The sequence below is a fragment of the Burkholderia sp. Tr-20355 genome (assembly GCF_017104685.1).
Lineage (GTDB): Bacteria > Pseudomonadota > Gammaproteobacteria > Burkholderiales > Burkholderiaceae > Burkholderia > Burkholderia seminalis.
This window is the reverse complement of record NZ_JAAGPK010000052.1, coordinates 1-48734: the sequence shown is the minus strand read 5'-3', so window position 1 is coordinate 48734 and position 48734 is coordinate 1. Positions and strand designations below refer to the sequence as shown.

Below are 48734 nucleotides of genomic sequence, written 5' to 3'. Positions count from 1 at the left end.
TGGGGACTAGATCCCCTTGAAGGGTCGTTCGAGACCAGGACGTTGATAGGTCAGGTGTGTAAGCGCAGTAATGCGTTCAGCTAACTGATACTAATTGCCCGTAAGGCTTGATCCTATAACAAGTCTGCCTTGTAGATCGGCGCCGTGCGACAGCACCGGCCGCAAGATCCAAGCGACAAGTTGGATTCTCGTGTGTGATACACACAACTTAAAATTACTGCTTCTTCCAAGATTGGTTGTGCTGCGAAGTCAGCACAACAACCCTCTTTGCCTGATGACCATAGCGAGTCGGTCCCACCCCTTCCCATCCCGAACAGGACCGTGAAACGACTCTACGCCGATGATAGTGCGGATTCCCGTGTGAAAGTAGGTAATCGTCAGGCTCCCTAAGCCAGAAACCCCCGCCCGAACAGGCGGGGGTTTTTGCATTTCGGCGACGGAAATGCACGTGCGCGGCCACGTGAATGCGGCCGAAACCGAGATGGCCAATGATCTGGAATTTGGCATCTGCCGGGCTCGAGCAATCGGCCCGCCAGACACCTCTCGAATCCCCCCGGCACGTCCTTCTACGGATCACGTCAATCCATCCTCAGTCAGCGCCCGGTCGATGTCGCTACACCAGGCGGCAATGTCTGATGGCCGATGATGGGCGAAATTCGTCGACAATAATCGATAAATACCGCTTCTGGTGAAAAAAGCCCCGCTTCATCTACCCATTTTCGACTCGCCCCGTCGAATTGATCGTGTGCGCCCGTTGGCGAATACATCACGAACTCGTCATAAAAATCTATGCGCATAAAGTCCATTTTCGCGACATGCGTTGCAGAGCGGAGAGCAGGCCCTTCGGGGTAATATCGCCATTCGTCCCGATCGGCTGCGCTCGTCCGCATCCGCTGGCGATCGGGGTCTCCCGCATTCCGTTTCCTGCATCGTTCATGACTGACAGCCCTGCTCAAGGTGGTCGGACGACCGACTTCTTGCCGTATCTCGTGGCCGCAACGTTCTTCATGGAGTACCTCGATACGACCGTAATCGCGACCGCGCTGCCGCAGATGGCACGCTCGTTTGGCGTCGGGCCGAACGCGCTGAGCCTCGGGATGACGGCCTACATGCTGGCGCTGGCCGTATTCATCCCGATCAGCGGCTGGATCGCGGACCGCTATGGATCGCGCACGGTATTCGCGAGTGCGATCGTCGTCTTCACCGGTGCGTCCGTGCTGTGCGGGCTGTCCGACGGCGTCGGGACGTTCACGGCTGCGCGGTTGCTGCAGGGCGTCGGCGGGGCGATGATGGTCCCGGTCGGACGGATGATCGTCGTGCGCAGCACCGAGAAGGCCAAGCTGATGCGTGCGATCGCGACGATCACGTGGCCGGGCATCGTCGCGCCTGTGGTCGGGCCGCCGATCGGCGGCTTCATCACGACCTATGCGTCATGGCGCTGGATCTTCCTGCTGAACGTTCCGTTCGGCATTGCCGCGCTCGTCTGTACCTGGCTGATCGTCCGGAATACGCGGGCCGACGAACAACGGCCGCTCGACTGGGTTGGATTCGTGCTGGCCGGCGGCGCCTTGACTTGTCTGCTGATCGGCACCGAGGCGGCTGGGCAGCAGGATGTCGACTTCACGCGTGCGGGCGTCCTGGTGGGTGCAAGCGTGCTGTTCGGCCTGGCCGCATGGCTGCATGCACGACGTCACGCACATCCGCTGCTCGATTTCACGACGCTGAAGGTGCCGACATTCTCGGTGACGGTGATCACCGGTTCGGTCACGCGGATGGCGATCAATGCCGTGCCGTACCTGCTGCCGCTGCTGTTCCAGATCGGCTTCGGGCTGTCGCCGTTCCAGTCCGGCCTGCTGCTGCTCGCGAGCGCGCTCGGCAATCTGGGCATGAAGGCGGGAACGTCGTGGATTCTCGACCGATACGGCTTCCGGCGCGTTGCACTCGTCGACGTGACGATCGTCGGCGTCTTCACGATCGCGTGCGGTTGGCTGACCGCGTCGACGCCGCTGGCGATCACGCTGCTCGTCGTATTCGTCTACGGGCTGACGCGGTCGATGCAGTTCACGACGCTCGCGACGCTTGCCTATGCGGATATCCCGGCTCATCAGACGAGCGCGGCCAGCACGCTGTGGAGCGCCGCGCAGCAGATGACGATCGGGATGGGGATCGCGTTCGGTGCGTTGTCGCTGCGGGTCGCGGCGTTGGCGCGCGGCGATGCGGCCGGCATGCATTACGTGCTCGACGACTTCCGCTGGGCATTCGTCGCGGCAGGCGTGCTCGCACTGTTGACGTTGCCGGGCTATGCGCGGCTGGCCTCGGACGCAGGCGACCGGCTGCGGGCGAACGTGGCGCGAGGATAGGCCCGGACTTCAAGTCGCATTGCGTTGCGACAGGTGAGCATGCCGGTTCCCCGTCGTTCACCTCGAGTGCCGATTCGTCATGGCTGAGATGGCCTGACGGTTATCACAATCGATCGTCTGTCGCCGAGGGTGAGTGAGCGGACCGAGGAGCAATGCTGGATCGTGACGCGGGCGGCAGGGTAACGCGGATAGCCGGGTAACGCTGCACATCGCACGCATTTACGCCGCCGAAATGCAAAAGCCCGCGCCGGATCGGGCGGGGCCTGGCTTGGCGGCGCAGGGCAATGGCGCGCGGCGTGTCCGGTTTGAATCCGGTGTGTGACGATCGGCACGCCCTCATCAGCGTCATCCCGATTCTTGCTACTGCGCGTCGTGAAAGATGAGGCCCAACGTGTGACGGTGGCCGCTGCGAATCCGGCTCACGCCGTGGCGCAGGTTGACGCGATAGACGCCGCGCGTCCCCTGCACGGGCCGGCCATGCACGGCGAAAATCACCGCGTCGCCTTGCATCAACGGCACCACTTCCGCGCGTGATTGCATGCGCGGCCGCTGTTCCGTCAGCACGAATTCCCCACCCGTGAAATCGCGGCCCGGCGCCGACAGCAGGATCGCGACCTGCAGCGGAAACACGTGCTCGCCATAGAGATCCTGATGGAGACAGTTGTAGTCGTCGGGACCGTATTGCAGGATCAGCGGCGTCGGTCGCGTCTGTCCTGCCGAGTGGCAGCGATCGAGGAAGGTCGTAGAGTCTTTCGGATAGCGGACGTCGATCCCGAGTGCCTGGTTCCAGCGATTCGCGATCGGCGCGAGATGCGGGTAGAGCGTCGCGCGCAGTTCGGCGATGACCGCTGGCAGCGGATACGCAAAATACTTGTATTCGCCGCGACCGAACCCGTGCCGCGCCATCACCACGCGTGAACGATAAAGTGCATCCCGCGGATACAGCGCCGCGAGCGCATCGCACTCGTCCGTCGAAATCAGGCCCGGCACATGCGCGCATCCGTACCGATCGAGTTCGGCGCCGACAGTCGGCCAGTCGAGGGTGTCGACGCGTCGAGCGATGTCCGGCGATGCGATGGCAGGTTGCAGATCGGCGATGTTCACGGGCGTCCCTCGGTTCGTCAGCGATGTGGCGCCGGGTCGCGCGAAACGCCCGGAAGCATTGCGTGCATGGTTGCGGCCACGGAGAAAGTCGACGAACCCAGTCTAACGACGTTCGTGTGCGGATGCGCTCCAGATCTTGCGCTTCAATTCGGAACGAGGAGGGGACGGCATGGTGCGCGCACGGACATTCGAACGCTGCGGCGGATCGGTGCGGAGAGGCGCGGAGGCGAGCGGTGAATCTTCCACGACAGGCGGCCGGCTGATACCGGCCACCCGTCGCAACCCGAATCAAGCCAGCGACCGGAACAACCAGTAGAGCCCGCCGGCAAGCGCGATCGACGCCGGCAGCGTCAGCACCCACGCGAGCACGAGGCTGCGCACCGTGCTCCATTGCAGTCCGGAGCCGTTCGCCGCCATCGTGCCCGCGACACCCGACGACAATACGTGGGTCGTCGACACGGGCAGGCCGTACACGTCGGCGGCGCCGATCGTCAGCATCGCGACGAGTTCGGCCGATGCGCCCTGTCCATACGTCAGATGCTGCTTGCCGATTTTTTCGCCGACGGTCACGACGATCCGCTTCCAGCCGACCATCGTGCCGAGGCCCAGCGCGATCGCGACGGCGACCTTCACCCAGGTCGGAATGAACTTGGTCGCGTGGTCGAGCTGCTTGCGATAGTTGTCGATCGCGAGCTTGTCGTCGGCGGCGAACGCGGGCTGACCGGACTTCTCGATCAGGCGGATGGCTTCGGAGACGAGATACATCGTGTTGCGCACGTTGTCGACGTCGCGCTGCGGCACGGCCGCCATCGAGCCCGACGCGCCGACCGCGGTCGCGAGCGACGTCGACAGTTGCTGCACGGCCGGCAGCACGGCGGGCGTCAGTTCGCGATGCTGAACGTAGTGCTCGACGTCGGCGCGCGGGTTCGCGGACGGCGCGACGCCGTTCGTGTACTTGCCGAACGTCGCGGCCGCCTGGTTCGCGACCGCCACGAAGGTTTGCGATTCGGCCGGCGTGACGGCCTTGTTCAGCGCATACGCGGTCGGCACCGTGCCGATCAGGATCAGCATGATGAGGCCCATCCCTTTCTGTCCGTCGTTCGACCCGTGTGCGAACGACACGCCCGTGCAGGTCAGGATCAGCAGGCAGCGAATCCAGAACGGCGGCGGCTGATCCTTCGGCGGCTCCTTGTACAGCTCGGGAATCCGCACGAGCGCTTTCAGCACGAGCAGCAGCAGCGCCGCGCACAGGAAGCCGACGATCGGCGAGACCAGCAGCGACTTGCCGACGCCGAGCGCCTGGCCCCAGTCGACGCCGCTCGTGCCGGACGGCCCGTGCATCAGCTGGTTCATCAGCCCGACGCCGATGATCGACCCGATCAGCGTATGCGAGCTCGACGAGGGCAACCCGAAATACCAGGTCGCGAGGTTCCACACGATCGCGGCGATCAGCAGCGCGAACACCATCGCGAAGCCCGCGCCGCTGCCGACCTGCAGGATCAGCTCGACGGGCAGCAACTGCAGGATCCCGAACGCGACGGCGCCGCTCGAGACCATCACGCCGAGGAAGTTCCACATGCCCGACCAGATCACCGCGACGTTCGGCGTCAGCGAATGCGTATAGATCACGGTGGCGACCGCATTCGCGGTGTCGTGGAAGCCGTTGACGAATTCGAAGCCGAGCGCGATCAGCAATGCCGCGCCGAGCAACAGGTACGGAAACAGCGAGCCTTCGCGGACCGGCGACAGATCGTCGAACAGGTGCGTGCCGATATAGAGGGCGCCGAGCACGAGCACCAGCAGGAACACGGCATAGCCGATCTGCCTGGTACGTTCGATGGAGCCGGCGTTGTTCGGGGCGGACGAAGCAGGTTGATTCATGACGGCATCTCGTGAGGGAACCGCGTCCGATCCTAGCGGTGACCAGCAGTCAGTTTGATGACAGTCGGGACCACGAACGGCGTGTCTTACGGGATGTAAGCTGATTGGCCGAATGCTCGGCGCTGCGTCGCCCTGATCGCTCACATAGTGGGCGCAACGGTGGTTGACGCACCGGCATCGCGTCGGTCGTCATCCGGCGCGACCCATGACCAGCCGTCCGGCGAAGCGGCGAATGTCGTGCATGACAGCGGCGAGATGTCGAGACGCGCGGCCGCCGCCGGATCCATCCGCAGCACATGCGCGAGGGCCGCACGGACGAGCGGCGCGTGCGTGATCGCGATCACGTCGCGACCGGGCGGCAGCGCGTTCAACCATGTGCCGACCCGATGCGCGGCGGCTGCGAACGATTCGCCGCCGTGCGGCGAGGCGGACGGATCGCCGATCCACGCGGCAAGTTCGCCCGGCAGATCGCGTGCGAGGTCGCTCAGGCGCTTGCCGCGCCAGTTGCCGTAGTCGATGTCGCGCAGCGCGTCGTCGACGTCGGCGCGCAGCCCGAGCGCATGGGCGGTCTGCCGCGCACAGCATGCGGGGCTGCACAGCACGACGAGCGATCCGCCGGCGCGTGACCACCGGCCGCGCCACGCGGCAGCTTCGGCGAGCCCGCGCGCGTCGAGCGGATCGTCGTCGGGGAACGTGCCGGTGCGCATCGCCCGGGTCGATGCGTGTGCGATCAGGCGCAGCGAGGCATGCAGGGTCATGTCGGTGGTCGGATGATCCGGAACGGGACGTGATTGTCACCGCGCGATCACTTCAATACGCGCCCGTTCGCGCGTACAATTCGCCCGATACGAAACGCGGAAGCCGGTGCAATTCCGGCGCGGTCGCGCCACTGTAACCGGAGAATCGACGATCCCGGAAGCCAGACCTGCCTTCGTACCCATCCATCATTTGTCGGGGCGCGATTCCCCTGAGGTGCATCCATGAGCGAAGCAGTGCTGAAGCCGGCGGTCGTGCCGGCCCCCATCCCCGTCCGTGAACTGTTGCCCTGGGCCGTATTCGTCGGCCTGATCCTGTTGCTCGCCCTGTATTTCGTCGGCGCGGAACAAGGCGCGACGTCGCTCGTGCCGGGCATGTATGTCCACGAGTTCGTCCACGATGGCCGCCATCTGCTCGGCTTTCCCTGCCACTGACGCGGAGCACACGATGGTCGGAAAGCTGCTCATGCGCGGGATGCTCGCAGGCATCGCCGCGGGCCTCATCACGTTCGGTTTCGCGAAAATCGTCGGCGAACCGCAAGTCGATCGGGCGATCTCCCTTGAAGAAAAACTCGATGCCGCCAAGGGCGACGAGCCCGGGCACGATCACGATCACGAGGTCGAACTGGTCAGCCGCCACACCCAGGCCGGTCTCGGCCTGCTGACGGGCGTCGTGACCTATGGCGCGGCTTTCGGCGGACTGTTCTCGCTGGTCTTTGCCTATGCGTACGGGCGCGGCGGCCGCCTGCCGGCACGGCAGCTCGCCGCGTGGCTCGCGCTGGCGGCGTTCATCGCCCTCGTGATCGTGCCGAACATCAAGTACCCGGCCAATCCGCCGGCGGTCGGCGACCCCGATACGATCGGCCAGCGCACGGGCCTGTTCTTCCTGATGATCGCGGTCTCGATCGCGACGATGGTGTTCTCGGTCGGCGTGCGCCGCCACCTGCTGGCGAAGCTCGGTCAATGGAACGCGTCGATCGTCGCGGGCCTCGTGTTCGTCGCGATCATCGCGGCCGTGCAGCTGGGGTTGCCGTCGTTCGACGAGGTACCGGCCGCATTCCCGGCTGCCGTGCTGTGGAAGTTCCGCGTCGCCGCGCTCGGGATGCAGGCGATCATGTGGACGACGATCGGCCTGCTGTTCGGCGCCTGGGTCGAACGCAGCGAACGCATCGCGATGCGCGCCGCCTGACGCGCATGCCGGACGAGCGCGCCTAGCGCAGCATGCGCGGCGCGCTCCACGTCGATTCGCGCGCCAGCGCGACGAACGCGGCCAGATAGTCGATCGATGCATCCGCCTCGCGGATGCCGAGGAAGATCTGCTTCGCGATTCCCTTCTTGCCGAGCTTGACCGGCACGACCGGCATCCGGTCGGCGTACTCGTCGGCCAGCCATCTCGGCAGCGCGGCCACGCCGCGCCCGCTCGCCACCATCTGCAGCATGATGTCGGTCGTCTCGATCGACTTGTGCCGCCTCGGCACGATGCCGGCCGGCGTCAGGAACTGGTTGTAGATGTCGAGCCGGTCGGTTTCGACCGGGTACGTGATCAGGATCTCGTCGGTCAGCTGCTCGGGCGTGACGTAGTCGGCGTTCGCGAACCGGTGCGAGTCGGCGACCACCAGCACCTGCTCGTAATCGAACACGGGATCGAAGCGCAACCCCGGCTTGTTCAACGGGTCGGGTGTCACGAGCACGTCGACGTCATGGCCGAACAGCGCGCCGATGCCGCCGAACTGGAAGCGCTGCTTCACGTCCACGTCGACGTCGGGCCAGCGCGACAGGTACGGCGACACGACCTTCAGCAGCCACTGGTAGCACGGGTGGCATTCCATCCCGATGCGCAGCGTGCCGCGCTCGCCCTTCGCGTACTGCTTCATCCGCTCCTCGGCGAGTTCGAACTGCGGCAGCAGCCGGTTCGCCAGTTTCAGCAGGTAGTGCCCGCCCTGCGTGAGCCGCAGGCCGCGGCCTTCGCGGTCCCAGATCGGCGTGCCGAGCTGCTGCTCGATCTTCCGGACGGTATGGCTGAGCGCCGATTGCGTGAGGTGCAGCGCATTGGCGGCCGCGGTCAGCGAGCCCTGGCGCTCGACTTCACGAATGACGACGAGATGGAATCGTTCCAGCATGGATGGGGGTCACGCAATGAATACATGAACAACTTTAATGGATGAATGAAATAATGCCATTTTATTTCATGTGTTGAAATCCCTATGATGGCTGCCGGATCTTCAATTTTTCTCTGGACGGCAGCTTCATGGTCACGACACACAATCTCGGTTTCCCGCGCATCGGCGCGAAGCGCGAACTCAAGTTCGGTCTCGAGCGCTACTGGAAGGGCGAATCGTCGCGCGACGCGCTGAAGGCGCTCGGCGCCGAGCTGCGCCGGCGCCACTGGCACGACCAGCGCGACCTGGACCTGGCGCCGATCGGCGATTTCTCGTTCTACGACCAGGTGCTCGACATGAGCTTCACGCTCGGCAATCTGCCGAAGCGCGTGCAGGACTTCCACGGTGACGCGCTCGACAACGCCTTCCGCGTCGCGCGCGGCCGGTCGGCGCAATCGGCTGAAGAACACGCGGCGTGCTGCGGCGGCGTCGCGGCCGGTGAAATGACGAAGTGGTTCGATACGAACTACCACTACATCGTCCCGGAATTCCACGCCGACACGAACTTCTCGCTCGATCCGTCGCGCCTGCTGCAGCAACTGGCCGAGGCGACCGCGCAGGGCGTGAACGCGAAGCCGGTGATCCTCGGCCCCGTCACGTACCTGTGGCTCGGCAAGGCGAAGGACGATTCCGATCGCCTCGCGCTGCTGCCGAAGCTGCTGCCCGTGTACGGCGCGCTGCTCGACACGCTGACCGCGCAGGGCGTCGAATGGGTGCAGATCGACGAGCCGATTCTCGTGACCGAACTCGATGCCGAATGGCGCCAGGCCTTCCGCACCGCCTACGCGGTGCTGGAAACGCGCCGCATCAAGCTGCTGCTCGCGACGTACTTCGGCCAGCTTCAGGACAACCTGACGCTCGCGGCGTCGCTGCCGGTCGACGGCCTGCATGTCGACGCGATCAACGCCCGCGCCGAAATCGACGCGCTGGTTCGTGAGCTGCCGGCCGAACGCGTGCTGTCGGTGGGCGCGATCAACGGCCGCAACATCTGGAAGACGGACCTGAATGCGACGCTCGACTGGCTCGAGCCGCTCGCGAAGCAGCTCGGCGATCGCCTGTGGCTCGCGCCGTCGTGCTCGCTGCTGCACGTGCCGGTCGATCTCGCGAGCGAGGACAAGCTCGATGCGGAAATCCGTTCGTGGCTCGCGTTCGCGCTGCAGAAGCTCGATGAGCTGAAGGTGCTCGCGACCGCGCTGAACGAGGGCCGCGACAAGGTGGCCGGGGCGCTCGCCGCGAACGCCGCCGCGATCGCTTCGCGCCGCCGCTCGCCGCGTGTGAACAACCCGGCGGTGAAGGCCGCGATCGCGCGTATCGATGCGCAGCTCGGCAACCGCGCGAGCCCGTATCCGCAGCGTGCGTCGAAGCAGTCGGCGCGCCTGAACCTGCCGGCTTTCCCGACGACGACGATCGGTTCGTTCCCGCAGACCGCCGAAATCCGCCACGCGCGCAGCCGGTTCAAGGCCGGCGCGCTGGACGAAGCCGGCTACCGCACGGCGATGCAGGCCGAGATCGAACGCAGCGTCCGCGAACAGGAATCGCTCGAACTCGACGTGCTCGTGCACGGCGAAGCCGAACGCAACGACATGGTCGAATACTTCGGCGAGCAGCTCGACGGTTATGCATTCAGCCAGTTCGGCTGGGTGCAGTCGTACGGGTCGCGCTGCGTGAAGCCGCCGATTCTGTTCGGCGACATCAGCCGCCCGAAGGCGATGACGGTCGAATGGATCACGTACGCGCAGTCGCTGACGGACAAGCCGATGAAGGGCATGCTGACCGGCCCCGTGACGATCCTCAACTGGTCGTTCGTGCGCGACGACCAGCCGCGCTCGGTGTCGTGCTACCAGCTCGCGCTCGCGATCCGCGCAGAAGTGCTCGATCTCGAGAAGGCCGGCGTGCGCGTGATCCAGATCGACGAGGCCGCGCTGCGCGAAGGGCTGCCGCTGCGCCGCGCGCAGTGGGGCGAATACCTGAAGTGGGCGGTCGAGTCGTTCCGCATCACCGCGAACGGCGTGCGGGACGATACGCAGATCCACACGCACATGTGCTATTCGGAGTTCAACGACATCATCGCGTCGATCGCCGACATGGATGCGGACGTGATCACGATCGAGACGTCGCGCTCGGACATGGAGCTGCTCGACGCGTTCGACGATTTCAGGTATCCGAACGAAATCGGGCCGGGCGTGTACGACATCCATTCGCCGAACATCCCGACGCAGGATCATATCGTCGGGTTGATGAAGAAGGCGGCCGAACGGATTCCGGCGGAACGCCTGTGGGTGAACCCGGATTGCGGGCTGAAAACGCGGCAGTGGGCGGAGGTGATTCCGGCGCTGACGAACATGGTCGCCGCCGCGAAGACGTTGCGCGCCCAGGCGCGGTAACGTAGCGCATGCTGCGCGCTTGCCGCCGGGATCGATGACCCGGCAGGCAACCTGCGCGCCGCGATGCGCCGCGCGCGCCGTCACGCGTGTTCGTGACGGGGCGTGTCGGCGAGCGTTTCGGGAGACCGTGCGTCGGCGATCACGCGTCGTTCGCGTTCGAGATCGAGCGAACGCGACAGCACCGCATACACGGCACCCGCGACGGCCAGCCCGACGAGCCATGCGATATCGACGCCACCCAGCATGCGTGCGAACGGGCCGACGAAGACCTCGCGGTTCGCTTCGGCATCGAAGATGGAGAAGAACGGCACCATCGCGGCGAAGCCGGCCAGGTACGCGACGATGCCGCGCGGCTGCCACGCGCCGTAGAGTCCGTCCGGCGTGAAGAAGTGCGCGATCGCGTAGCGGCCGCGCCGCACGAAGAAGTAATCGACGAGGTTCACCGCGGTCCACGGCACGAGGAAGTAGAGCATCAGCGTCAGGAACGTCTGCAGCAGTGCGATGCCGTTGCCGCGGATCGCGAACACGCAGGCGAGCACGAACGTGCTGATCGCGACGATCGACGCGACGCGCGCGCGGCGTGTCGGCCGGATCGGCACGATCGAATCGGCGGCGGTCAGGACGGTCAGCATCGCGCTGTATGCATTGAGCGCGATGATCGGCAGGAAGCCGACCAGCGACACGATCGCGATCAGCTTGCCGAGGCCCGGCACCAGCGACGAGCCGACGTCGTTCATCGCGACCAGCGCATCGGCCGCGTGCAGCTTCTGCGCGAGCCATGCGCCGAGGCCGATCATCCAGGTGCCCGACAGCGACGCGCCGGCGAAGATCACGGCGATCAGCTTCGCGCGGCTCGTGTGCTTCGGCAGATAGCGCGAATAGTCCGACACGTACGGCGCATAGGAGATGTTGTAGCTCGCGGCAATCGCGAACTGTGTCGCGAAGGCGATCCCGTTGAAGCCCGGCGCGGCCGGCGCAACGGCGGCATGGGGCGGCGCCGCATGGCCGAACACGAGCGCGAGCGTGACGAGCGCATAGAGCGGCAGCGTCGCGATCAGCGCCCACGTGAAGGTCCGGTGCATCAGGTCGTGGCCGTAGATCGCGAGCAGTGCGCCGGTTACCACGGCCGCGACGGCGACGAAGCCGCCGTCGATTCCGAATACGCTGTGCACGCCGTCGACCATCAGCGATACGTTGACGACATTGAAGCCGATGAACACGAACAGCGTCGCGAGCAGCGCGACGATCACGCCGCGATAACCGAATTGCGCGCGCGACTGGATCATCTGCGGCAGGCCCATCTCCGGCCCCTGCGAGCCGTGGAACGCCATGAAGATCGTGCCGAACATGATGCCGAGCGCGCCCGCAAGCGTCGTCCAGCCCGCCGACAGGCCCATGCCCGGCCCGACGAAGCCGATCGAGATCGTGAAGAAATGGAAGTTGCCGAGAAACCAGAACGGGCCCTGGCTGGCGAGCTTCGCATGGCGTTCGTGTTCGGGGATGTAGTCGATCGAATGGTGCTCGATCGTGAGGCCGGCCGGTTCGGCGCGGCCGACATCGAGGGTGTCGGGGCGGTTCATGACGGCAATGTCTCCAGGGTCGCGCGGTCGTTCGATGCGACCGCGTGCGCGTGCCTGCCGCGACGCCGTTGCGGCAGGCAATCAAGGGCGGGGAAAGCAGCGGGCGGTGCGACGCGCCGCCCGATGAAAAACGGGCAGGCGAAGCGCCTGCCCGTCGTGCGGACGCTACGCGGTGCGCGCGCCGCGCGGCAGCGCCGCGTTCGTCTTGCCGGGCGCGCCGACATCGTCGATGCCGACGCGGCGCGAGATCAGCCACACGCACAGCGACGACAGCACGGCCGCACTCGTGTACTGGAGCGCCAGCGGCCACCATTGCGGCGCGGTGTTCTGCGCGATGATGGTCGCCACGAGCGGCGTGAGGCCGCCGGCGAGCGCGCCGCACACCTGGTACGCGATCGAGATCGCCGTGTAGCGGATCCGCGCGACGAAGATGCCGCTGACGAAGCCCGCGACGACCGCGTAGTAGCCCGATTCCGCCAGCGTCGCGAGGCCGACGCCGACCGTGATCGACAGCGGCGTGCCCATGTGCACGAGCGGCAGCATCACGAACGGGACGAGCGCGGCCCATGCGCCGGTGATCAGCAGCACGCGCGTGGTGCCGAAGCGTTGCGCGAGGAATGCGGCCGCGAGCTGCACGACGAACTGCAGCACCGCGACGATCGTCATGCAATGCAGCACCATCGACCGGTCGAGCGACAGGAACTGCGTCGCATAGCTGATCATGAAGATGTTGCTGAAATACACGCCGGCGATGCCGTATACGTTCGCACCGATCGCGAGCAGCAGCAACGGCCAGTACTTGAGCGCCTCGCGCAGCGGTTGTTGCGCGATGTTGCCGCTCTTCCTGACCTCCTCGAACTCGGGCGACTCGGACACGCTCGCGCGGATCACGAAGCCGACGATCAGCAGGACGGAACTTGCGAGGAACGGCACGCGCCAGCCCCAGCTCATCATGTCGTCCCTCGACAGCGTGCTGATCGCGCCGAACGCGAGCATCGACAGGATCAGGCCGCTGGCGCTGCCGAGCTGCGCGAACGACGCGAAGAACGTGCGCTTGCCTTCGGGCGCGTGCTCGCCGGCGAGCAGCACCGCGCCGCCCCATTCGCCGCCGACCGCGATGCCTTGCAGCACGCGCATCAGCACGAGCAGGACCGGCGCGATCACGCCGGCTTGCGCGTGGGTCGGCAGCAGGCCGATCGCGACAGTCGACACGGCCATCAGCATCAGCGTCGCAAGCAGCGAGCGCTTGCGGCCGAAGCGGTCGCCGAGATAGCCGAACATCACGCCGCCGAGCGGCCGTGCGAAGAAACCGACCGCGAACGAGCCGAACGACGCGAGCAGGCTGATGAAGCGGTTTTCGCCGGGAAAGAACAGCGGCCCGAACACGATGGCGGCGGCGGTCGCGTAGCTATAGAAGTCGTACCACTCGATCGTGGTGCCGACGAACGAAGCGAGCGCCGCCCGCTTCGGTTGCTTGACGGAAGTCCCCATCTTTATATGTGCTCCTCTGGAATCCTCTGATTTGGAAATGGGGGGGGGCGGGATCAGTCCCGGTACGCGACGCCCGGCAGCACGCACAGCAGCTCGTACGCGAGGTTCGCGCCGAGCAGCGCCGTGGTGCCGAACGGGTCGTACGGCGGCGCGACTTCGACGAGGTCGCAGCCGACGATGTTCAGCCCCTTCGCGCCGCGGATGATCTCGAGCGCCTGCGGCACCGTGAGGCCGGCGATTTCCGGCGTGCCGGTGCCCGGTGCGTAGGCCGGGTCGATGCCGTCGATGTCGAAGCTGATGTAGACGGGCGTGTCGCCGACGCGGGCGCGCACTTCTTCCATCAGCGGCGCAAGCGACTTGTTCCAGCATGCCTCGGCCTGGACGACGCGGAAACCCTGCTCGCGGCACCAGTCGAAATCCTCGGCCGCGTAGCCGGTGCCGCGCAGGCCGATCTGCGTGACCTTGTCGCCGTGCAGCAGGCCTTCCTCGACCGCGCGGCGGAACGGGGTGCCGTGCGCGATCTTTTCGCCCATCATCGTGTCGTTCACGTCGGCGTGCGCATCGACGTGGATCAATGCAACCTTGCCGTGCTTGCGGTGGATCGCGCGCAGGATCGGCAGCGCGATCGTGTGGTCGCCGCCGAGCGTGATCGGCTTGCAGTCGTGCTCGAGGATCGCGTCGTACGCGGCTTCGATGCGCGCGATCGAATCGTGCAGGTTGTACGGGTTGATCGCGACGTCGCCGATATCGGCCACCTGCAGCGAATCGAACGGCGCGGCGCGCGTGGCCATGTTGTACGGGCGCAGCAGCACGGATTCGGTGCGGATCTGGCGCGGGCCGAAGCGTGCGCCGGTGCGGTTGGACGTGCCGAGATCGAACGGCACGCCGACGAAACAGGCGTCGAGGCCTTCGGCGCTCGCCACGTGCGGCAGGCGCATCATCGTCGCGATACCGCCGCAGCGCGGCATTTCATTGCCGCCGAGCGGCTGGAAATGGGGGTGGTCGTTCATGGCTGTCTCTTCCGGTGTGGGGTTGCCGTATCATGCGACGCGGCCTGGCGCACAGTTTTACGCGCTCCGCCGGGAAAGAAGAATGCGAAGATATCGACGTAAACATCGATTTTCATCGATGTATGGAAGGGGATGAACGTGCTGGGGAATCTGTCGACCCTCGATCTGCGGTTGATCCGCGTGTTTCTCGCGGTCACGGACGCGGGCGGCGTATCGGCCGCGCAGGCCGTGCTGAACGTCGGGCAGTCGACGATCAGCGCGCAGCTGTCGTCGCTCGAGACGCGGCTCGGCTACCGGCTCTGCGAGCGCGGCCGCAGCGGTTTCCGCCTCACGCCGAAGGGCGAGCGGTTCCACGCGATGAGCCGCAAGCTGCTCGCGGCGCTCGACGAATTCGGGATGGCCGCGCGGCACATGGACCGCCAGCTGGTCGGCACGCTGAACATCGGCCTGATCGGCCATACGCCGGTGAGCCAGAATGCGCGGATCGCGGAGGCGATCGCCGCGTTCCGCACGCGCGACGAAGCCGTGCGTTTCTCGATTTCGGTGCGCGCGCCGGGCGATCTCGAGGAGAAGCTGCTGAGCGACGAGATCCAGATCGCGGTCGGCTACTTCTGGCACCGCGTGCCGTCGCTGCACTACACGCCGCTGTTCATCGAGCGCCAGGTCGCCTATTGCGGGCGCGGTCATCCGCTGTTCGACGGGGCCGGCATGCTGACGCCGGCCGACGTCGCGGGCTTCGAATGGGCGTGGCGCTCGTATCCGCTGCCGGAGGCGCAGTTGTCGACCACGCCCGACCGCGTGACCGCGACGGCCGACAACATGGAAGCCGTCGCGCTGCTGATCCTGTCCGGCCACCACCTCGGCTACCTGCCGCAACACTTCGCGGCGCCGTACGTCGCGCAGGGGCTGCTTGCCCCGCTCAATCCGGAGGCGTTGCGCTACGACGTGACGTTCCACATGGTCGTCGCGCGCAACGGGCGCGGGAATCCGCTGGTCGAGGCGTTTCTCGAGGATCTCGAACGCGCGCATCAGGCGCCCGACGCGGCATGACGCCGCGGGCGCCAACCATGTGAACCAGCGTTACGCCGGGGCGGCTGGCGCAGCCGCGCCTCACGGTACCGGCAAGCCCGCGTCGTGCTTCACCTCGCGTAGCGACAGCGCCGACTCGATCGAGGTCACGCCCGGCAGCATCCTCAGCGAGTCGCGCAGGAACGTGCCGTAGTCGTCGAGGTCGCGCGCGACCACCTGCAGCAGGTAGTCGGCCGTGCCCGCGACGTTGTGGCACGCGAGGATCCGCTCGATGCCGAGCACTTCCCGTTCGAACCGGTCGGCGACCTTGCGGTCGTGCGTCGCGAACCGCACGAGCACGAACGCGACGACGCCGAAGCCGAGCGCCTGCCGCGACAGCTGCGCGCGGTAGCGCTCGATGTAGCCGTCGCTTTCGAGCCGCTTGAGGCGCCGCGCGCAGGGCGTCTCGGACAGGCCGACGGATTCGGCGAGGCGGGCGATCGGCATGCGGCCGTCGCGCTGCACCGCGGCGAGGATGGCGCGGTCGGTTTTGTCGAGCTCGGTCATGTTGGCGGAATCCTTGTATCGATTTCGTAATTGTGGCGGATTCCCCCAAGGATCGCCAATCCAGAGCCAAAGATGGCCAATAATCTCTCCTTCTTCAGCGGCAACATATCGTCATTGAAGGACGGGGCAGACCATGATTTCCACGCATTTGCTGTTGATTTATCTCGCCGCGCTGGCCGCCATTTATGCGGTGCCGGGGCCGGACATGGCGCTCGTGCTGCAGACCAGCATCGGCCGTGGCGTGCGGCCCGGGATGGCGGCGGCAGCCGGGCTGTCGCTCGCGCGCACCGCGCACGTGACGCTGTCGGCCTGCGGCGTCGCGGCGCTGATCCGCGGCGCACCGTGGCTGTACGAGGTGATCCGCTATGGCGGCGCGTTGTATCTCGCGTATGTGGCGATCCAGGTGTTCCGCTCGCCGGTGTTCGCGCTCGGCGACGGCGATGCGGCGACGGCCGGCGAGCTGCGGCAGTCATTCGTGAAGGGGCTGCTGACGAACCTGCTGAACCCGAAGGCGCTGCTGTTCTGCTCGGTGCTGCTGCCGCAGTTCGTGCGACCCGAGGCCGGGCCGGTCGTCTGGCAGATGTTCGAGCTCGGCGCGCTGCTGGTCGCGGCCGGCGTGTGCTTCGACCTCGCGTGCGTGTTCGGCGCGTCGCGCATCGCGGCGTGGATGCGTGCGCATCCGCTCGCACAGACCGTGCAGCGCTGGACGTTTTCGGCGGCACTGATCGGATTCGCGCTGCGCCTTTCAATGGACTGAACGAGGCCCGCGCCGTTGCCGCGCAGCCCGACTGGCCGCGCGCAATGCCGGCCTTCGCGCGCGTGCCTTGCTGCAGAAGGGGGGACGCGCAAATCGTCTGACTGTTCTAAACTTCCTCTAACTTCGCGCAAGCGCGAATCGACTGACCGAACGGAACCGACTTCCGCCGGCTGTGTCCGATTTCCTGGCTGTTCCGTGCAACGCGGTACCAAGGAGGGTCTGAACATGGCAAGGCATCTTCACGCCGACCGTGAACCCCGAATCGTCGCCGAGTCCAAATGTCTCGGCGCGTGCGATCCGGCAGAACGCATCCACGTCACGATCATGTTGCGGCGGCAGGAAGAAGGGCAACTCGATACGTTGGTCCACCAGCTCGCCACCGGCGACGCACAGGCGAAGCCGCTGTCGCGCGAAGCGTTCGCGCAGCGTTTCTCCGCCAATCCCGACGACATTCGCAAGACCGAGGATTTCGCGCATCGTCATCAGCTGACGGTCGATCGCGTCGATCCGGTCGAGAGCGTCGTCGTGCTGTCCGGGACGATCGCACAGTTCGAAACCGCATTCGGCGTGAAGCTCGAACGATTCGAGCATCGGTCGATCGGCCAGTATCGCGGCCGCTCGGGCCCGATCGCGCTACCCGACGATCTCGGCGACGCCGTCACGGCCGTGCTCGGCCTCGACAGCCGCCCGCAGGCGCGGCCGCATTTCCGGTTTCGTCCGCCGTTCAAGCCTGCGCGCGGTGCCGCGGGCGTGACGTTTACGCCGGTCCAGCTGGCGTCGCTGTACGATTTTCCGGCCGGTGACGGCGCCGGCCAATGTATCGCGATCATCGAACTCGGCGGCGGCTATCGCGCGGCCGACATCCAGCAATATTTCCACGGGCTCGGGCTCAAGACGCCGCCGACGCTCGTCGACGTGAACGTCGGCGCCGGCCGCAATGCGCCGACCGGCGACCCGAACGGCCCGGACGGCGAAGTCGCGCTCGACATCGAGATCGCCGGCGCGATCGCGCCCGCCGCGACACTCGCCATCTACTTCGCGCCGAACAGCGACGCGGGTTTCATCCAGGCCGTGAACGCGGCCGTGACCGACAAGACCAACCAACCTTCCGTGATCTCGATCAGCTGGGGCGGCCCGGAAGCCATCTGGCAGGCGCAGTCGGCGCAGGCGTTCAACCGCGTGCTGCAGGCGGCCGCCGCGCAGGGCATCACCGTGTGCGCGGCGTCGGGCGACAGCGGCTCGGGCGACGGGCTGCAGGACGGCACCGATCACGTCGATTTCCCCGCGTCGAGCCCGTACGTGCTCGGCTGCGGCGGCACGCAGCTCGATGCGCTGCCGGGGCAGGGCATCCGCAGCGAGGTCACGTGGAACGACGAGGCGGCCGGCGGCGGCGCGGGCGGCGGCGGCGTCAGCACGCTGTTCGACGTGCCGGCGTGGCAGCAGGGGCTTGCCGTGACGCTCGCCGACGGCAGCCGCACGCCGCTCGCGAAACGCGGCGTGCCCGACGTGGCCGGCGATGCGTCGCCGCAGACGGGCTACGAGGTATCGGTCGCGGGCACCGCCGCGGTGATGGGCGGCACGAGCGCGGTCGCACCGCTGTGGGCCGCGCTGATCGCACGGATCAATGCGGCGGCCGGCGCGTCGGCCGGCTGGGTCAATCCGGTGCTGTACAAGCATCCGGGCGCGCTGCGCGACATCACGAAAGGATCGAACGGCACCTATGCGGCCGCTTCGGGCTGGGACGCGTGCACGGGGCTCGGCAGCCCGAACGGCGCGCAGCTCGCCGCGATCCTCGCGCGCAAGCCGTCGAGCTGACGCGCGGGCCCACGCCTTTCCGTTCGACGCGGGTGTCCTGCCCGCGTCTTTTTTCACCTCCAGGAGCAGCACGATGGGCATCGATTCCGCATCTTCCGGCGGCGTGTATCCGCTGCATCACGGCGACCACAATTCGCATGGCGTGCCGCCGACCGTCAACCCGGTCGCGCTGAGCCACGGCCGCGACCAGCCGTTCTTCGACCCGGTCGCGTACGGCAACGGCCCCGACGACTCGGTGACCGACACGACCGAGGCGGCCGCGATCACGCATCACACCATCCTGATCGACGGCAAGCGCATCGCGTACACGGCGACGGCCGGCCATCTCGTGACGGTCGACCCGAGCAGTTCGCAGCCGGCCGCGAAGCTTTTCTACGTGGCGTTCACGGCCGACGGCGCGAAGGAAGAAACGCGCCCGGTGACGTTCTTCTATAACGGCGGCCCCGGTTCGTCGTCGGTGTTCGTGCTGCTCGGCTCGTTCGCGCCGAAGCGCATCAAGACGTCGATGCCGGGTTTCACGCCGCCCGCGCCGTACCAGATCGAAGACAACCCGGACAGCATGATCGACCACAGCGACCTGGTGTTCATCAATCCGGTCGGCACCGGCTATTCGGCGGCCGTCGCGCCGAACAAGAACCGCAATTTCTGGGGCGTCGACCAGGATGCGGATTCGCTGAAGCAGTTCATCAAGCGCTACCTGACGAAGAACAACCGCTGGAATTCGCCGAAGTACCTGTTCGGCGAATCGTACGGCACAGCGCGCAGCTGCGTGCTCGCGTACAAGCTGCACGAGGACGGCGTCGACCTGAACGGCGTCACGCTGCAGTCGTCGATCCTCGACTACCGGCAGGCCGGCAACCCGGTCGGCGCGCTGCCGACCGCCGCGGCCGACGCGTGGTATCACAAGAAGCTTGGCGTCAAGCCCGCACCGACCGATCTCGGCGCGTTCGTCGAGGAGGTCGCGCAGTTCGCGCGCACCGACTACCTGAAGGCGCTGCGCACGCTTCCGCATGCGGATCCGGCGGCCGTGCAGAAACTGTCGCAATACACGGGCATCGATGCGGCGACGCTGCAATCGTGGAGCCTCGATATCGCCGGCTACGACACGCGCGGCAATTCGCTGTTCCTGACGACGCTGTTGCATGCGCAGGGGCTCGCGCTCGGTTCGTACGACGGCCGCGTGACCGGAATCTCGTCGGGCATCGCCGGCAAGATCGATCCGAATTCGGGCGGCAACGATCCGACGATGACGGCCGTGACGGGCGTCTATACGGCGATGTGGAACAGCTACCTGAACGAGCAACTGAAGTTCACGTCGAATTCCGCGTTCACCGACCTGAACGACCAGGCGTTCCGGAACTGGGACTTCGGCCACATCGACCCGACCGGCACGCAGCAGGGCATCGATGCGCAGGGGAACGTGATTCTCTATACGGCCGGCGATCTCGCCGCGGTGATGGCGCTGAACGTCGACCTGAAGGTGCTGTCGGCGAACGGCTTGTACGATTTCGTCACGCCGTTCTACCAGACCGTGATCGACCTGCAGCAGATGCCGCTGGAGGACCCGAAGGTGCGGCAGAACCTGTCGGCGCGGTTCTATCCGTCGGGTCACATGGTGTATCTCGACGGCGGCTCGCGCACCGCGCTCAAGCGCGACCTCGCGACGATGTACGACGCGACGGTCAGCGATACGGGCGCGCGGCTGCGGATTCGCGCGTTGCAGGCGAAGAAGGCGGGCGGGCACGCATAGCGCTGCCCGTGGTGGGCGTGCCGCGCGCGGCCTCGACGGCTCGCGCGCGGTATGTCGGTTGCGGCGGCCGGCTTACGCGGGCCGCCAGTCGAACGGCGTGTACGGCAGCGCGCGCTTGTGGCGCGAACCGTCGAAGAAGCGCAGCACCGTTTCGTACACGCGGTCTTCGACCGGCTTGCCCTCGAGGAAATCGTCGATCTCGTCGTAGGTCACGCCGTACGCGTGCTCGTCGGGCCGCAGCGGACGCAGTTCCTCGAGGTCGGCCGTCGGCACCTTCATCACGATCGTTTCCTCGCCGCCGAGCGCACGCGCGACCGCGCGCACGCGCCGTTTGCTCAGGCCCGCGAGCGGCAGGACGTCCGCGCCGCCGTCGCCGAACTTCGTGAAGAAACCCATCAGCGACTCGGCCGCATGGTCGGTACCGATCACGATGCCGCGCCGTGCGCCGGCCACCGCGTACTGCGCGATCATGCGTTCGCGCGCCTTGATGTTGCCGTGCACGAAATCCTGCTGCGCCGGCGTGTCGAATGCGTGGCCGGATGCGACCAGCGAGCGCAGCATCGCATCCGCGGCCGGCTTCACGTCGACCGTCAGCACCTCGTCCGCGCGCACGAACGCGAGCGCGCGCTGGGCATCGGCTTCGTCGTTCTGCACGCCGTTCGGCAAGCGCATCGCGATGAAGCGCGCATCGTAGCCGTCGGCGCGCAGGCGCTCGACCGACAGTTGCGCGAGCCGGCCGGCCGTCGACGAATCGACGCCGCCGCTGATACCGAGCACGTAGGACCGCAGGCCGGTCGAACGAAGATAGTGCGCGAGGAAATCGATGCGGCGGTCGATCTCGGCCTCGGCGTCGAAGTGCGGGGCAACGTTCAGTTCGGCAATGATCGCGCGCTGGCGGCTGGCGTAATCGGCGGATGTCATGAAGAAAGTTCCGGAACGAAATGCAAGGCGCCCATCATAAGCGCAATCGCGGCGCGGTGCCGCGCCGGGCGTGCGTTCCGGAGGCTTCGCGTTGCTTCGGCGAGACGTACTGCGTCGCCGTGGTGCACAGTGCGCCGGGCGGGTGCGGGATGCCGGGCGAACGGCGTGCGCGCTCGCCCCGCCGACGGGATGCGCGCCGGATGGCCGGCGTCAGCGCCGCGCGAGCACGACGCCCACCAGCGCGAGCGCGAAGCCGGCGAGCTGGATCGCCGCGAGCGTTTCGCCGAACAGCCAGTAGCCTTGCAGCGCGGCCAGCGGCGGCGCGAGGAACAGCAGCGACGTCGCGCGCGCCGCGTTGCCGCGGCGCAGCATCCACATCAGCATCGTGACCGCGCCGCCGGACAGGAACACGACGCCCCACACCAGCGACACCCATAGCGCCGGCGCGCCGATCCAGCGGGTTTCGTGAAGCAGCGCGACGAAGCCGGTCGCGACGATCGCCGCGCCGAAATTCTGCACGGCCACCGCCGTGCGCAGGTCGCTCTGCGCGAGCTTGCCTTTCTGGTACAGCGAGCCGGCCGTGATCGATCCGACCGCCAGCACCGATACGGCGACGACCAGCCACTCGGGCGCCGCACCCGGCGGCGACGCGACGCCGCCCGCGACCTTCGGCGCCAGCACGAGCGCGACGCCGACGAGCCCGAGCGCCATCCCGAGCCAGCCGCGCGCGGGCAGGCGCTCGTTGAACAGCGGGACCGCGAGCACGGCGGTGGCGAGCGGCTGCAGCGCGCCGAGCAACGCCATGACGCCCGCGTTCAACCCTTGCGCGACGGCCCAGTAGCTGGCGCCCAGATAGACGCCCTGCAGCAGCGCGCCCGCGATCAGATGGCGCGGCCATTCGCGGCGGGCCGGCCACGGTGCGCGCGCGGCGAGCGCCACGACGCCGAACAGCGCGGCCGTTCCGGCGAAGCGCGCGAGCAGGAACAGGTTGGGATCGGCGTAGGGCTTGATGGCCCGCGCGACGATGAAGCCGGTGGACCACAGCGCGACGAACGCGGCGGCGACGATCGAGGTAAGCATGCGTGACGGGCCACGAGCTGGCCGGACAGAATCGGAAAGTCGGCCAGTATCGGGGGAAGCGGGGCCGGCGTCTTGTCGAATCCTGCACTCATGCCGGGCGAGGCGTGGCCGTGCCGGTCGTCAACGTGCGCCGGGTTTGCGGCGCGGAAAGGGAGGGGGCCGCGCGGCGCGATGCGGCGCGGCCGGGCGTGAAGCCGCGGCGATCGGCCGGATCAGTCGATCGAGAACGTGTCGAGCGGCTGGTTGGCGCGCGCATCCGTCGCGAAGCGCGCGGCGAGCTGTTCATAGAGCCGGCGTGCCTCGTCGAGCGTCAGGTCGATCCAGTACGGATCGCCGGCCGCGTCGTTGAGGCGTTCGGGCGGAAACTGGATTTCGATCACACTGCCTTTGCGATACATGGCGCGAGCCCCTTTGCTTGATCCGTCATTCGGCGAAACGCAGAGTGTAGCAACCGGCGTCGCGCCGATTCGCGCGCATGAGGCAATACAGAATTTCGCTTTCGGGAAACGCGGCCGGCCGCGTTTCCCGCCGCCGTCAAATGCCGGTCAAACGGCCGTAATACAATGGCCGGCTCACCCATTACAGTCGCCTCGGGCGCACACGCGATGCTGGCGGAACAACGTCATCAATACATCCTGTCGGAGCTCGGACGGTCGGGCGCGCTGTCGGTCGCGGAACTCGTCCGTTCGCTCGACGTGTCGCGCGAGACGGTAAGGCGCGACCTGAATGCGCTGGCCGCGCGCGGCCTGCTCGTGATGACGCACGGCGGCGCGCTGGCCGCCGATCGCCGCGAGCCGAGCCTGTCCGAGCGCGAAGCCGCGAATGCCGAAGCGAAGCGCACGATCGGGCGGCGCGCGGCCGAATTCGTGCCCGACGATGCATCGGTGCTGATCGATTCGGGCAGCACGCCGCATGCGGTCGCGCTCGCGCTCACCGACCGGCACCGGTTGTCGATCTACACGAACGACTGGCGTACCGCGTTCGTGCTCGCGCGGCGCAACGGCAACCGCGTGACGCTGCTCGGCGGCGAGCTGTCCGACGACGAGGATGCGACCTTCGGGCTCGACACGATCCACCAGCTCGCGCAATACCACGTCGATTTCGCGTTCGTCGGCGCCGGCGGCATCACGCCCGACGGCGAATGTACCGACTACTCGCGGCTCGCGGCCGAGGTGCGCAGCCGGATGATCGCGGCGGCCGGCACGGCGATCATCGTCGCCGACCATTCGAAATTCGGCCGCGTGACGCCGGTGCGCATCAACGGCACGGCCGCCGCCCGCTATCTCGTGACCGAGCGCGCGCCCGACAAGGCCGTGCGCCGTGCGCTGACCGCGCGCGGAATCGAACTGCTCGTGTGCGACTGACGCGCGTCCGACATACAAGGTTCATCGAAGCGTCATTCCACGGGAAGAACCGCCGCCGACACTGACCCATTCACCTCGACCGGCCGTCAGGCAAGGGAGCAATGAATGACCGTCAGCGTGCGCAGCTATCTTTCCCCCACCCTGGTCCTGCTAGCCTTCGACTGGCCCGATGCGGCGGCGCGGCCCGATTTCCTCGGCTTCGCGATCCGGCGCACGCCGGGCTTCTGGTCGGCCGACGGCAAGACGCGTGCGCCGGACAGCTGGTTGCCGAACCGCCTGACGTTCGACGGCCCGGCCGCCGACACGCAGGGCGATGCGCCGACCGACCAGGCGCCGATCCAGAAATTCATGTGGTGGGATGCGCGCATCGATCCTCAGGACCGCGACGCATCGTTCCGCTACGACGTCTATCCGGTCGTCGGCACGCCGGCGAACCTGCAGGTGCTCGACGCGGAGGCCGGCGTATGCGACGTCGTGCTGCCCGCGCACATCGAGGACGGCATCGGCACGTGGTTCAACCGCGCGGTGGTCAGCTCGCAGGCGTTTGCCAGGCAGGTCGCGGCGCTGGGTCTCGCGCCGAACGAGGCGCCGAGCGACGCACAGGCGCTGAAGTTGCGCACGTGGCTCGCGAACGACATGGAGCAGGTGTTCGCGGAGATGCTCGACCCGGCGTCGCGCGCGGCGTCGGCCGTCTATCACCTGACCGACACGCTGTGGGCGCTGCCCGCATTCGAAGCGTTCGGCCGCAAGCACGGCGAAGCGTCGCTCGCGATCGTCTACGACGCGCACACGACGGCGCGCAAGGGCAAGCCGCCGCTGCCGTCGCCGAACCAGCCGGCCGTCGACGCGCTGCAGGGCCTCGCGACGCTCGCGCCGCGCGACAGGACGCACATCATGCACGACAAGTTCATCGTGACCGACGCGCCGTCGAACCCCGCGCCCGCGCGCGTGCTGACCGGTTCCGCGAACTTCACGACCGAGGGGCTGACCGAGCAGGCCAACGTGCTGCACGCATTCGACTCGTCCGTGCTCGCCGCGCTGTACAACGACCGCGCGCATGCGCTCGCGAGCAATCCTTCGATTGCCGAGACGGCGCAGCTGACATCGGGCTGGTCGGCGCCGATGACGATCGGCAGCGCGCAGGTGCGCGTCGCGTTTTCGCCGGAGCCGGCGGGGCAGCGTACGGAGATCGACACGATCGTCGCCGCGATCGCGGCCGCGAAGCATTCGGTGTCGTTCTGCCTGTTCATGCCGACCGACGCGGCGCTGCGCGATGCCTGTTTCGCGGCCGGCGACCGCGGGCTGATGATGTTCGGGCTGGTGAACCGGATCAGCGTCGGCAGCGCGACGAAGGCCGATACCGCGCGGCAGGCAGGCCAGACGCTCGATGCGGCCACGCTCGCGAACCTCGAGTTGTACCATCGCAGTCGCGACAACCGCGACGTGATCGATGCCGCGTATTTCTCGCCGGCCACCGTGCCGCCAGGCTTCACGCCGGAACTGCGGCTCTTTCCGGGCGAGCCGGCGCCGGCCTTTCCGCCCGTCGTGATTCATCACAAGTTCATCGTGATCGATGCGGAAGGCGCGAATCCGGTCGTGTACACGGGCTCGGCGAACATGAGCCGCAATTCCGAGCAGTACAACGACGAGAACCTGCTCGAGATCCGCGACACGCGGGTCGCGGCGATCTATCTCGCGGAATTCCTGCGGCTTTACGAGCACTATCGCGCACGGGCGCTGGCGATCGATGCGCAGCGGCACGGCCCGGACGCGGGGACGGGCGCGCATGCGCGGCTCGCGCTCGCGCCCGATTCGCGCTGGGCGAAGAAGTATTACGTGCAGGGAAGCCCGGAAGAAAAGGCGCGGATCGCACTGGCGTCGACCGCGCCGACCAACTGACGCACCGAAGTGCGAAGGGCACGGCAGGTGCGTGGCCCGGCCGGCCGCCGCCGCTTACGCAGCGACGTAGCGCAGCACGGCGTCGGCGATCGTGTCGCGATGCCGCGTGCGCAGGCGCGGCGCCGACGGATCGCGGCCGAACGCGGCGCCGAACGTGTAGCGGTTCGACACGCGGTGGAAGCAGAACGAGCTGATCAGCAGGTGCAGGTCGAATGCATCGATGTCCTTGCGGAACGCGCCGCTGGCCGCACCGCGCTCGACCAGTTCCTCGAGCGTCTTGATGATGCTGACGTTGCGGTTCTTGAACGACTTCAGCTGTTCGAGATACTTCGCGCCGTGGATGTTCTCGATCGACACGAGGCGGACGAAGTCGCGATGCTTGTCGTGATAGTCGAACGTGAATTCGACGAGGCGGCGCATGCCTTCGCGCGGCTCCATGTCGCCGACGTGCAGTTCCTGCTCGAGCGCGCGGATGTCGCCGTACACCTTCTCCAGCACGGCCTCGTACAGGCCTTCCTTGCTTTCGAAGTAGTAATAGAGCATGCGCTTCGTCGTGTTCGTGCGCTCGGCGATCGCGTCGACGCGCGCACCGGCGAGGCCCATCGCGGAGAATTCCTGCGTGGCGACGTCGAGAATGTTGCGCTTGGTTTGCTCGGGATCGTATTTGCGCCGCGCTTCGGACGCAAGCGCTCGGGTGTCGGACGTGGCGGCCTTGCTTCCTGCTTTCATGTGACTTTGTTTTGGGTTCGCGGCGGCTAGGAAAAGGCATTCTAGCATGTGGGAAATGCCCGCCCGGCCGACCTTCCGCTCTAATCGGCCAGGCCGTCCGGCGGGGCCGTTTCGGCCGCCGCGCCCGCTCGGCGGCGGCAGGATGCGAGCGCGTCGCGGGCCTGGTAGGCGGTGTACGTGAGTTGCGCGGCGGCGAGGCCGGCCAGCCCGAACGTACGCGTGAGCCCGAACGCGGCGAAGCCGTCCGGCACCGGCCGGCCTTCGGCCAGCGCGGCGGCGAGCGTTTCGCCGGCCACCGTGGTCGGCGCCATGCCGTGGCCGCCAAACGCGATCGCGTGCCATACGCCGTCCGCGTCGCGGCCGATCTGCGGCATCTTGTGCCGGGCGTAACTCATCAGCCCGCCCCACGCGTAGTCGACCTTCACGCCTTCCAGTTGCGGATACACGCGCAGCAGGTCGCGCCGCAGCAGGCGCGCGATCGCATCGGGGCCGCGGTCGAGCACCGAGATCCGGCCGCCCCACAGGATGCGCGTGTCCTTCAGCGGCCGGTAGTAGTCGAACGCGAAACGCGTGTCGTAGATCGCGTACGGCGCGTCGATCGCGTCGGGCAGCCGCGTGCCGAGCGGCTCGGTCGCGATCACGTAGGTCGCGATCGGCAGCACCGCGCGCTCGATGCGCGGCGACACGCCGCGCGCGTAACCGCCGCCGGCGAACACGACGTCTTTCGCGCGCACCGCGCCCTGCGCCGTGCGCACGACGTACCCGGCGCCTTCGCGCGCGATGCCGAGCGCGGCCGAGCGTTCGTACACGCGGGCACCGCCGCGCGAGGCGGCCGCCGCGACGCCGAGCACGTACTTGAGCGGATGGAAGTGGAAGGCGTTCGGCTCGAACAGGCCGCCGTAATAGCGCTGCGTCTTCAACCGCTCGCGCAGCGCGCCGGTCGGGACGGGTGCCCAGTCGACGCCGAGTTCCTGCTTCATCAGCGTGCGCACGCCGTCGAGCCGCGACGGATCGTCGAACCAGTTCGCGAGCATCACGCCCTGGTCGACGATGTCGCAGTCGATCCCGTAGCGGGCGATCCGCGCGCGGATCAGGTCGACCGCATCGACGGTGAGCCGGTACAGCCGGCGCCCTTCGTCGCGGCCGAGCGTGCGCAGCAGGTCGGCATTGTCGAGGCTGTAGCCGCCGAACACGAAGCCGCCGTTGCGGCCCGACGCACCGAAGCCGACCCGTTCGCCGTCGAGCACGACGACGTCGCGCACGCCGCGCTCGACGAGGCCGAGCGCCGTGCACAAGCCGGCGAGGCCGCCGCCGACGATGCAGACCTGCGTGTCGATCGTGCCGGTCAGTTGCGGGTAGGGCTGGCGGGTAACGGTGGCTTCGTAGAAGTTCTGCATGCGATTTCGTTGATTCGTGACGACGGGAAAACGGACGGCGCGCGTCGATCTTGCCTGAACGCGTGCGCCGCGTCGAATGGCGCTTGTCAGGGCGCCGGCCGCCGCGTTCGGGCGGCAGCCGGCGCAATGCGTGACGTCAGGCTTCAGGTTTCAGGTTTCAGGTTTCAGGCGCCCGGCGTCGGGTTGGCCGGGCGCGCGACGTAGCCCGCGTAGCCGATGTCGGCCTGCGGGGCCGCTTCCGGCGTGGCGTTGCGTTCGATCCACGGCGCGATCTCCATGTCTTCGTAGCGTACGAGGCGGCACTTGCGCACCAGCGCGTAGCCGAGCCAGATCGCGACGAAGAACGGCAGGCCGATGTAGGTCGCGGCGACGCCGGCCCAGTCGATCTTGTCGGAGAGGAACGCCTGGTAGTCCTGGCCGAGCGCGACGACCGCGCACAGCGCGAACGCGAACAGCGGGCCGAACGGGAACCACTTCGACCGGTACGGCAGCTGATCGAGCCGGTAGCCCTGCTTCAGGAAACCCTTGCGGAACCGGTAGTGGCTGACCGCGATGCCGAGCCACGTGATGAAGCCGGCCATGCCCGACGTGTTCAGCAGCCACAGATACACGGTCTTGTCGCCGTACAGCGACGTGAGAAAGCACAGCGCGCCGACGGCCGTCGTCGCATACAGTGCATTGCGCGGCACGCCGCCCCGCGACAGCTTCGCGAAGATCTTCGGCGCACGGCCTTCGACCGCGAGGGTGTAGAGCATCCGCGTCGACGCGTACATGCCCGAGTTGCCGGCCGACAGCACGGCCGTCAGGATCACCGCGTTCATCACGCCGGCCGCGAACGCGAGGCCCGCGTGGCGGAATACGAGCGTAAACGGGCTCACGCCGATGTCGGTCACGTCGCTCTTCAGCAGGCTCGGGTCGGTGTAGGGAATCAGCACGCCGATCACGAAGATCGCGAGCACGTAGAACAGCAGGATGCGCCAGAAGATCTGGCTCACCGCGCGCGGGATCGTCGTGCGCGGGTTCTCCGATTCGCCGGCCGCGACGCCGATCATTTCGGTGCCCTGGAACGAGAAGCCCGCGATCATCGCGACGCCGAGCATCGTTGCCCAGCCGCCGGCGAACGGCGCGTCGCCGATCGTGAAGTTGCTCCAGCCGGCGCTCGGGCCGCCCTGCATGATCCCGAAGATCATCAGCAGGCCGACGCCGACGAACGCGAGCACCGTCAGCACCTTGATCAGCGCGAACCAGTATTCGGCTTCGCCGAAACCGCGCACCGACAACGCGTTGAGCGCGAAGATCAGCGTGAGGAACAGCGCGCTCCACCAGACGCCCGGTACATGCGGGAACCAGTAGTGCATCACGAGCTGCGCGGCGACGAGTTCCACCGCCAGTGTCACGGCCCAGCTGTACCAGTAGTTCCAGCCAAGCGCGAAGCCGAAGCCTTCGTCGACGAATTTCGCGCCGTAGGTCGCGAACGAGCCCGACACCGGCATGAACGCGGCCATTTCGCCGAGGCTCGTCATCAGGAAATAGACCATCAGGCCGATCACCATGTACGCGATCATCGCGCCGCCGGGGCCGGCCTGCGAGATCGACGCGCCGGATGCGACGAACAGGCCCGTGCCGATCGAGCCGCCGATCGCGATCATCCGCAGATGACGGGCCTGCAGCGCACGGTGAAGGGACGGCTTCGCGGGCGGCGAGCCGGACGGACGGGGCGAATCGGGGCGGGCGTCTGAATGCATGGCGGGCGCTGGGCGCTGTCTCCGGGATTGTTTTTTCGGTGACGAAGCGCGACGCGTTGCCGGACGCGGGCCGGGGCAGCGGTGATGCGGTGCGAAACGGGCCGCCGGGGGCCCGATGAGCCGGGCCGCGGGGCGTGTCGCCTTCGTCGGGCGTCCGGCCGCTTGTCATGGCGGCCGGCGGCGCGCCGGGTGCATGGCACCTCGACGCCGCCCCGATTGTGGGTGCCCGATGTACGGGCGGCAAACGATATTTCCGAACAGGGTGATGCAGCTTTGTCATCAACTCGCGCCACGTCGGGACGCGTCCCGTGGCCCGGTCACGAGCCTTGGAAAAGTCTCGTATCGGGACGGGAGCGCACGCGTTCTTCCTGCCAGGGTGTTGCGTTTTGGGAATGAAGTCGTGAGTTAATATCAATAGCGGCCCGACTTGTGGCCACCGACAATGTGTTTCATGGATCGTGCCTCGCGAGGCTGGGGCGCGCCGTCCGGCCGGGCTTCCGGCGGCGGCGCGGCGCGATGCGCCGTATGCGGCGCACCGGGCCGGCCACGCGGCGCATCCGCTTGCACAGGGCGCGCGAACGCGCTCCAATCGAATCACGCGGGCGGCGCTGCCGCCGCACCGATCAATCTGTCCCTGAAGAGGAAGTGATGCAATTCAACGACATTCTTGCCGCGCTCGATATCGATCTCGCCCAGTGGAAAGGCAATGCGCTGACCGCGCGCTCGCCGCTCGACGGCGCGACGCTCGCGACGCTGGCTGTCGACACGCCGGCCGACGCGGAACGCAAGATCGATGCCGCGCACGACGCATTCCTCAAGTGGCGCACGGTGCCGGCGCCGGTGCGCGGCGAACTCGTGCGCGTGTTCGGCAATGTCCTGCGCGAGCACAAGGCCGAACTGGGCCGTCTCGTCACGCTCGAGGCCGGCAAGATCACGTCGGAAGGCCTCGGCGAAGTGCAGGAAATGATCGACATCTGCGATTTCGCGGTCGGTCTGTCGCGCCAGCTCTACGGCCTGACGATCGCATCCGAGCGCCCGGGCCACCGGATGATGGAAACGTGGCACCCGATCGGCGTGTGCGGCGTGATCTCGGCGTTCAACTTCCCGGTTGCCGTGTGGGCATGGAATGCGGCGCTCGCGTTCGTGTGCGGCGATTCGGTCGTGTGGAAGCCGTCGGAAAAGACGCCGCTCACCGCGATCGCGTGCCACGTGCTGCTCCAGAAGGCGATCCGCGAGTTCGAGAAGACTCATCCGGGCGTTGCGCCGGCGGAACTGAGCCAGCTGGTGCTCGGCATGCGCGATGTCGGCGAGGTGCTGACGGCGTCGAAGAAGGTGCCGGTCGTCAGCGCGACGGGCAGCGTGCGGATGGGCCAGGAAGTCGCGAAGGTGCTGAGCCAGCGTCTCGCGCGCGGCATCCTCGAACTCGGCGGCAACAACGGGATGATCGTCGCGCCGAGCGCGGATCTCGATCTCGTCGTGCGCGCGGTCACGTTCGCGGCGGTCGGCACGGCCGGCCAGCGCTGCACGACGCTGCGCCGCCTGATCGTGCATCGCAGCCTGGTCGAGCAACTGCTGCCGCGCATCGAGAAGGCCTACACGTCGGTGAAGGTCGGCAACCCGCTGGAAGAAGGCACGCTGGTCGGCCCGCTGGTCGATCGTGCGTCGTTCGACGCGATGCAGAAGGCGCTGGCCGATGCACGCGAGCAGGGCGGCGAAGTGAAGGGCGGCGAGCGCGTCGACGTCGGTCATGCGGATGCGTACTACGTGCGTCCGGCAATCGTGCGGATGCCGAAGCAGTCGGCGGTGGTCGAGCGCGAAACGTTCGCGCCGATCCTGTACGTGATGATCTACGACAACTTCGACGATGCGATCGAACTGCACAACGCGGTGCCGCAAGGGCTGTCGTCGGCGATCTTCACGAACGACATGCGCGAGGCCGAGCAGTTCATGTCGGCGGCGGGCAGCGATTGCGGGATCGTCAACGTGAACATCGGCACGAGCGGCGCGGAAATCGGCGGCGCGTTCGGCGGCGAGAAGGAAACGGGCGGCGGGCGCGAGTCGGGTTCGGATGCATGGAAGGCTTATATGCGCCGCGCGACGAATACGATCAATTACAGCCGGCAATTGCCGCTGGCGCAGGGCGTGAAGTTCGACGTTTGATGTCGGTTGCCCGAATGGGGCACCATGTATGAGTGAGAAGGGCCGGTTGCCGCGGATGCGGTAACCGGCCCTTCGTGTTTCGGCGCAGGCGGTGCCATCGTCGATGACAAGCCCGCTCAGGCCGTGCTCACTGCTCCGCCGCCGGCATGTTCTGCACGACCAGCATCTGCGGGCTCGACAGCGTGATCCCCGCCGCGCGCAGCTGCTTCAGGATCTCGAACAGCAGATCGCTCTTCGTCGAACTCGCGATCCGCGGGCTCGACACGTAGCCCGTCACGCTCAGCGTGATCCCGTCCGGCGTGAGCTGGCTGAACGTCACCGACGGCGCCGGCTTCTCGAGAATCGCCTGATGCTCGCGATACGCGTCGAGCAGCAGGTCGCGCACCTGCTCGGGATCGGTGTTCAGCGGGAACGTCAGCACCAGCGTTGCGACGCCCTGCGTGCTGTTGCCCATCGTCACGTTGCGCACGTTCTGCGAGATCAGTTGCGAGTTCGGCACGATCACGGTCGAGCGGTCGCTGAGCTGGATCTCGGTCGCGCGCACGTTGATGCGGCGGATGTCGCCTTCGACGCCCGCGATGCTGACCATGTCGCCCACCTTGACGGGGCGCTCGGTCAGCAGGATCAGCCCCGACACGAAGTTCTTCACGATCTCCTGCAGGCCGAAGCCGATCCCCACCGACAACGCGCTGACGATCCACGCGAGGTTGCTCCACCGCACGCCGAGCAGCCCGAGCGTCATCAGCACGAGCAGCACGTAGCCGACGTTGGTGAACAGCGTGATCAGCGACACGCGCATGCCCGTATCCATGCCGAGCGCGGGCATGAACTCGCTGTCGAGCCAGCGGCGCAGCGAGCGCAGCAGGTAGAAGCCGATCGCGAACCCGATCACGGCGTTCAGGATCCGGTCGGGCATGATGTTCAGGCTCTGCAGCCGCTGGCTGCCGATCATCGCGACCGCGCTGTCGAGCAGGTCGCCCGGCGTCGTGCCGAAGCCGCCCGTCACCAGCGCGATGGCCGCGATCAGCATCAGCAGGCTCGTGCCGAAGCCGGACAGGACCGTGCGCGCCTGATCGAGGTGGCGGTCCTCGAGCGCGAACAGGTGCTTGATCTGCTGGCCCGTCGACAGGCCCGACGAGAACAGGCTTTCGCTCGCGTCGCGCGTCAGCTGGATCAGGATGTAGGTCGCGCACAGCACGATCTCGAACCACACGAGTTCGTACGTGATGAAGCGCGCGACCGTGATGTAGCCGATCAGGAGTGCGATCAACGATACGACGATCGCCAGCGTGACGCCCGCATGGATCAGCCCCGCGAGCGTCGAGCGCTGCTCGGGCGCTTCGCCGGCCGCCGCGAGCGCGCTGCGTGCGCGGTTCGCGCGCAACAGCGACGCGCCGACCGTCAGCGCCACGACGAGCGAGACGATGCCGCGGCCGAACAGCGTGACCGACAGGCTCGTGTCGACGATCCGGTTGATCGATTCGAGTGTGCCGGACACCAGCAGCAGCGCGGCCAGGATGCTGGGGAACGGCTTCATCGCGAGCGCGACGGGATCGGCGAGCGCGGGCAGTCGCCACGACGGATGCTTCGTACAGAGCAGGGCGCGGCCGAGTCCGGCGATCAGCGCGCAGGTTGCGGCGAGCTTCGCGAACTGGTCCCACAGATCGGTCAGCGACGGCGTGAGCTCGTAGCGGCGCGCGACGGCGAGGTAGAGGATCTGAACGGCGATGGCCGTGGCCAGGAACGTCGACAGCACGGTCGACAGCGCCAGCGCGCTGCGGCGCAGGCGCGTGGGCGGCAGACGGTTCAGCGCGATCCACGCGAGCCCGCGCTCGATGAGCCGGCGGCCGCCGAGCCACGCCGCGAACGAGGCGATCAGCAGCACCGTCGTGAGCGCCCGCTGCCCGGGTACCCATGACGAATGCAGCATGTCGAGAAGCTCGTCGTCGAAATCCTGGAGCCGCTGGCGATCGTCCGGCGAAAGGTCGAACAGCGGCAGCCAGAACTGCGCGCTGAAGATGCTGCCCGAACGGAACGCGAGCTGGTTCTTCAGCAGGCTGCGATGCAGTTTCGCGAACTGCTCGGTCAGGTTCGTGAGGCTGGCTTTCTGGTCGGCCGCCTGCTTCAGCGCCGCATCGATCTGCGTCTTGCGTGCGTCGAGCGTGGCCCGTTGTTTCGCGACGGCTGCCGTTTCCGGCGCGGCGCCTTCGGCGGGCGGCGGCCCGAGCACGTCGAGTTGCGCCTGGATCTGCGCGCGTTGCGGCGTGAGATCGCTTTGCAGTTTCGCGATGTCGGTGCTCAGTTCCTGGGCCGAGTCGTCGAGCGCGTCCAGTTCCTTGCTGTTGGATGTCGTCGAGGTCTGCTGCTTGATGCGGTCCAGTTCGACCTGCATCTGCTTGAGCTGCGCGATGGCGTCGTTCAGCGAGATGGCCGGGACGGGGGCGCCGACGCCGCTTGCGCCCGGGGCCGAAGCGGCCGCCGGAAACGCCGACGCGGTTGCGATCGCCGCGAACTGCAGCAGCGCGATCAGCGCGATTCGGCAGGCGTACGTGGATAGTCGTTGTATGAACATGGATTCTTACGATTTGCCGACAATGCCGGATGCCGAAAAGCAGCCGGAAGCCGGTGGTTGGCCCGACTGCATGTTACCGGGGCGCGGGCCATCGATTTCCGAATCCGCATGGGCGACGTTTCGGCGCCGGGCAGGAGGGGCCGACCGCGGGAAATCCTGCTCGCCCCTGTCTTGTTAAGGGTGTGCCGACCGAATCGCGTCCGAAACCGCGCGATGTTGCCGTTCAGCCGCGGCAGGCGGCCGGACAGATGGTTACGAAATTTACATGAAGTTGGCCCGACGGCGGTTCGTGCTAATTGGGGCGCGAGTCATGGCGGCATACGCTGCCGATGCTGAGCTTTCATTTACCTGTCGCTTCATCGTCGGTAAAATGCCGCGGGTCGCGGGCAGGCGTCCGGGACATGAGAAGGGTGGGCCGCCTGCCGCGCGGCGAAAAACGAACAACGAAAAGAAATCCTGAGAGCATGGCTGACCGATGTTCATCCGGACGACGTCGTCGCATCCGGTGAAGGTTTCAACGCGTGGCTGATCAGCGTGACGCATGGCTACGTGGACGTCGATCGATTGAAAACGGTCGCGAGCATGATTCCGGTGCTCAACAACCTGATGGCGCTGGCCGATGCGCTCACCGACATCGTCTCGATCATCCGCAAGCGAGGCGGCGAACTGCTCGACTATCTCGGACTCGCGATCAACCTGATCGGCGTGATTCCATTTCCGCCCGTACTGGCGCCCATGCGCCTCACGGCGCGGCCGCTTCTGGCAACGTCGATTGGACGATAGGGAATCTTGTTCGACGTTGTGCCCGGTCAGCCAGCTATAACGAACCGGCTCGCTACATCTGTTCCAATGCGGCCGATGCGCCCGTGCGTCAATTGATTGATGTGCTCAGCCCCCCGCCTCGCTAAAATGCGCGAAGCCGCTCGCCAGTTCCCCTCTGCTGGCGCCAACGACAATCAAGAATCCGGAGACTCGCCACCATGGCATCCACCCAGCCCGACCCGCTCACGGCAGCAGGCGCCGCCCGCCCCGCGGCGATCGACCCCGGCTCCATCTCGGCGCGCCTCGACCGCCTGCCGCCGACCCGCAGCGTCTGGAAGCTCGTCGTGCTGCTGAGCCTCGGCTTCTTCTTCGAACTCTACGACCTGCTGTACAGCGGCTACGTCGCGCCCGGGCTCGTGAAAAGCGGCATCCTGTCGGCGACGACGCACGGCCTGTTCGGCACCACGGGCGTCGCGAGCTTCATCGCCGCGCTGTTCTCCGGGTTGTTCATCGGCACGATCGCATGCGGCTTCCTCGCCGACCGCTTCGGCCGCCGCGCGATCTTCACGTGGTCGTTGCTGTGGTACACGGCCGCCAACGTCGTGATGGCGTTCCAGGACACCGCGGCCGGGCTGAACTTCTGGCGCTTCGTCGTCGGTCTCGGCCTCGGCGTCGAGATGGTGACGATCGGCACGTACATCTCCGAACTCGTGCCGAAGCAGATCCGCGGCCGCGCGTTCGCGTGCGAGCAGGCGGTCGGCTTCGTCGCGGTGCCGGTGGTCGCGTTCCTCGCGTACCTGCTCGTGCCGCATGCGCCGCTCGGCCTCGACGGCTGGCGCTGGGTCGTGCTGATCGGCGCGCACGGCGCGCTGTTCGTGTGGTGGATTCGCCGAGAGTTGCCGGAAAGCCCGCGCTGGCTCGCGCAGCAGGGGCGCGTCGACGAAGCCGACCGCATCATGCGCGCGCTCGAGGCGAAGGTCGAAGCCGAATACGGGCGGCCGCTGCCGCCGCCCGCGCCGGCCGAACCCGTGCCGCCGCGCGGCAGCTTCCGCGATATGTGGGTGCAGCCGTATCGCAGCCGCACGATCATGATGACGATCTTCAACGTGTTCCAGACGGTCGGCTTCTACGGCTTCGCGAACTGGGTGCCGACGCTGCTGATCAAGCAAGGCATCACGATCACGTCGAGCCTGATGTATTCGAGCGTGATCGCGCTCGCGGCGCCGATCGGCCCGCTGATCGGCCTCGTGATCGCCGACCGCTTCGAGCGCAAGTCGGTGATCGTCGCGATGGCGGCGGCGATCGTCGTCTGCGGGCTGCTGTTCAGCCAGACGACGGTGGGCGCGTTCCTGATCGTGCTCGGCATTGGCCTCACGCTCGCGAGCAACATCATGTCGTACAGCTTCCACGCATACCAGGCCGAGCTGTTCCCGACGTCGATCCGCGCACGGGCAGTCGGCTTCGTCTATTCGTGGAGCCGCTTCTCGGCGATCTTCTCGTCGTTCGTGATCGCGGCCGTGCTGAAAGGCTTCGGCACGTTCGGCGTGTTCGCGTTCATCGCGGGCGCGATGGTGATCGTGATGATCGCGATCGGGTTCATGGGCCCGCGCACGAAGGGCATCGCGCTCGAAACCATTTCGAAGTAGTCGGCAGGTACGCACGCGTGTCGCGTCGTTTGTGCGACATGCGTGCGAAATGGTTTCAATGGGAACAACGCGTCGCCGGGATGATTTGGCATGCAAATTGATTTGACGGGGAGTCGTTTCATATCGAACGCGCCGAACCGCCGAATCCACAAGCGTGACACGCAACGAAGCCGCAAACGGCAACGAGTTGAAACAAAGCGTGACGAAGCGCAAATCCACCGCCAAACCACGACTTCCGTCGCTGCCGATTCTTCCGTCGGCGCGTAAAATGAAGGGCCTGACGACTCATTAGCCGCCATCGGACCGCACGCGTTGCATCAGCGAACGGCTCCGCCGCGAAGAGGCGTCGGCGCCGGGCGCGCATGATGCGCCAGACGTGTCGATGGCTTGCGCGGAAGATGCGCCGCTCGCAACAGCACCACGCGGCGGCCGGATCGGCCGATGGCTTCGAACGTATGATGCTTTCCAGCTTGTCGCGGCGAATTTCGAAGTCGCGCCGTCGTACCCGCACAGTCGCCGCGTATGCGTCGCTCGCTGTCGTGCTGCCCGTTTCCGTTCTTGCCGGGTTGCCTGCCTTCGCCGCATCCGACGCTTCGTCGTCCGTTGCTCCGTCATCCTCATCAGTGGCATCGCCCGCGTCGACGGCTTCTCATGCGCACCCGGGCTCGTCCGCGCATGCGTTGCCAGGTACATCGCCCGCACCGTCCGCCCCCGCGGCATCGCACGTGCATCATGCAGCGCCGGCCAGCGCGGCATCGGCCGCTTCCGGCGCTTCTTCCGCAGCTTCTACAGCCGAACCCGCATCGGCCGCATCCGCCACCACCGCCAGCGAGGCCGAAGCCCCCGCGCCGACCCCGCCGCGGCGGCATCCGCCCCTATCGGCCGAGGAAGCGAAGAACGCGACGGCGCGCGCCGTCGACATGCGCAAGCGCTTCACGCAGGAAGTCACCCGCCGATTGAACGTGCCCGCGAGCGAACAGCGCGCCTACGGCGAGCGGCTCCAGAAGGCGCTCGCCGAAGCGGACCTCGGCGACCTCGCCGGCGAATACGTCGCGATGGTCGACCGCGCACCGAACGTGCAGGCGCTGTTCATCTACTTCCGCGCCACGCCGGCCAATGCGTGGCTGATGATCGGCGCCTCGCCGGTCGGCACGGGGCTGCCGGGCAAGTACGACCATTTCCTGACGCCGCTCGGCGTGTTCCATCACTCGCCCGACAACATGGATTTCCGCGCCGAAGGCACGACGAACGAGAACGGCATTCGCGGTTATGGCCGCCGCGACATGCGCATCTACGACTTCGGCTGGGTGGACGGAGAACGCGGCTGGGGCAAGGGCGGCGTGTCACCGATGCGCTTCCAGATGCATGCGACCGATCCCGACCGCCTCGAAGCGCTGCTCGGCATCCGGCATTCGAAGGGCTGCGTGCGGATTCCCGCGTCGCTGAACGCGTTTTTCGACCACCACGGCCTGCTCGACGACGATTACCAGGCGCGTGTCGAAGCCGGCAAGTCGCTGTGGGTGCTGCCGCGCGATCGCGACATCACGCCGATCGCGGGTCGTTATCTGGTCGTGATCGACAGCGCGCGCAAGGCGCGCCCGGCCTGGGCGCCGATGCCGGGGCGCAACGCATGGTCGAAGGTGCCGAAGGGCGGCGACACGGCGGACTGATCGTCGGCCGCCGAACGCAGAGGGAATGCGGGGATGAGAATAAATCCGTTTTATTGATACATAAGAAAAGCAAACTTTTATTATCCGATCCGGGTTCGTATAGTCGAGTCCAGTTTCGCGGAATCCCGCCGCGCCTGGCCCACCACCGACCACACGACCCGCATGAAAACTCTCTACAAGCTCGCTCCGCTCGCGATGCTCGGCGCCTTCGCGACCCATGCCGGTGCGCAAAGCAGCATCACGCTGTACGGTCTCATCTCGGCCGGCGTCGGGTTCGCGACCAACCAGGGCGGCAAGAACGCCTGGCAGGCGCTGTCCGGCACGAACCAGAACCCGCGCTGGGGGCTGAAGGGCAAGGAGGATCTGGGGCAGGGGCTGTCCGCGGTCTTCCAGCTCGAGAACGGCTTCAACGTGATGACGGGCACGGCCGCGCAGAACGGCCGCGAGTTCGGGCGCATGGCCTATGTCGGCCTCGCCGACCGCACCTACGGTTCGCTGACGTTCGGCCGCCAGTACGATGCGATCCACGACTACATCGGGCCGGTGATCATCGCGAGCAACGGCGTGAACATCGGCGACAACGACAACGGCTACAACGACATCCGCGTGCAGAACTCGGTGAAGTACGTGAGTCCCGTCTACTACGGCCTGAAATTCACCGCGCTGTACGGCTTCAGCAACGCGACCGGCTTCGCGAACAACAGCGCGTACAGCTTCGGGCTCGGCTACGAGCAGGGCGCGCTGCGCTGGAGCGCCGTCTATGCGCAGTACAACCATCCGTACAGCGCGACGAACCAGGACGGCGCGATCGCGAACGACTATGCGTCGCCGCTGCTGATCTTCAGCAAGAGCGCGATGTCGCCGGCCGCGTATGCCAGCCGGCAGCGGATCGCGGGCACGGGCGGTTTCTACACGATCGGCCGCGCGCAGTTCGCCGCGATGTTCACCGACGTGCGCTACGATTACCTCGACAATTCGCATCTGCACCTGCAGAACCTGGGGGTGAACGTCGTCTACACGATGACGCCGCAGCTCTTCCTCGGCGCCGCGTACGCGTTCACGAACGGCAAGTACGACGTGATCGACAAGCGTCCGAAATGGCATCAGGTGAACCTGCAGGCCGACTACTTCCTGTCGAAACGCACCGACGTCGCGCTGACGGTGATCGCGCAGCAGGCGGCCGGCGACGCGGACCACGCGCAGATCTTCGCGTACGCGCGCTCGACCGGCACGCGCCAGATGATGGCGACGCTCGGCGTCCGGCACGTATTTTGAGCGCCCCCAATCCTGCCGCCTCGCGCCTGGCCCCCCGGAGGCAGGAAAACGTGGGGCGGCCCGGCGTTTTCTCGAGAGCCCGACCATGACTCATCCGATCGCATCCCGCCGCACCTTCCTGAAACTGTCCGCCGCGCTGGCCGGCACCGCGCTGCTGCCCGAGGCGGGCGCGTTCGCGGCCGGCGGCGACGCTGCGCGCCGTACGGTGATCATCGATACCGACCCGGGGCAGGACGACGCCATCGCGATCCTGCTCGCGCTGGGCGCGCAGGACCGGCTCGACGTGCGAGCGCTGACGGCCGTCGCGGGTAACGTGCCGCTCGACCTGACCGAACGCAACGCGCGGATCGTCCGTGACTGGGCCGGCCGCACGAAGACGCTGCCGGTCTATGCGGGCTGCCCGCGCCCGCTCGTGCGCGATCTCGTGACGGCCGCGAACGTGCACGGCAGGACGGGGCTCGAAGGCGTCGAACTGCACGAGCCGCGCGCGCCGCTTGCTGCCGGCCACGCCGTGTCGTACCTCGTCGATACGCTGAGCCGCGCGGCGCCGAACAGCGTGACGCTGTGCGCGCTCGGCCCGCTGACCAACCTCGCGACCGCGCTGGTCGAGGCGCCGCAGATTCGCGGCGCGCTGCGCGAAATCGTGCTGATGGGCGGCGCGTTTTTCGAGCGCGGCAACATCACGCCGGCCGCCGAGTTCAACATCTACGTCGATCCGCAGGCGGCCGAAGTCGTGTTCGGCAGCGGCGTGCCGATCGTCGTGCTGCCGCGCGACGTCGCGGTGAAGGCGCCGATCACGCCGGCGCGCGTCGCGCCGTTTCGCGCGCTCGGCAACCGCTGCGGCGCGATCGTCGCGGACATCATGGATGCCGAGCTCGCATACAACAAGAAGCGGCGCGGCGTCGAAGAGGCGCCGATGTACGACCCGACGGCCGTCGGCTATCTCGTCGATCCGACGCTGTTCGGCGGGCGCAAGGTGAACGTGGTGGTCGAGACGACCGGCCAGTGGACGCTCGGCGAGACGATCGTCGACTGGAACGGGCGCAGCGGCCGTGCGGCGAATGCAACGTGGATCAACGAGGTCGATGCGGACCGCTTCTACGCGACGCTCGTCGAGCGCATCGCGAAGCTGCCTTGAGCGCAGCGCGCAGGGCGCCGCGCGGTGAACGCGATCAGATGTGCTTCGCAATCCACTCGCGGCACGCGCGCACATGCGGGCCGCGATCGTCGGCGGCGAGCGAGATCAGCGAGATCGCTCGCGTGACGCGCGGTTTGTCCACGCGCAGCGCGACGAGTTCGGGATCGTGCAGATGCATCGTGTAGAGGCTCGGCAGCACGGCGGTCGCGAGGCCGTTGCGCGCGAGTGCGTAGAGCGGTTCGGTGTATTCCATCCGGTACGTGACGTTCAGGCGCAACTTGCCGGCGCCGCCGGTGCGATGCAGCGATTCGCTGACGCTGCCGCGCACGAACACCGCGAGCTCGCGATCGACGAGCTTCGCCCACGTGACGCTCTTCGCGCGGGCGAGCGGATCGTCGTGCCGCACGACGATCACGATCTCGTCCTCGAACAGCTGCTGGTAGCGCAGCGTGCCGTCGTCGCTGTCCGGCTCGCGCACGCCGATGCCGAGATCCGCGACGCCGTCGCGCACGGCTTCGACGAGCGCGCTGTTCGGCAGGTCGGTGAGCGTGAAGCGCAGCGTCGGACGCGTGCCGCGCAGCGTGTTGAGCGCGGGCAGCAGGCGGCCCGCGACCGACGGGATGAACGCGATGCGCACGGTCTGAATGCGTTCGCCGATGAGCCGCGTCATGTCGTCGAAGGTGCCGCGGGCCTGGTTGAGCAGGCGTTCGGCGAGCGGCAGCACGGCTTCGCCCGCGGTGGTGAGCGTAAGGCGATGCGCGGTACGCGCGAACAGGCGCCCGCCGAGCAGGAATTCGATCTGGCGGATCGACGCGGTGAGCGCGGGCTGGGTGAGCGACAGCGCCTGCGCGGCCTGCGTGAAGCTGCGTGCGTGGGCGAGCACGACGAAGTGCTGGACCTGCCGCAGCGTGAGCGCGGGCAGCAGCGACGAGCGGTCGGACGACATCGGGCAATAACGGTCGGGATGCGGTACGCGGCAGTATAAGACCGCGCCGCGGGAACCGACACAGGACAATATTCGGAATCACAGGAGAACCACCATGTCAGCGACTGACACGATCCCGGCGCGCGCGCCGGCCAACTGGCTCGAACGCCGCTTCGCGCTCGCCGCGCGCGGCACGAGCGTGCGCACCGAGACGATCGCCGGCGTCACGTCGTTCCTCGCGGCCGCGTACCTGCTCGTCGTGATTCCGTCGCTGCTCGCTACCGGCGGGATGGAGCGCGGCGCGGCGACGACGGCGACCATCGTCGTGTTCGTGTTGTTCACGACGCTGATGGGGCTCTACGCGAACCTGCCGTTCCTCGTCGGCCCCGGCATCGGCGGCTCGGTGATCATCGGCGTGACGCTCGCGACGACGGAACATGTCGGCTGGCAGACGGGCCTCGGCATCGCATGCGTGTCGGGCGTGCTGTTCTTCCTGCTGACGATACTCGGCGCGCGCGGCGTGGTGGTGCGGCTGATTCCGGTGCAGATCAAGCTCGGGCTCGGCGCGTCGATCGGGTTGTTCGTCACGATGCTCGGGCTGCGCAACGCGGGGATGGTCGTCGCGAATGCGAAGACCAACGCGTTCGCGCTCGGCGACTTCTCGCGGCCGGGCGCGCTCGTCGCGCTGACCGGCCTCGCGGTGGCGATCGTGCTGCAGGCGCGCAAGGTGCCCGGTGCGATCCTGATCGCGATCCTCGCCGCGGCCGCGGCCGGCGTGCCGCTGGGCGTCACGCACCTGCCCGCGTCGTTCGTGTCGCTGCCGCACAGCATCGCGCCGATCGCGTTCAAGCTCGATATCGGCAGCGCGTTGAGCCTTGCGGCCGCGCCGTACCTGTTCGCGTTTTTCGCGGCGGAATTCTTCTCGACGCTCGGCACCGCGCTCGCGGTCGGCGCGAAGGCAAACCTGCTCGACGAGCAGGGCAACCTGCCGAACATCAACCGGCCGTTCCTCGTCGACTCGCTCGCCGCGACGCTCGGGCCCGTGTTCGGCATCCCGGCGCTCACGGCGCTGATCGAATCGGCCGCGGGCGTCGAGGCCGGCGGCCGCAGCGGGCTGTCGTCGTTGGCCGCGGCCGTGCTGTTCGCCGCGATGCTGCTGTTCGTGCCGGTCGCGCTCGCGATCCCGAAGGAGGCGACGGCGCCGGCGCTGATCCTGATCGGGCTGTCGATGTTCGCGACGATCCGCCATACGCATTTCGACGATTTCACCGATGCGCTGCCCGTGATGTCGATGGTGCTGCTCACGCTGATGTCGAACAGCTTCGGCACCGGCATCGCGGGCGGGCTGCTGTGCTACGTGCTCGTCAAGCTGCTGGCCGGCCGCTGGCGCGACGTGTCGTGGGGGCTCGTCGTGCTCGCGATTCCGCTCGGCTATTACTTCTGGACCGTCGTGAAGCCGCACTGAGGGACGGCTTTCGCGACGCACAGGCACTACCGAAAAAAAGAGACTGACATGAAGGGAACACCAGGCAACGTCCCGCCCGCGCGCACGGGCATCGAGATCACGCCGGCCCACCGGGCCTTCTTCCACGCGCTGCCGAAGGTCGAGCTGCATTGCCACCTGCTCGGCGCGGTGCGGCACGACACGTTCGTCGCGCTCGCGGCGCGCAGCGGCGCGCCGATCGAGCGCGCGGAGATCGATGCGTTCTACGCACGCGGCGAGAAGCCAGTCGGCGTGCTGCACGTGCTGCGGGCGCTCGACAAGTATCTGCTCACGCAGCCCGACGATTTGCGGCGGATCGCTTACGAGTATCTGGAAGATGCGGCCGCGCACCATGTCCGGCATGCGGAATTCTTCTGGAATCCGACAGGTACGGTGCGCGTGTCGGGCATCGCGTATGCCGATGCGCAGGCCGCGATCGTGACGGCGATCCGCGATGCCGCGCGCGATTTCGGGATCGGCGCGCGCCTGATCCCGAGCATCGACCGCGAGCAGGATCCCGACGAGGCGGTCGAAATCGTCGAGTGGATGAAGGCGAATCGCGCGGACGAAGTCGCGGGGATCGGCATCGACTATCGCGAGAACGACCGGCCGCCGGAACTGTTCTGGAAGGCGTACCGCAATGCGCGCGCGGCCGGTTTCCGCACGACCGCGCACGCGGGCGAGTTCGGGATGCCGTGGCGCAACGTCGAGACGGCCGTCGATCTGCTGCAGGTCGATCGCGTCGATCACGGCTACACGATCGTCGACAACCCCGACCTGTGTGCGCGCTATGCGGAGCGCGGGATCGTCTTCACCGTCGTGCCGACGAATTCGTACTATCTGCGCACGCTGCCGCCGGAGCAATGGGCGGAACGGCATCCGATGCGCAAGATGCCGGGCCTCGGGCTGAAGATCCATCCGAACACCGACGACCCGACGCTTCACAAGGTCAATCCGAGCGAAGCGTGGGAACTGATGCTCAGCCATTTCGGCTTCACCGTGGCCGACCTGAAGCAGTTCATGCTGAACGGGATCGACGGCGCGTGGGTCGATGACGTGACGAAGGCTGCGTGGCGCGCCGCATGGGCGCCGGAGTTCGACGCGCTGGCCGCCACGCTCGCGGCGGGCTGAGTACGCGCGCGCACGCTGTTCGGCCGGTAGCTCGACCGGTCGGCGCTTCGTCCGGATGGGTTCAGGCCGTGCCCGGCCGAAGCAGGATGCCGCGCACGTGTTCCGGCGTCTTCCCGCTGTGCGCCGCGGGCTGGCATACCTCGGTCGCGTTCGCTATATTGGCGCCGGGCGGCGCCCGATCGTGTCGCCGCCGCCGCGCGCGCCCGCGCCGGCATTCCGACAACAATACGAACGCTGAGAGGCCCGCCGTGCGCATTCCCGTTTTCTGTCTGATGTTGTGCGTCTCGCTGTCCGCGCGAGCCGGCAGTGCCTGCGATGGGCTGCTCGGCGATTACGCGCGGGCCGCCGGCAAACCCGCGACCCTGCGCGTCGAGAAGGCGGGTGACGACTTCGTGCTGCGCGCGCGTGAAGCCGGCCGCTGGAGCGTCGAAACGGCCCCGGCGCAGGTGGCGGAGCTCGATATGGACGGTCCGGAGAAGCCGCCCGCCGACGCGTGTGTGCTCGACGTGCCGGGCGGCCAACTGATCCGGATGCCGATCGGCTCGCCCTATCAGGTCACGTCGATCACCGGCAGCAGTTTCACGACGAAGCATTCGACCACGGGCGTCCTGCTGCTGATCGTGCAAGGCTTTCAGGTCGACGGCATCGAGCTTCATCCGGTCGCGCGCAGCGGCGAGTCGCCGCCGGCGCCGTGACGCCGGTCGCCGGGCGCTGACGACGCGCCGGTAAAACGGGCCGCGGGCGCCGCGATCAGCGGAAGAATCTCAGCCAGTCGAACAGGCCCGGATGCTGCACGCGCCGTCTCGGCGCGGGCGCGCTGCGTGGCCGGAAATCGGGCGAGAACTGCGCGTGCGGATCGATCGCGCGCGCCCGCAGCGCCGCCTCGTAGAACGAGCCGACGATCGGCAGCGCACTGTGCGCGCCCGCGCCCCAGTAGTCGCTGCGCAGCGTCACGCTGCCGTCGTCGAAGCCGACCCACGCGCCGGCCACGAGCTGCGGATGCATCAGGATGAACCAGCCGTCCGCGTTGTCCTGCGTCGTGCCCGTCTTGCCGGCGACGTCGACGCGGATCCCGTAGCGCGACCGGATGTCGGCGCCGGTGCCGCGATCGACGACGTCGCGCATCACGTCGACGAGCGTCTGCGCGGCCGGCGCCGGCAGCGCGCGTTCGGGCGGCGCGCTGCCGAACGCGGCCAGCACCTTGCCGTCGCGGTCCTCGATGCGCGTGATCATCTGCGGCGCGACGTACACGCCGCGGTTCGCGATCGTGCCGTATGCGGACACCATCTCCTTCAGGGTCACGGGGCTCGTGCCGAGCGCGAGCGACGGCACCGCATCGAGCGGGCTGTCGCGCACGCCCATCGCGCGCGCCAGCTGCGCGACCTTCGCGGCGCCTTCGTGCTGCATCACCTGCGCGGTGACGCGGTTGCGCGACAGCGCGAGCGCGTCACGCAGCGTCATCGGCTCGCCGGTCGGCGGTTCCGCATCGGTCGGGCGCCACACGGCGCGCCCGTCGACCGGAATCGCGACGGGACGATCGACGAACGTATCGTCGGGCCGCATGCCGTCCGCGAACGCCGCGCCATAGACGAACGGCTTGAAGGTCGAACCCGGCTGGCGCCGCGCCTGGAAGACGTGGTCGAACGGCTCGCTGCCGAAATCGGGGCTGCCGACCCACGCGCGGATCGCGCCGTTGCGCGGATCGATCGCGACGAAACCGGCCTGCACCTGCGTCTTACGTTCGCACAGCGCGCGCATGAACGCGCGGTTGGCGCCGAGCTGCTTCAGCGCCGGCACGTCGGCGAGCCCGGTGTCGCGGGCCTGGCGATACTCGGGCGTCTGGCGGATGAAGCCGCGGAACAGGTCGTTGCGCAACCCGCAGCCGGACGGGCCGCGCCATGCGCCGTCGGCGACCGCCTGCAGCCGCTCGGTCTGCCGCGTCAGCGCCTGCGTGGCCATGTCCTGCAATTGCGCATCGAGCGTCGTGCGCACGACGAGGCCGTCGGCGTAGAGATCGTAGTTGTTGCGGTCGGCCCACGCGATCAGCCACTTGCGCAGCTGTACCGCGAAGTGCGGCGCGAGGCTCGGCTGCGCGGTCTGCGGTTCGAAGTCGACGCGCAGCGGCTGGCGCTGCAGTTTCGTGAGCTGCGGCGGCGTGAGCATGCCCATCTGCGCCATCCGGCCGAGCACGATGTTGCGCCGCTGGACCGCGCGCTCCGGATTCAGCACCGGGTTGTAGTAGCTGTTGCCCTTCAGCATCCCGACGAGCGTCGCGCTTTCCGCGATGTCGAGCTGGTCCGCCGACTTGCCGAAGTAGGTGCGCGCGGCCATTTCGACGCCGTACGCGTTGTACAGGAACGGCACCGTGTTCAGGTAGGTTTCGAGGATCTCGTCCTTGCTGTACACCGATTCGATCTTGAACGCGGTGATCAGCTCCTTCACCTTGCGCGTGAGCGTCGGTGCGCGGCCGACTTCGTCCGGATACAGGTTGCGTGCGAGCTGCTGCGTGATCGTCGAGCCGCCCTGGCGGTTGCCCGAGAAGGTATGCAGCCCGGCGGCGAGCGTGCGGCGCAAGTCGATGCCGTGATGCGAATAGAAGCGATGGTCCTCGGTCGCGATCAGCGCGTCGACCATGTGCGGCGAGATCTGCTTGAGCGGCACCCATTCGCGGTTCACGGGCCGGAACTCGGCGATCAGCTGGCCGTCGGCGGACAGCACGCGCGCCGGGCGGTCGATGCGCGCCTTGCGGATGTCACCGATGCTCGGCGTGAACGGGACGAACGCGAGCAGGCCCAGCAGGCCCAGCACCGGTATCGCGGCGAGCGTCAGCGCCACGCCGCGCCGCGTCGGATGGCGCAGGCGCTGCAGCACGGCCGCGCACAGCGTGCGCAGGCGCGCGCGGCAGGCGGCGGCGAGCGGTGCGACACGGGCGCGGCAACGGAGCCACGCATCTCGGAGAAACGGCACGAAGCGATTCAAGGCGGCAAGGGCGGATGGAAGACGCGCGATCCTAGCAAACGGCGCCCGCACGCCGGCGGCAGAAACGGCCGTTTGCTTGCAGGATTTACAGACGATTACGTTTGTTGCCCGCCGACAACCTTTTAAGGTGCGCGCGGCCGCGATTGCGCCGACGAAACCACGTCCGCGAGCCGTTGCGCGGCGGCTTCCATCTGCGCGCGGTCGAACCCGCCGAAGCCGAGCACGAGCCCCGGGCGGGCCGTGCCGGGCGCGAACATCGGCGACACCGCGCGCACCGCGACGCCGGCCTGCGCGGCGCGCGCGACCACGTCGAGATCGTCGATGCCTTCGGCAAGCCACAGCACGACGTGCATGCCCTGGTCGCCCGGCTGCACCCACGCGCGTTCGCGCGGCAGCCGCGCGCCGAGCGTGTCGATCAGCAGCGTGCGCTGTTCCGCATACACGCCGCGCACACGGCGGATGTGGCGGTCGAGATGGCCTTCCGCGATGAAGGCGGCCAGCACGTGCTGATCGGCGGTCGGCGCATGGCGATCCATCAGCACGCGCGCGCCGCAGAACGCGGGCACGAGATCCTCGGGCGCGATCACGTAGCCGAGCCGCAGCGACGGAAACAGAATCTTGCTGAACGTGCCGAGGTAGATCACGCGATCGGGGGCGAGCCCTTGCAGCGACGGGAACGGGTAGCCTTCATAGCGCAGCTCGCTGTCGTAGTCGTCTTCGACGACCCACGCGCGCTGCGCGCGCGCCCAGGCGAGCAGCGCGTTGCGCCGCGCCATGCTCAACGGCATGCCGAGCGGGTACTGGTGCGACGGCGTGACGAACGCGGCGCGCGCCTCCGGCGCGAGCCGCATGCCGGCGTCGACGTCGAGGCCGTCGGCGTCCACCGGCACGCGCACCATCGCGTCGCGCCGCCCGGTGCTTTCGAGCAGCGCGGTGATGCCGCGATAGGCGGGATTCTCGACCCATGCGCGGTCGTTGTCGCCGAGCAGCACCTGGCGCGCGAGATGCAGCCCCTGCTGCGTGCCGCTCGTGATCACGACCTGGCCGGCATCGCAGCGCACCGAGCGCGACCGGCGCACGTAGTCGGCGATCGCTTCGCGCAGCGGCAGCGCGCCCTGCGGATCGGCATAGCCGGACGGCGCACCGGCGCCGCGGGCGCGCAGGCGGTTGCCGAGCCGGCGCCAGATGTCGTCGGGGGCGGTGAGGCCGACCGGCACCGAGATCGCGAACGGCATGA

At 67.5% G+C, this 48734-nt stretch carries 38 protein-coding genes, 2 rRNA genes and 1 riboswitch; of the genes, 21 read left to right on the top strand and 19 right to left on the bottom strand.

The genetic code is table 11. The features are described from left to right. Together G3N62_RS16310 and rrf are read left to right on the top strand one after the other, a co-directional pair. A 23S ribosomal RNA gene (locus G3N62_RS16310) occupies positions 1-115 on the top strand; the annotation flags it as partial. Positions 116-270: 155 nt separating this feature from the next. Continuing rightward, positions 271-383 (top strand): 5S ribosomal RNA (gene rrf, locus G3N62_RS16305). Positions 384-593: 210 nt separating this feature from the next. On the opposite strand, the gene G3N62_RS16300 is transcribed toward rrf, so the two are convergent. Then, complete coding sequence (locus G3N62_RS16300; RefSeq protein ID WP_206141257.1) at positions 594-806, bottom strand: hypothetical protein; 213 nt, start codon at positions 804-806, stop codon at positions 594-596. A 129-nt stretch (positions 807-935) separates the two neighbouring features. On the opposite strand from G3N62_RS16300, the gene G3N62_RS16295 reads away from it, so the two are divergent. Continuing rightward, positions 936-2360, top strand: a complete 1425-nt coding sequence (locus tag G3N62_RS16295; protein WP_034190629.1) for a DHA2 family efflux MFS transporter permease subunit — start codon at positions 936-938, stop codon at positions 2358-2360. A 360-nt stretch (positions 2361-2720) separates the two neighbouring features. On the opposite strand, the gene G3N62_RS16290 is transcribed toward G3N62_RS16295, so the two are convergent. From G3N62_RS16290 to G3N62_RS16280, 3 genes are all read right to left on the bottom strand, one after another. Further along, a complete protein-coding gene (locus G3N62_RS16290) occupies positions 2721-3464 on the bottom strand; it encodes a 2OG-Fe(II) oxygenase (protein ID WP_034190628.1) in 744 nt (247 codons plus the stop codon). 288 nt (positions 3465-3752) lie between these two features. Then, entirely contained in the window at positions 3753-5345 is a 1593-nt protein-coding gene (locus tag G3N62_RS16285; protein ID WP_034190627.1) for an inorganic phosphate transporter, read from the bottom strand. Between the two features lie 140 nt (positions 5346-5485). After that, the gene (locus G3N62_RS16280; RefSeq protein ID WP_124671074.1) at positions 5486-6103 is read right to left on the bottom strand and encodes a histidine phosphatase family protein; all 618 of its coding nucleotides are present in this window, start codon (positions 6101-6103) and stop codon (positions 5486-5488) included. 50 nt (positions 6104-6153) lie between these two features. Next, positions 6154-6293, top strand: a riboswitch (cobalamin riboswitch). Positions 6294-6325: 32 nt separating this feature from the next. Here G3N62_RS16280 and G3N62_RS16275 point away from each other — a divergent pair. Further along, positions 6326-6535: a CbtB-domain containing protein gene (locus G3N62_RS16275; RefSeq protein ID WP_006488502.1), complete on the top strand. Its 210-nt coding sequence runs from the start codon at positions 6326-6328 to the stop codon at positions 6533-6535. Between the two features lie 13 nt (positions 6536-6548). Further along, positions 6549-7289 carry a CbtA family protein gene (locus G3N62_RS16270; RefSeq protein ID WP_049028252.1) on the top strand — a complete coding sequence of 247 codons (741 nt, stop codon included), beginning with the start codon at positions 6549-6551 and terminating at the stop codon, positions 7287-7289. A 22-nt stretch (positions 7290-7311) separates the two neighbouring features. On the opposite strand, the gene G3N62_RS16265 is transcribed toward G3N62_RS16270, so the two are convergent. Next, entirely contained in the window at positions 7312-8220 is a 909-nt protein-coding gene (locus G3N62_RS16265; protein ID WP_034190624.1) for a LysR family transcriptional regulator, read from the bottom strand. 128 nt (positions 8221-8348) lie between these two features. Here G3N62_RS16265 and metE point away from each other — a divergent pair, with 128 nt between their 5' ends. Then, positions 8349-10643, top strand: coding sequence for a 5-methyltetrahydropteroyltriglutamate--homocysteine S-methyltransferase (metE, locus tag G3N62_RS16260; RefSeq protein ID WP_124671073.1), 2295 nt, complete (start codon positions 8349-8351; stop codon positions 10641-10643). Between the two features lie 80 nt (positions 10644-10723). Here the strand turns inward: metE and G3N62_RS16255 are convergent, their stop codons facing one another. The 3 genes from G3N62_RS16255 to speB form a co-directional block, all read right to left on the bottom strand. Further along, positions 10724-12223: a cytosine permease gene (locus G3N62_RS16255; RefSeq protein WP_124671072.1), complete on the bottom strand. Its 1500-nt coding sequence runs from the start codon at positions 12221-12223 to the stop codon at positions 10724-10726. Positions 12224-12388: 165 nt separating this feature from the next. Then, entirely contained in the window at positions 12389-13714 is a 1326-nt protein-coding gene (locus G3N62_RS16250) for an MFS transporter (RefSeq protein ID WP_124671071.1), read from the bottom strand. A 53-nt stretch (positions 13715-13767) separates the two neighbouring features. Further along, a complete protein-coding gene (gene speB, locus G3N62_RS16245; protein ID WP_059557429.1) occupies positions 13768-14724 on the bottom strand; it encodes an agmatinase in 957 nt (318 codons plus the stop codon). A 132-nt stretch (positions 14725-14856) separates the two neighbouring features. Between speB and G3N62_RS16240 the strand changes: the two genes are divergently transcribed. Further along, on the top strand, positions 14857-15774 hold the full coding sequence (locus tag G3N62_RS16240) for a LysR family transcriptional regulator (protein ID WP_233623175.1): 918 nt from the start codon (positions 14857-14859) through the stop codon (positions 15772-15774). A 60-nt stretch (positions 15775-15834) separates the two neighbouring features. On the opposite strand, the gene G3N62_RS16235 is transcribed toward G3N62_RS16240, so the two are convergent. After that, positions 15835-16299, bottom strand: a complete 465-nt coding sequence (locus G3N62_RS16235) for an Lrp/AsnC family transcriptional regulator (protein WP_034180918.1) — start codon at positions 16297-16299, stop codon at positions 15835-15837. Positions 16300-16432: 133 nt separating this feature from the next. Between G3N62_RS16235 and G3N62_RS16230 the strand changes: the two genes are divergently transcribed. From G3N62_RS16230 to G3N62_RS16220, 3 genes are all read left to right on the top strand, one after another. Further along, the gene (locus tag G3N62_RS16230) at positions 16433-17056 is read left to right on the top strand and encodes a LysE family translocator (protein ID WP_049029964.1); all 624 of its coding nucleotides are present in this window, start codon (positions 16433-16435) and stop codon (positions 17054-17056) included. A 225-nt stretch (positions 17057-17281) separates the two neighbouring features. Next, complete coding sequence (locus G3N62_RS16225; protein WP_124671070.1) at positions 17282-18871, top strand: S53 family peptidase; 1590 nt, start codon at positions 17282-17284, stop codon at positions 18869-18871. Between the two features lie 73 nt (positions 18872-18944). Further along, the gene (locus G3N62_RS16220; protein ID WP_124671069.1) at positions 18945-20621 is read left to right on the top strand and encodes a peptidase S1; all 1677 of its coding nucleotides are present in this window, start codon (positions 18945-18947) and stop codon (positions 20619-20621) included. 72 nt (positions 20622-20693) lie between these two features. On the opposite strand, the gene nadE is transcribed toward G3N62_RS16220, so the two are convergent. The 3 genes from nadE to G3N62_RS16205 form a co-directional block, all read right to left on the bottom strand. Beyond that, complete coding sequence (nadE, locus tag G3N62_RS16215; RefSeq protein ID WP_034190616.1) at positions 20694-21542, bottom strand: ammonia-dependent NAD(+) synthetase; 849 nt, start codon at positions 21540-21542, stop codon at positions 20694-20696. Positions 21543-21752: 210 nt separating this feature from the next. Further along, complete coding sequence (locus G3N62_RS16210; RefSeq protein WP_059557433.1) at positions 21753-22622, bottom strand: DMT family transporter; 870 nt, start codon at positions 22620-22622, stop codon at positions 21753-21755. A gap of 212 nt (positions 22623-22834) precedes the next feature. Further along, positions 22835-23020, bottom strand: a complete 186-nt coding sequence (locus G3N62_RS16205; RefSeq protein WP_006480515.1) for a hypothetical protein — start codon at positions 23018-23020, stop codon at positions 22835-22837. A 207-nt stretch (positions 23021-23227) separates the two neighbouring features. Between G3N62_RS16205 and G3N62_RS16200 the strand changes: the two genes are divergently transcribed. Both G3N62_RS16200 and G3N62_RS16195 read left to right on the top strand, forming a co-directional pair. Next, positions 23228-23986 carry a DeoR/GlpR family DNA-binding transcription regulator gene (locus G3N62_RS16200; RefSeq protein WP_034190614.1) on the top strand — a complete coding sequence of 253 codons (759 nt, stop codon included), beginning with the start codon at positions 23228-23230 and terminating at the stop codon, positions 23984-23986. A 105-nt stretch (positions 23987-24091) separates the two neighbouring features. Beyond that, positions 24092-25885: a phospholipase D-like domain-containing protein gene (locus G3N62_RS16195; RefSeq protein WP_124671068.1), complete on the top strand. Its 1794-nt coding sequence runs from the start codon at positions 24092-24094 to the stop codon at positions 25883-25885. Between the two features lie 54 nt (positions 25886-25939). Here G3N62_RS16195 and G3N62_RS16190 read toward each other — a convergent pair whose 3' ends face one another. From G3N62_RS16190 to G3N62_RS16180, 3 genes are all read right to left on the bottom strand, one after another. Then, positions 25940-26614: a TetR family transcriptional regulator gene (locus G3N62_RS16190; RefSeq protein ID WP_034190612.1), complete on the bottom strand. Its 675-nt coding sequence runs from the start codon at positions 26612-26614 to the stop codon at positions 25940-25942. Between the two features lie 80 nt (positions 26615-26694). Further along, entirely contained in the window at positions 26695-28011 is a 1317-nt protein-coding gene (locus G3N62_RS16185; RefSeq protein ID WP_049033381.1) for an FAD-binding oxidoreductase, read from the bottom strand. Positions 28012-28175: 164 nt separating this feature from the next. Next, a complete protein-coding gene (locus G3N62_RS16180) occupies positions 28176-29756 on the bottom strand; it encodes an amino acid permease (protein ID WP_124671067.1) in 1581 nt (526 codons plus the stop codon). A 648-nt stretch (positions 29757-30404) separates the two neighbouring features. On the opposite strand from G3N62_RS16180, the gene G3N62_RS16175 reads away from it, so the two are divergent. Next, positions 30405-31916, top strand: a complete 1512-nt coding sequence (locus tag G3N62_RS16175; protein WP_049033787.1) for an aldehyde dehydrogenase family protein — start codon at positions 30405-30407, stop codon at positions 31914-31916. Between the two features lie 127 nt (positions 31917-32043). On the opposite strand, the gene G3N62_RS16170 is transcribed toward G3N62_RS16175, so the two are convergent. Beyond that, positions 32044-34488 carry a DUF3772 domain-containing protein gene (locus G3N62_RS16170; RefSeq protein ID WP_124671066.1) on the bottom strand — a complete coding sequence of 815 codons (2445 nt, stop codon included), beginning with the start codon at positions 34486-34488 and terminating at the stop codon, positions 32044-32046. A gap of 582 nt (positions 34489-35070) precedes the next feature. Between G3N62_RS16170 and G3N62_RS35990 the strand changes: the two genes are divergently transcribed. The 5 genes from G3N62_RS35990 to G3N62_RS16145 all read left to right on the top strand — a co-directional run bounded on the left by G3N62_RS35990 (position 35071) and on the right by G3N62_RS16145 (position 40979). Continuing rightward, complete coding sequence (locus G3N62_RS35990) at positions 35071-35271, top strand: hypothetical protein (RefSeq protein WP_226230331.1); 201 nt, start codon at positions 35071-35073, stop codon at positions 35269-35271. 197 nt (positions 35272-35468) lie between these two features. Continuing rightward, positions 35469-36896 (top strand): MFS transporter, encoded by a 1428-nt coding sequence (locus tag G3N62_RS16160; protein WP_059557439.1) that lies wholly within the window; start codon positions 35469-35471, stop codon positions 36894-36896. 365 nt (positions 36897-37261) lie between these two features. Next, positions 37262-38566, top strand: coding sequence for a hypothetical protein (locus G3N62_RS16155; protein WP_049033800.1), 1305 nt, complete (start codon positions 37262-37264; stop codon positions 38564-38566). A gap of 162 nt (positions 38567-38728) precedes the next feature. Continuing rightward, positions 38729-39841 (top strand): porin, encoded by a 1113-nt coding sequence (locus tag G3N62_RS16150; RefSeq protein ID WP_034190605.1) that lies wholly within the window; start codon positions 38729-38731, stop codon positions 39839-39841. Between the two features lie 85 nt (positions 39842-39926). After that, entirely contained in the window at positions 39927-40979 is a 1053-nt protein-coding gene (locus G3N62_RS16145; RefSeq protein WP_124671065.1) for a nucleoside hydrolase, read from the top strand. Positions 40980-41013: 34 nt separating this feature from the next. Here G3N62_RS16145 and G3N62_RS16140 read toward each other — a convergent pair whose 3' ends face one another. Then, positions 41014-41925, bottom strand: coding sequence for a LysR family transcriptional regulator (locus tag G3N62_RS16140; protein WP_034190603.1), 912 nt, complete (start codon positions 41923-41925; stop codon positions 41014-41016). Between the two features lie 94 nt (positions 41926-42019). Here G3N62_RS16140 and G3N62_RS16135 point away from each other — a divergent pair, with 94 nt between their 5' ends. The 3 genes from G3N62_RS16135 (at position 42020) to G3N62_RS16125 (ending at position 45213) form a co-directional block, all read left to right on the top strand. Next, entirely contained in the window at positions 42020-43369 is a 1350-nt protein-coding gene (locus tag G3N62_RS16135; protein ID WP_049033794.1) for an NCS2 family permease, read from the top strand. 48 nt (positions 43370-43417) lie between these two features. Continuing rightward, positions 43418-44518: an adenosine deaminase gene (gene add, locus G3N62_RS16130; protein WP_069706715.1), complete on the top strand. Its 1101-nt coding sequence runs from the start codon at positions 43418-43420 to the stop codon at positions 44516-44518. Positions 44519-44604: 86 nt separating this feature from the next. Further along, a complete protein-coding gene (locus G3N62_RS16125; RefSeq protein WP_226194312.1) occupies positions 44605-45213 on the top strand; it encodes a hypothetical protein in 609 nt (202 codons plus the stop codon). Positions 45214-45268: 55 nt separating this feature from the next. On the opposite strand, the gene G3N62_RS16120 is transcribed toward G3N62_RS16125, so the two are convergent. Further along, entirely contained in the window at positions 45269-47497 is a 2229-nt protein-coding gene (locus tag G3N62_RS16120) for a transglycosylase domain-containing protein (RefSeq protein WP_124671064.1), read from the bottom strand. 122 nt (positions 47498-47619) lie between these two features. Next, positions 47620-48734 (bottom strand): PLP-dependent aminotransferase family protein (locus tag G3N62_RS16115; RefSeq protein ID WP_206141256.1); only part of this gene is annotated, 1115 nt, incomplete at its 5' end.

What these genes read in the sequence shown, in the direction of transcription:
- G3N62_RS16300 (WP_206141257.1), bottom strand. Translation starts at nt 806, where the DNA reads ATGGACTTTATGCGCATAGATTTTTATGACGAGTTCGTGATGTATTCG.
- G3N62_RS16295 (WP_034190629.1), top strand. Translation starts at nt 936, where the DNA reads ATGACTGACAGCCCTGCTCAAGGTGGTCGGACGACCGACTTCTTGCCG.
- G3N62_RS16285 (WP_034190627.1), bottom strand. Translation starts at nt 5,345, where the DNA reads ATGAATCAACCTGCTTCGTCCGCCCCGAACAACGCCGGCTCCATCGAA.
- G3N62_RS16280 (WP_124671074.1), bottom strand. Translation starts at nt 6,103, where the DNA reads ATGACCCTGCATGCCTCGCTGCGCCTGATCGCACACGCATCGACCCGG.
- G3N62_RS16275 (WP_006488502.1), top strand. Translation starts at nt 6,326, where the DNA reads ATGAGCGAAGCAGTGCTGAAGCCGGCGGTCGTGCCGGCCCCCATCCCC.
- G3N62_RS16270 (WP_049028252.1), top strand. Translation starts at nt 6,549, where the DNA reads ATGGTCGGAAAGCTGCTCATGCGCGGGATGCTCGCAGGCATCGCCGCG.
- G3N62_RS16265 (WP_034190624.1), bottom strand. Translation starts at nt 8,220, where the DNA reads ATGCTGGAACGATTCCATCTCGTCGTCATTCGTGAAGTCGAGCGCCAG.
- metE (WP_124671073.1), top strand. Translation starts at nt 8,349, where the DNA reads ATGGTCACGACACACAATCTCGGTTTCCCGCGCATCGGCGCGAAGCGC.
- G3N62_RS16255 (WP_124671072.1), bottom strand. Translation starts at nt 12,223, where the DNA reads ATGAACCGCCCCGACACCCTCGATGTCGGCCGCGCCGAACCGGCCGGC.
- G3N62_RS16250 (WP_124671071.1), bottom strand. Translation starts at nt 13,714, where the DNA reads ATGGGGACTTCCGTCAAGCAACCGAAGCGGGCGGCGCTCGCTTCGTTC.
- speB (WP_059557429.1), bottom strand. Translation starts at nt 14,724, where the DNA reads ATGAACGACCACCCCCATTTCCAGCCGCTCGGCGGCAATGAAATGCCG.
- G3N62_RS16240 (WP_233623175.1), top strand. Translation starts at nt 14,857, where the DNA reads ATGAACGTGCTGGGGAATCTGTCGACCCTCGATCTGCGGTTGATCCGC.
- G3N62_RS16235 (WP_034180918.1), bottom strand. Translation starts at nt 16,299, where the DNA reads ATGACCGAGCTCGACAAAACCGACCGCGCCATCCTCGCCGCGGTGCAG.
- G3N62_RS16230 (WP_049029964.1), top strand. Translation starts at nt 16,433, where the DNA reads ATGATTTCCACGCATTTGCTGTTGATTTATCTCGCCGCGCTGGCCGCC.
- G3N62_RS16225 (WP_124671070.1), top strand. Translation starts at nt 17,282, where the DNA reads ATGGCAAGGCATCTTCACGCCGACCGTGAACCCCGAATCGTCGCCGAG.
- G3N62_RS16220 (WP_124671069.1), top strand. Translation starts at nt 18,945, where the DNA reads ATGGGCATCGATTCCGCATCTTCCGGCGGCGTGTATCCGCTGCATCAC.
- nadE (WP_034190616.1), bottom strand. Translation starts at nt 21,542, where the DNA reads ATGACATCCGCCGATTACGCCAGCCGCCAGCGCGCGATCATTGCCGAA.
- G3N62_RS16210 (WP_059557433.1), bottom strand. Translation starts at nt 22,622, where the DNA reads ATGCTTACCTCGATCGTCGCCGCCGCGTTCGTCGCGCTGTGGTCCACC.
- G3N62_RS16205 (WP_006480515.1), bottom strand. Translation starts at nt 23,020, where the DNA reads ATGTATCGCAAAGGCAGTGTGATCGAAATCCAGTTTCCGCCCGAACGC.
- G3N62_RS16200 (WP_034190614.1), top strand. Translation starts at nt 23,228, where the DNA reads ATGCTGGCGGAACAACGTCATCAATACATCCTGTCGGAGCTCGGACGG.
- G3N62_RS16195 (WP_124671068.1), top strand. Translation starts at nt 24,092, where the DNA reads ATGACCGTCAGCGTGCGCAGCTATCTTTCCCCCACCCTGGTCCTGCTA.
- G3N62_RS16190 (WP_034190612.1), bottom strand. Translation starts at nt 26,614, where the DNA reads ATGAAAGCAGGAAGCAAGGCCGCCACGTCCGACACCCGAGCGCTTGCG.
- G3N62_RS16185 (WP_049033381.1), bottom strand. Translation starts at nt 28,011, where the DNA reads ATGCAGAACTTCTACGAAGCCACCGTTACCCGCCAGCCCTACCCGCAA.
- G3N62_RS16180 (WP_124671067.1), bottom strand. Translation starts at nt 29,756, where the DNA reads ATGCATTCAGACGCCCGCCCCGATTCGCCCCGTCCGTCCGGCTCGCCG.
- G3N62_RS16175 (WP_049033787.1), top strand. Translation starts at nt 30,405, where the DNA reads ATGCAATTCAACGACATTCTTGCCGCGCTCGATATCGATCTCGCCCAG.
- G3N62_RS16170 (WP_124671066.1), bottom strand. Translation starts at nt 34,488, where the DNA reads ATGTTCATACAACGACTATCCACGTACGCCTGCCGAATCGCGCTGATC.
- G3N62_RS35990 (WP_226230331.1), top strand. Translation starts at nt 35,071, where the DNA reads ATGATTCCGGTGCTCAACAACCTGATGGCGCTGGCCGATGCGCTCACC.
- G3N62_RS16160 (WP_059557439.1), top strand. Translation starts at nt 35,469, where the DNA reads ATGGCATCCACCCAGCCCGACCCGCTCACGGCAGCAGGCGCCGCCCGC.
- G3N62_RS16155 (WP_049033800.1), top strand. Translation starts at nt 37,262, where the DNA reads ATGCGCCAGACGTGTCGATGGCTTGCGCGGAAGATGCGCCGCTCGCAA.
- G3N62_RS16150 (WP_034190605.1), top strand. Translation starts at nt 38,729, where the DNA reads ATGAAAACTCTCTACAAGCTCGCTCCGCTCGCGATGCTCGGCGCCTTC.
- G3N62_RS16145 (WP_124671065.1), top strand. Translation starts at nt 39,927, where the DNA reads ATGACTCATCCGATCGCATCCCGCCGCACCTTCCTGAAACTGTCCGCC.
- G3N62_RS16140 (WP_034190603.1), bottom strand. Translation starts at nt 41,925, where the DNA reads ATGTCGTCCGACCGCTCGTCGCTGCTGCCCGCGCTCACGCTGCGGCAG.
- G3N62_RS16135 (WP_049033794.1), top strand. Translation starts at nt 42,020, where the DNA reads ATGTCAGCGACTGACACGATCCCGGCGCGCGCGCCGGCCAACTGGCTC.
- add (WP_069706715.1), top strand. Translation starts at nt 43,418, where the DNA reads ATGAAGGGAACACCAGGCAACGTCCCGCCCGCGCGCACGGGCATCGAG.
- G3N62_RS16125 (WP_226194312.1), top strand. Translation starts at nt 44,605, where the DNA reads ATGCCGCGCACGTGTTCCGGCGTCTTCCCGCTGTGCGCCGCGGGCTGG.